Origin of the sequence: Streptomyces sp. RFCAC02 (assembly GCF_004193175.1) — a bacterium.
Lineage (GTDB): Bacteria > Actinomycetota > Actinomycetes > Streptomycetales > Streptomycetaceae > Streptomyces.
Genome location: NZ_SAUH01000001.1, coordinates 4,052,686 through 4,108,798, shown reverse-complemented (window position 1 = coordinate 4,108,798; position 56,113 = coordinate 4,052,686). Strand labels below are relative to the sequence as shown.

Genomic DNA, 56,113 nt, shown 5'->3' with positions numbered 1-56,113 from the left:
ACGCTGCTCCACCGCGACCGTTACTTCGACCGCGTCGCCACCGTCACCGGTCAGGCCACCCAGTGGTACGGCCCCGAGAACGGCAAGTGAGCCGCCTCACCACGTGAGCACGACGCGACTACAGCAGCCCGTTCCGCTCGGCCCAGCCGACGAACTGGCCTCGTGCACAGGGATACCGGGCTCCCGTGTCGATCATTGCGTCCACCAGGGCCGTCGACGCGTAACGGGTGATGTGGCCGTCGCCGACGGACTCGGCTATGACACGCAGGGAGCCCCGTACGTCGAGTCCGGCGGCACGTCCGATGCGTCGGGCGTCGGCGTCATCGACGATGGCCACCGCGTCGTGCACTTCGGCCCAGGCGAGGACCGTGGCCTCGCCGTGGTTGGACTTCGCTCCCGAGACGCGGTTCATCCACTCGACCAGGGCGTTGATCTCGTGCAGGTCATCCACGTGCACGATGCTCAGCCACTCCTTCCCGGCCAGCGGCAGGCGGAAGCAGTCGATCTCGCTGATGACGGCCTGAGTGGTCACGTTCCGCCGCGCACCGCCCCGCCGGCTCTGGGCGATGTCGCCCGGGATCTCGATCTTCCCGGCCTTGATGGCGTGCAGGAGCGGGGACGTGTCCCAGATCAGCAGTGGGTCGGACGAGCCCGGCGGCCGTCGGTCCGAGGTCACGGCAGACAGTCCTCCACGCTTCGGCCGGGCAGTTCGTCCTCCGAGACGGCTCCGTAGAGGAGTTCGACCGCCCGGGGCGCGGTGATCCGGCCACGGGACCATGCTGCCAGAGCCGCCCGGCGCCATTGTGCGCCGGTCGTGCCGATCTCCAGGTCGGGAACCGGCTCGCTTCCGTGCACCGCCAGGAAGTCGCCACGCATCGGCGTATCGGCTCGCTGACGCCTGGCCTCGTCCGCCCCGACCAGCGACAGACGCCGCGCCCTGCTGACGACGGCGCCCCAGGACAGCCGGTAGGAGGCCGACAGGCCGATCATGATCGCCCTGGGGTGCCTGCCGTCCGCGTCGTCCGTCCACGCCCGCCGCATGTCGGCAGCGGGCAGCAGAAACTCCTCCACGAACCGGTCGATGAGCTGCTCGCGTTCGTCCCGCCCGGCGGCCACGCCGGCGTCGCTGTGGTACTCGTCCTGCATCAGGTGGTGCCCGAGTTCGTGCGCTGCGGTCCAGCGTCGTCGTCCCGGCGGCGCCTGCCCGCTGATCACGGCGACGCCGAAACCGTGGAGCAGGAGCGAAGCGCCCTCGGCGGCCTCGTCGACCACCGTCACATACAGCCCAAGGCGTTCCAGGACGTCGGCCAGCGGCCCCAGCGGACCGGAGGGGCGTCCTACTGCCTCCCGAGCGGCAAGGGCGAGTGCAACCGGATCGACCTCGCTCCCCTTCCTCCGCACCCGCGGATCGAGGGCCGGCGGGACGAGGAACCGGTGATCGACCAGCCACTGCGCATGACGGGTGTGCTCCTCGAGCCGCGCGTCGAGGCGGTAGCGGGCACGCGCGGCCTCATCCGCCGCCTCTTCCAGCGCGCTCCGGCGCGACACGAGGGCCTGCGGAGGCCGGGTGACCAGATGCGCGAGCGGAACGCCCAGCACCTCGGCCAGCCGGAAGAGCTCCAGGGCGGTGATGCGCCGGTCCCCGGCCTCTATGCGTACGACGGCGGTACGGTCCAGCCCCACCCGGGACGCCAGGTCGCCCTGGCTCATACCGGCGGCGAGGCGCGCCTCGGCGATCCGCTCGCCCACTTCCGCCCAGCTCCGCGCACCATCCATGTGTGTGATTTTGGCACACCCCGGGGGGCGGGGCAGGTGTTCGGCGGAGCCGGGGGCGCGACGTGACGTCGAGGGGGATCCGTATGAGCCGGACCGTGATCGATCCGGATGACCGGTTGGGGCGAACTACCGCAGGTGAACGCGACGCCCGCCCCGAGAACGGCAAGTGAGCCGCTTCATCGGTTGCTTGTGCTGTGCCGGTGCCGCCTGGCACCGTACGGCGTGACATGAGCGGCACACGACCACCGGACGAGCGCGCGTTCGACGCCTTCTACACCGCGAGTGTCGGCCGGCTCATCGGCCAGCTCTACGCGATGACGGGCGACTTCGCCGAGGCGCAGGACGTGGTGCAGGAGGCGTTCGCCCGCGCCTGGGAACGCCGCGCCGAGCTGGACCTGGACGCGGCTCCCGAGGCGTGGGTGCGCACGGTGGCCTGGCGGCTGGCGGTCAGCCGGTGGCGGCGGGTGCGCACCGCGCTCGCCTTCGCCCGGCGGCAGGGACCGCCGCCCCCGGTACCGCCGCCGGATCCGCAGCACGTGCTGCTGGTCCGCGCGCTGCGGCAGATCCCCGAGGCGCAGCGGCGGGCCGTCGTGCTCCACCACCTGTGCGACCTGAGCGTCGAACAGGTGGCCGCCGAGACCGGCTCCCCCGTCGGCACGGTCAAGGCGTGGCTGAGCCGGGGGCGGGCCGCCCTGGCCCGGCTGCTGGCCGATACTGAGCTGGATCCGCGGACTGCCCGCGTACCGGAGGTGCGCCATGACTGAGCAGACGGAGCTGGAGGGCCGCCTCGCCGACCTCGCCGCATCGGGCCGCCGGTACGCGGCGCCGCTCGCCGCCGAGCGGATCAGGGCACGCGGTGAGCAGCGCCTGCGCCGCAGGCGGACCGCCCAGGCGGCCGGGGGCGCGCTGCTGGCCGTGGCCGTGGTCGTGGGAGGGCTGTCGCTGAGCCGCGTCGCCCGGGAGCATGAGCCGCCCGCCGCCCCGACGCCGGCCGCCTCTCCGTTCGTGACGCCGACGCCCGCGCCGGGCGAGGAGTACGCCGGTGAACTGGGCTACGTGTACGGCGCGGTGCGGACGGGCGACACGGTGCGCATCACCGTCGAGCAGCTCCACACCGGCGTGGTGCACACGCTGACCCTGCCGGCGGGAACGCTGGTCGAGACGCGGGAGCTGACCGGCGGCGACCACACGGACGTACAGCTCGGCGAGCTGGTGGACCGGCTGGCCGACGGGCCGCGGTGGGTGTTCGCCATCGACTACGACAGTGACGGCCGCGTGCACTCGCTGCGGGAGGCGTACTGGCTCGGCGACTGAACCCCCCGCGTGAGGCAGGGAAAAGATGTGCGGCCGGGTGCAACCCGGGGGGTGGGGTGGCGCGTAGAGCCCTTGAATCCGACAACACCTGCCTCTGGGGGGACCCTTGTCCACGCGCCTCACACACCGCCGGGCCGCCGCCGTACGCTGCCTCAGCGCTCTCGCCCTCGGCCTCGCGGCCCTGACCGGTTGCGCCGGCGAGGACGACGACCGGTCGGCCGCCGCCACGCCCACGGCATCGACGACACCTCCCGCGCAGGAGGACGACGCGGACTCCTGGGCGGGCACCCTGCAGTTCGTGCAGATCGAGGAGGCCAGGACCAGCGACGGACGGACGTACCTGTCGGTGCGGCCCGCCCGGAAGGAGGCCCACGTCACCGAGCACAGCGAGGCCTGGGTGGTCGTCCCGGGCGAGGGCGACTACGCCGAGGTGCCGATGGCCGAGGACGCCGAGGTGCTGCTTTCGGTCCCGCTCGGCGACGACAAGCACGCCGCGTCGTACTCACAGGCCGAGTTCGTCAGCCGCCTGATGGCCCAGTCGCCATCGGCCCGCTCGCTCGTCGGGTACGACCTGAGCTTCGACGGGGACGGCCGGGTGATCAGGCTCCAGTCGCTGTACACGTCCTGAGCACACGACCCCGCCCCCGGCGATCCCCGGGGGCGGGGCTCAGGAGGACCAGGCGGCGAGGAGATCGGCCGGACCGTACGCCGCGTCCGGCCCCGCGCAGTCGACGCCACTGCGCGACACCGCGATCGCGGGAACCGGATCGGCCGTCAGCAGGGCACGGTGGCGGTGCAGCGCGGCGAGGTCGTGCCGGTCGAAGGGGGAGTTCTCCAGCCACTTCACGGACCCCACGAAGAGCAGTTCCTTGGCGACGGGAGCACGGTCGGCCCCCACGACGTCGATCTCCACGTCGTTCGTGCGGGTCCAGTACGCGCCGATCGCGGGCGCGGCGGGCAGGGACTCGTCCGGCAGGAGACGGGCCAGCGCGTCGCGGACCAGTGGTTCGACGGCCCGGCCGCGCCAGCTCGTCCAGTTCTCCTGCACGCGCCGCAGCGTCAGGTCGCCCCTCCCCCGCTCGATCTCCTCCATGGCCGGCCCCAGGAAGCGCAGCCAGAAGCGGAGGTACGGATCCGCCACCCGGTAGCGGCGGTCCTTCGACGGGTGGGTGGAGACCGGGAGTTCGGACGCGACCACCCTTTTGTCGGTCAGCAGGGTCAGGGAGCGCTGGAGCGGAGTGGAGCCGAGCCCGCCCGCCGCACGCGCGATGGTGCTGAAGGTCCGCTCGCCGCTCCCGATCGCCGACAGCACCGTGCGGGCCTGCGCCTGCTGGGGGAACTCGGCGGCGAGCGACCGTTCGGCGGAGACCAGCAGCGCGGAGACCGGATCGGCGAGGGCCGTGGACAGGAAGTCCCGCACCCCGGCGCCGTGCGGCCACTCGGCGCAGATCAGGGGCAGCCCTCCGGTGATCAGCGCGGCGTCGAACGCGGAGGGCGCGTCGAGCCCCAGCATGCCGCCGACCTCGGCGGGGTTCAGGGGGCCGAGGACCATCTCCCGTCCGCGCTGGTGGAACGGGCGCCCGTAGCTGTTGAGCGTCTCCATCATCGACAGGTCGGACCCGATGAGGATCAGGAGGACCGGCTTGTTCTCCAGCGCCCTGTCCCAGGCCCGCTGCAACGTGCCCTCGAACGCGCCCTCCGGGTCCATCAGGTACGGCACCTCGTACTAGGGCCTGTATCGAGTTGTGATCACTGAGTGGTTCGGGTGAGGTCCTTGATCCAGATCATGGAGGCGCGGAGGTGGAGCCCGGCGAGGTAGCTCTCGGGGGTCTTGTCGTAGCGGGTGGCGATCCCGCGCCATGCCTTGAGCTTGTTGATCAGGCGCTCGACGGTGTTGCGCTCTTTGTAGAGCTCGGCGTCGTGGGTGACGGGTCGGCCGCCGTGTCGGCCCTTCTTCTTCCGGTTGGCGGCTTGGTCCTTCTTCTCCGGGATGACTGCCTTGATCCCGCGTTTGCGCAGGTGAGCGCGGTTACCACGAGAGGAGTACGCCTTGTCTGCGGCGACTGCGTCCGGTCGGGTGCGAGGACGCCCGACAGGCCCGCGGACGCGCACTTCGGCGAGCACGGGGATGAACTGCGGGCTGTCCGCGGCCTGGCCGGCGGTCAGGACAAGCGCCAGGGGCCGGCAGCGGCGGTCGGCAGCCAGGTGGATCTTGCTGGTCTGTCCGCCTCGTGAGCGCCCGAGCGAAGCAGCTTTCAAACGCAGCTTGCGCCGTCGCCGGACGCGTCGCCGTTCGCCCTGGCCGGGATCGCAGACACCACTATGCCTGTCTTGTCCCTCCGAGCCGCCCCTTTTTGCCGGGCCGCCTCCGCCTCGACGGCGGCCTTCTCCAACGCCTCCAGGATGCCCTCCTGCAGACGCATCCCGGCCGCGTCGTGGTGGGCACGGACTGTCGTGGAGTCCACACTGACCAACGACAGGTCCACCCCGCCCCGCTCGGACGCCTCGGCGATCACCCCCTCCAGCAGCGCTTCGAAGACCCCGGCGTCCCGCCACTGCCGGAACCGGTTGTGCACGGTGGACCAGGCACCGAACCGCTCCGGCACCTCCCGCCACTGCGCTCCCGAGCGGAACTTCCAAATCACACCCTCGAACTGCTGCCGCAGCCGCTCGGGATACGGGCCGTACTCACCGACCGGCAGATACGGCTCGACGAACCCCCACTCCCCGTCCGTCAGTTGCACACGCGTCATGCGCACCGGACTACCGGATCCACCCTCGAAACGAGGGCGGAACCAACAAACTGATCACGACTCGATACAGGCCCTAACACGCATGTTAGTAGCATTGATGTTAGTTACCAGCCGACTCGATGCCGGTCGGGCGCCGCCGGCGACATGGGTGAGGCGCCTCCCTGCCCGGTCTCATGCCAGGTGAGGAGACGCCCCGAGGACTACGTGACAGTCAGGCGTCGAGCGAACCGCGCGCCACACCGGCGACGAACGCGGCCCAGCCGCCACCGGGGACACTCAGAACAGCACCGTCTCGCTGCTTGCTGTCCCGCATCGCAACGGCACCACTGGGAAGGTTCGCAACCTCCACGCAGGCGCGGTCCCCGTTGCTGTAGGTGGACGTGTAGAAGTCTGGGGTCTCAGGCACTTCTCGCTCCCATCTGCGCACGGTCGGCTCGCCTCGGCCACGAGGCGCAGCGACAAGCGCTCGTTCAGCAGGAACCAGGCTAGAACCGGCGCGAACTCTGCGGAAGAACGCATAAACGGCGACAGATCATCGGTGCGGCGGGTGAGCCCACAGGGAACGCCTCCTGTTCGGCGGTGCACCGAAGCAGGAGGCGTTTCCTGTGGCGAACCTGGCAGTCAGGCGCCGAGCGAGCGGCGTGCCACACCCGTGACGAACGCGGCCCAGCCGCCACCGGGGACACGCAGAACAGCACCGTCCCGCTGCTTGCTGTCCCGCATCGCAACAGCACCACCGGCGAGTCGCGCTACCTCCACGCAGGCGGATGAGCCGTTGCTGTACGTGGACTTCCGCCACTCAACCATGTCGTTCATAACTCCCTACCGCGCGCCTGAGCAGCTTCTGTGTCGCCTGCTCGTCCAGCGCTTTGCTCCACATGTCCGCGAACGCGCCAGCGTAGTGGGCTGACTCGTCGGGCTTGTCCAGGTACAAGTCCCCGACGTAGCCATCCGCGTACACCGTAGTCGGCTCGCCGATGCCACTGATCGCCGGGAACTTCAGGATTCCGAACTGGCCGGTGAACATGCCCTGATGAAAGCCACGTTCGAAGGGAATCACGCGCAACTCAACGTTCGGCAACGCCGATAGCTCTACAATCCGCTCCGCCTGCTCGAACATGACATCAGGGCCGCCGACCGGGCGCAGAAGGACGGCTTCGCTCAGAACGACGCGCAGCGACAGGGGTTGGCGAGTCCTCGTGAGGAGGGCCTGCCGCCGCATACGAACCGAGGTCCGTCGCTCGATCTCTTCCGGCGCGAGTTTGTCGTACCACTCCGACATCATCACCCGGGCGTACCGAGGCGTCTGGAACAGACCGGGAACGAGGTCCGGTTCGTACCAGTCGACCGCCGATGCCGCCGCTTCGAGTCCGATGAAGACGTCGAAGTCCCGTGGGACCGCGTCCCCGTAGGCGTGCCACCAGCCCTTCGCCTTGGTCTCCGACGCGAGACCGACGAGCGCCTCCCTCAGTTCCTCGGGCGCCCCGTACTCCGTGCACAGGAGCCGTACGTCGTGCGTGCGCACGGAGGTCAGGCCGGCCTCGATCCGGCTCATCTTGGCTTCGCTCCACTCCATGGCCGTCGCGGCACGCTTGAGTGTGAACTGAGCCCGCAACCGCAGTTCCCGCAGGTGCCTGCCCAGCAGGCGCCGAGGCACGGTCGAACCGGTCGCTTCGCCCATGTATGTCCCTCCCATTCTTGCGGTTTGTCGCCCCGACGACTTTCGGGACGCAAGCAACGCTTCCATCGTTTCGCAATGCAAGTCAACTTGGTGCCAAAACCCAAAAATGAGGGCTTGCGGTTTCGGCGCCGATGGCTGCACCCTTGTCTTCCGATCACCGGGAGCACCGGACCGGATGCGCAGCGCGCGCATCTGTGGTCACCCCGGGCCGACACCATCCTCGGGACGATCCATGACCGAACCCCCACCCCCGGAGTCCGAGCCAGTCTCCCCGCCACCGAACCCGTCGAGGACCGATACCGCCGAAGGGTCCACCCTCGAAGATCTGCACGAGGAGTGGGACCGGCTGGATGCGGCGATTCGTGCGCATCTCGGTGATCGGTACGACCTCGACCTCTGAGGGCGCGCGAGTCCTCTCCCCAACTCCCCGTCCCTCCGGCGCTGCACCGCCGGAGGGGCGGGGGCGAACAACCCAGGCGGCCGTCGGGTCAGGGCCGCGTCCGCAGACTCCCGCGCGGCCGGGTTCCCCCATGCCCGGCCGCGCGGGTCCACCGTTCCGGGAGCACCACATGCCCACCCATCCACCGCCGCACCGGGCGCGCGCTCGCGTATCTGGCCGGGCGCGGTGTGAAGGCCACAGGTGTCGATCTGTCGCCGCGCATGGTGCGGCTGGCGGCCGAGCGGTGGACGCCGTTCGGTGTCCGCATCGAGCAGGGCGAGGTCATCGACTGGCTCGCCGGCCACTCCGACCGCTACGACGCCGTGTACTCGGTCTTCGGCGCCGCCTGGTTCGCAGATCCGTCGCGGCTCTTCCCCCTGGTGCGGGCGCGACTCGCGGACGGTGGACGGTTCGTGTTCTCGCAGCCGCCCGCCATCCCCGGCGCGTACGGGCCGCAGGGCATGTACAAGGGCGGGTTCGCGGGGCGCGCGCAGTTCACCTACCGGTACTCGTACCGCCCCGCCGTATGGGAACGGCTCCTGCTGCGAGCCGGCTTCACGACGGCCGAGGCCGCTGTGCTGGACGCGCCCCGGCCGGGGCACATCGGGACGCTGATCGTCACAGCCGTGGCGGGCGTGGACCGGGCAGAGGAGGCCGCCGACGAGGTGCTGGTCCGGGAGGCCGGGGCCGTGCTGGCCGAGGGGGGTCCCGCCGTGTCCCTCGCGGAACTCGTGCGGGACCTGTTCCCCCGGCAGCTCCCGGTGGGTGAGGTCAGGCGCCGGTGCGTTCCGCGACCGAGAAGGCGATGCCGTCCAGGATGTCGTGTTCGCTCACCACGACCTCGCGGGCGCCCGTGCGTTCCATGATGCGGCGCAGGATCAGCGCGCCCGCGCCGATCACGTCCACGCGGCCCGGGTGCATCACCGGGATCGCCGCGCGCTCCGCGTGCGTCGCGGACAGCAGCCGGTCCGTCGTCTCCCGCACCCGGTCGATCCCGATGCGGGCGTGGTGGATCGCGGCCGGGTCGTACGACGTCAGGCCGAGCGCGATCGCCGCGACCGTCGTCACCGAGCCGGCGAGGCCGACCAGCGTGTCCGCCGACGTCAGCGGCACCCGCTCCTCGGCCTGGTCGAGCGCGGCGTCCACGTCGGCCGTCATGGCGGCGAGCTGCGCGTCCGACGGCGGGTCGGCGATCGTGCCGTCCGGGCCGGCCAGGTGCCGTTCCGTGAGGCGTACGCAGCCGATGTCCACGCTGCGGGCGGCCCGTACGTCGCCCCCGCCGAGCACGAACTCCGTGGAGCCGCCGCCGATGTCCGTCACCAGGTAGGTGCCGGCGGCGAGTTCACGCGTGGCGCCGGTGAACGACAGCGCGGCCTCCTCGTCGCCCGTGACGACCTCGGGCACGACACCCAGGATGTCCCGGACGCCGCCGGTGAAGTCGTCGCGGTTCTCCGCGTCGCGGGACGCCGAGGTCGCGACGAACCGCACCCGGTCCGGCGTGACACCGTGCGCGCGGATCGCCTCCGCGTACGCCCGGCAGGCAGCGAACGTCCGCTCCAGCGCCTCGGGGGCCAGCCGCCCCGTCCGGTCCACGCCCTGCCCGAGCCGCACGATCTCCATGCGCCGGTCCAGGTCCGTCAGCAGACCGCTGTCCGGATCGATCCGGGCGACGAGCAGGCGGATCGAGTTGGTCCCGCAGTCGATCGCGGCGACGGCCGTCATGCCGGGTCCCCCTTGTCGTGGTCGGTGTCACTGGCCTCGCCGTCGCGCGGCACGCACGGCCCCTTGCGCCACCACTCCGGCAGCATCGCGATGGCCTCGTCGCCCAGCGGGTTCACGCCGGGGCCGGCGGCCAGCGAGTGCGCGACCAGGACGTGCAGGCACTTCACGCGGTCCGGCATGCCGCCCGCGCTCGGGAAGCCGGCGAGCACCTCGATGGCGTCGCGGCGCTTCAGGTAGTCCTCGTGCGCGGCGCGGTAGGCGGCGGCGAGGTCGGGATCGGCCGCGAGGCGCGCCGTCATCTCCTTCATGACGCCGTTCGCCTCCAGCGTGCCGATCGCGGACGCGGCGCGCGGGCAGGTCAGGTAGTACGTCGTCGGGAACGGTGTGCCGTCCGGCAGGCGGGGCGCGGTCTCGACCACGTCGGGGTTGCCGCAGGGGCAGCGGTGCGCGACGGCGCGCAGGCCGCGCGGGGGGCGGCCGAGCTGCTCCCGCACGGCGGCGGTGTCGGCGGGGGAGGGAGTCTCCACGGGGTCACTTCTTCGTCGGTGCGGCGGTGGTGCGGTCGGCGGCGCGGCTCAGGGAGTGTCGGCCCGGTCCACGCCGTCCCACATCCTCTCGTGCCACGGGCGGTCGGCGGCGGCGCCCCGGTTCTCCGGCTCGTCCCCGGCGTCCTCCGCGTCGTCGCCGTCGTCCGGGACGACGTAGCCGATCTCGCCGGGCTCCACGTACATCAGGCGCTCCCTGGCCTGCTGCCGGACGTACGCGTCGTCCTGCCAGCGGGCCTTCTCGTCCCGCAGCTCAGCGACGCGGTCGGCGGCCTCCTCGGCCTGGCGGCGCTGGTCGGCGATCTCGGAACGCTGCTGGATGTACTGGCGCAGCGGATACGCCAGTGCCACCACGAGCGAGCAGACCACGAGGGCGAGGACGGCGGCCCGGCCCGTCAGGCGTACCCGGCGCGGCGGCCGGGGCGCGAGCCTGCGGCTCTGCGCGCGGTACACCCGCGCGGCGGCCTGCTCGCCGAGCGCCCTGAGCCTGGTGGCGGTGGAGAACCGGTCCCGGTCCGCGGCCACATCGCCTCCCGTTCGCCTGCCGTGTCGCCTGCGCCGTCGCCTCGCGACCGCGCACCCCGTCCCCGCCACCGTACGGGACGGACGGCGGGGAGGGGCGGCGGGGCGGCCGGTGGCGCGCCCATGTCGCGGGCGGGCGTGCGGCGCGTCAGCCCCGGAAGCGGGGGAACGCGGAGCGGCCCGCGTACACGGCCGCGTCGTCGAGGATCTCCTCGATGCGCATGAGCTGGTTGTACTTCGCGACGCGCTCGGAGCGGGCCGGGGCGCCGGTCTTGATCTGGCCGCAGTTGGTGGCGACGGCGAGGTCGGCGATCGTGACGTCCTCGGTCTCGCCGGAGCGGTGGGACATCATGCACTTGAAGCCGTTGCGCTGCGCGAGCTCGACGGCGTCCAGCGTCTCGGTGAGGGAACCGATCTGGTTGACCTTCACGAGGAGCGCGTTGGCGGCGCCCGCGTCGATGCCGCGCTGGAGGCGCTCCGGGTTGGTGACGAACAGGTCGTCGCCGACGATCTGGACCTTGTGGCCGAGGGCGGCGGTCAGGGCCTGCCAGCCCTCCCAGTCCTCCTCGCTCAGCGGGTCCTCGATGGAGACCAGCGGGTACGCCTCGACCAGCTCGGCGTAGTAGGCGGTCAGCTCCTCGGCGGTGTACGCCTTGCCCTCGAAGGTGTAGACGCCCTCCGAGTAGAACTCGGTGGCGGCCACGTCCAGGGCGAGCGCGATGTCCTGGCCGGGGGTGTAACCGGCCTTCTGGATGGCCTCGACGATGAGGTCGAGGGCCTCGCGGTTGGAGCTGAGGCTCGGGGCGAAGCCGCCCTCGTCGCCGAGGCCGGTGGACAGGCCGCGGTCCTTCAGGACCTTCTTCAGCGTGTGGTACGTCTCGGCGCCCCAGCGGACGGCCTCGGAGAACGACTCGGCGCCGATCGGGGCGATCATGAACTCCTGGATGTCCACGTTGGAGTCGGCGTGGGCACCGCCGTTCAGGATGTTCATCATCGGCACCGGGAGCTGGTGCGCGTTGGGGCCGCCGAGGTAGCGGAAGAGCGGCAGGTCGCGGGACTCGGAGGCGGCGTGCGCGACGGCGAGGGAGACGCCGAGGATGGCGTTCGCGCCGAGGGACGACTTGTCCGGGGTGGCGTCCAGGTCGAACATCGCCTGGTCGATGAGCCGCTGCTCGGTGGCGTCGTAGCCGACGAGTTCGGGGCCGATCTGCTCGATGACGGCGAGGACGGCCTTCTCGACGCCCTTGCCGAGGTAGCGGCTCTGGTCGCCGTCCCGCAGTTCGAGGGCCTCGAAGGCACCGGTGGAGGCGCCGGAGGGCACCGCGGCACGGCCGGTGCTGCCGTCGTCGAGGCCGACCTCGACCTCGACCGTGGGATTGCCTCGCGAGTCCAGGATCTCGCGGGCGACGACGACGTCGATGGACGGCACTGTGTCTCCTTGTGTCAAAGGGGCGGTCTTCGGTTCAGCCCCCTGAGCCTAACCGGCCCCGGGGCCGGTGCCTCCCCTCAGCTCGCCGCTACGGGCTGAACATCGGAAGAACTCGCTGGTCAGACGCCGCCGGACTTTGTTCAATCGGGGAAGAAAACCCGGTGCGCGGGGCCTCGCGGCCACCGCGCACCGGGTTTCGCGCCCGTGCGGCCGGTCAGAGGGCGAGCTGCTGGCCCGGGATGATCAGGTCGGGGTCGTCGCCGATCACGGACTGGTTGGCCTCGTAGAGGTCCTCCCAGGTCGTGCCGTGGGCGTCGGCGATGGCGGACAGGGTGTCGCCGGCCTCGACCGTGTACGTGTCGCCGTCGGAGGTGGCCGGCGCGGATTCGGCGGGAGCCTCCTCGGCCGGGGTCTCCTCGGCGGGCGCCTGCTCCTCGGCGGGGGCGGACTGCGGCACGGCCTCGGCCGCCGCGTCCGAGCCGGAACCGGTGTCCAGGCTCGGCGACTCGCCGCCGGCCGAGAGACCGGCCTGCGGGCCGCACACCGGCCACGCGCCCGGACCCTGCATGGAGAGCAGGACCTCGGCCGCCGCGATCTGCTGGTCCTTGGTGGCCTGGTCGGCGGTCGGGGCGTACTGCGTGCCGCCGGCCGCGGCCCAGCTCGACGCGGAGAACTGGAGGCCGCCGTAGTAGCCGTTGCCCGTGTTGATGGACCAGTCGCCGCCGGACTCGCACTGGGCGACGGCGTCCCAGGTGTCCACGGAGGCGGCGTTGGCGCCGGTGGCACCCAGCAGCGGGATGGCTATGGCCGCACCGGTGACGCCGGCGGCGGAGGCGATGCGGGCACCGCGCCGGGCGGGACGGCGGTGACGGCCCTGGCTCGTGAAGCGCATGACGATCCTTCTCACCGACGCCTGCGAAGTGAGCTGTCGGGTTCGGGCCAGGTGAGTGCCCGGCTCCGGGGGGCCGTTCGGCCGCCCCGGGGCTTCACCCCGAGCCGTCTTCCGAGCGCGCGGGCGGGTGCCCGCGGTCCGGTGACGGCGGTCCGCGCCCCCGGCCGTGACGGCCGCCGGGTCGCGGGTCGGGTCCCCCGCTCCTGCCCGCGGTGGTGCGGTGGTGGTCTCACCCCGGACCGGGGGCAGGATTCGGCGTACGGTCCGGGACGCCCGGCGGTGAACCGGGGCGCAGGACACTAAACACACGCCGCACGCCGGTTCAAGGCCGGTCAAGATCGCCGAAAGGGTGTGACGAGCCCCTCAACACCCCGCATCCACGCAGGTCATACGGCAATCGGACAGGACGGACACGCCGGACGGGACGGGCGGAACGCGAGAGGATCGTCACACTCCGCCCGGGCCTGCGCGGCCACGGTCCGCGACGCGCGTCAGACCCCCGCGCGCGTGACCTGACGCCCCCCGAACACCGGCCCGAGACGGGCCGCGAACACGACACTGAGCGACGTCCCGAGGGGCATCCGCCGGCCCGACTCCTCCGGCCCGCCCATCTCCTCCTCGGCCTGCGCCTCCTCGGCCTCCTCGGCCCAGTCGACGTCGTCGCCGTACTCCTCCCTCGACTCCGGACGCAGCCCGGGCAGCAGGGCGGAGAACCCGCCGGCGCCCGGTGTCAGCCCCGCGCGGCCCTCGTCCCTGACCTGCTGGGGGCGACGGCGACGACCAGTCCGCGAGCGCATGTGTTGGGCCTCCCTGTACGAACACCGATGCGACTACCGATGCGACTGAGGGGAACTTATTCCTCCCCACCGCGCGATCACAAGCCGGTCCCACGAAGATCACGCCCGGATCACACTATTGACTCCCGGTCATCCGTTCCGCGGTGAACTTCACGGGAAGGGAGCGCAATCCCCGCATGATCAGACCGCCGCGCCAGCGCAGCGCGTCGAGATCGCCCGCCAGCCGCAGATCCGGCAGCCGCCGCAGCAGGACCTCGAACGCGACCCGGCCCTCGAGACGGGCCAGCGGCGCACCCAGACAGTAATGGATGCCGTGCCCGTACCCGAGATGCGGGTTGTCGCCGCGGCCGAGGTCGAGCCGGTCCGGGTCGGTGAACCGCGCCGGGTCGCGGTCGGCGGCGGCCAGCACCACCAGGACGGGGTCGCCGCGCTCCACCCGCTGCCCGCCGAGCGTCAGCGGCTCGTTCGCGAACCGCCAGGTCGCCAGCTCCACCGGCCCGTCGAAGCGCAGCAGTTCCTCCACGGCACGGCCCGCCGCGCCGTCGTCCCCCGCGTCGAACACCGCGCGCAGCCGGTCCAGGTCGGCCGGGCGGCGCAGCAGGGTGTGCAGGCCGTTCCCGATGAGGTTGACGGTCGTCTCGAAGCCGGCGAACAGCAGGATGAACGCCATCGCCGCCGCCTCGTCCTCGGTGAGCTGCTCACCGTGGTCCGACGCGCGGATCAGGCCGGAGATCAGGTCGTCGCCCAGGTCGTCGCGCTTGCGGTGGATCAGGTCGGTCAGATACGCGCGCATCCGCTTGACCGCGCGCCCCACGCCGCCGCGCCGGCCGGTGGTGTGCAGCATCATCCCGGCCCACTCCCGGAAGTCCTCCTGGTCGGCGGCCGGCACGCCCAGCAGGTCGCAGATCGCGTAGATCGGCAGCGGGAACGCGAACGCGTCGATCAGGTCCGCCTCGCCCCGGCCCGCGAACCCGTCCACGAGCCGGTGGGCCAGCTCCCGCACCCGCGGCTCGAACGCGGCGACGCGGCGCGGCGTGAACGCGGCCGACACCAGGCGCCGCAGCCGCGTGTGGTCGGGCGGGTCGATGTTGAGCAGGTGCGTCATGACGCCCGCGCCGCGCTCCCCGGGGATGCCGACACGGCCCTGCGCGTGCGCCTCGGCGGTGTGCGCCTGCGGATTCTTGCTGAGGCGGGGGTCGGCGAGGGCGCGGCGGGCGTCGGCGTAGCGGGTCACGAGCCAGGCGGACACCCCGCTCGGCAGCGTGGCACGGTGCACCGGCGCGTGCTCGCGCAGCCAGGCGTACGCGGGGTACGGGTCGGCCGCGAACCCCGGGCCGAACAGCCCCCCGGCCGGGCACCCGTCAGACATCGCACGGGTCCTTCCGGTCGGGGATGACGGCGGACACCCGGAAGCCGCCGCCGTCCGACGGCCCCGACACGAAGCCGCCGCCCAGCGCCATCACGCGCTCCCGCATGCCGACCAGGCCGTTCCCGCCGCTCGGCAGGCGCGGGGCGGGCACCTGGGCGCGGACCGGCGGGTCGTTCTGCACGAGGACGGCGACCTCGCCGTCGCGGTGGGCGAGCCGGACGCGGGCCGACGCGCCGGCCGCGTGCTTGTGCACGTTCGTCAGGGCCTCCTGCACCACCCGGTACGCCGTCGACTCGACCGGCGGGGCGTAGCCGCGCGGCTCGCCCTCGACGGACAGGTCGACCGCCATGCCGGCCGCGCGCGACTCGTCCACCAGCGTCGCGACCTCGGCGAGCGCCGGCCCCGGCTGCCCGGCGGCCGCGCCCGCGTCCCGGCCCGGCCGGTCGCGGACGGAAGCGGTGGCGACCTCGGCGAGCCGGGCAGCGGCCGGCGCCCCGCCCGCGTCGCCCGCGCGCAGGACGCCCAGCATGGTGCGCAGCTCGGTGAGGGCCTGACGGCCCATGTCCCCGATGAGGGCGGCGTTGTCGGCGGCCTTCTGCGGGTCCTTCGGCGCGACGGCGGCGACGGCGGCTGCGTGCACCACCATGAGGCTGACCCGGTGCGCCACGACATCGTGCATCTCGCGGGCTATGCGGCGGCGCTCCTCGCCGCGCGCCCACTCCGCCCGCTCCTCGGCCCGCTCGGCGAGCAGCGCGAGTTCGCGTTCGAGTCCGAGCGCGCGGTCCTGCAGCGTTTCCACGAGACGGCGCTTCGCCCGCACGTACGCGCCGAGCAGCACCGGCGGCACGACGAACACGACCGCGAAGATGCCGGCGACCAGCGGCCGGAACAGCGGCTCGGCGGCCAGGTACCGGTCCCGCCCGAGCATCAGGTAGGTGACGAGGAACGTGCCGCCCGTCTCCATCACCGCGAGCAGCCCGACGACGCGGCGCGGCGCCTCGGTCGTGGCCAGGGTGTAGAGCCCCACCATCGACAGGACGCTGCCCATGCCGGTCGGCAGGATCGCGATCGACACCAGGACGACGGCCAGCGGCAGGCGGCGCCGCACGATCAGCGACAGGCCGGCCGCCACGCCGAGCAGCAGGATCGGCCACGCCGGGACGCCCGTCCGCTGCGCGAATCCGAGGCCCTGCACGACGCACTCCAGCGCGGACAGCACCGCGAGCCCCGCGTCCAGGGCGGCGCTCCGCCGCCGCGTCCACCACCACAGCCGGTATCCCCCACCGGCCGGGTGCTCCTCCCCCGTTGTCTCCATGACGACCAGCCTACGGGCGCGATCCGCACCTTTTCAGGTGGGTGCGGCGGGTCGGTACCGGTCGCGGACCGTCGCGGGAAGCCCGTGCGGACTGGCATAGTGTGGGGTGCCCGGCGGGAGCCGGGGGGCGCAGACCCCCGAACCCCGCTGCGCGGGTGGTCCCCTGTGGTGTAATCGGCAGCACTGCGATTTTTGGTGTCGTAAGTCCAGGTTCGAGTCCTGGCGGGGGAGCCGGAACGGGCGCGGCGCGCGGTCAGCCGCCGAGGTTCGCGACGCAGAGCTGCTCGTCCTGCCGGAGCTGGAGGACCAGCGGGTCGTACGGGCCGCGTTCGGCGGTCAGGTCGTCGGCGAGGCGCCGGATCTCCGGGAGCGCCCGCGCGTACTGGGCGGTGTCGAGCAGGGTCGCGGCGTACTGCTTGCGCAGGCTGCGCACCACCGGCGAGCCCTCTCCGTAACGGGCCGCCGCCACCGGGATCACCCGGCACAGCAGCTCGGCCACGTCGGCGTAACGGCCCTGGCCCAGCAGGCGTTTGATCTCCTCCAGACTCGCCGACAGGTCGTTCTCGCGCGGCCGGGCGGGCGGCCAGGGGGCCAGCGGGTGGTACAGGGGGCGCGTCGGGTCGAGCGGGACGGCCGCGTCGCCCGACGTGTCCGTCCGCGGGGCGTGGGCGGCGAGCAGGGCGGCCAGGTCCGTGAACAGGGCGGCGGCGCTCGGGGCGCGGTGGTCCGGGTCCTTGTGCAGCAGCCGGTGCACGAGGCCGGCGAGGCCGGGCGGCAGCCCCGGGCGGAGGTGGTCGAGCGGCACGGGCTCCTCGTGCAGCTTCTTGTAGAGCAGGCCCGCCGCCCCGGGCGCGCTGAACGGGACGCGGCCGGCGAGGAGTTCGTACCCGATGGCGCCGAGCGCGTACAGGTCGGCCGCGGGACCGACCGGCGGGCCGCCGACCGCCTGCTCCGGCGCCATGTACAGGGGCGTGCCGAGGAGGGTGCCGGTGCGGGTGAGACGGGTCTCCTCGGTGCCGTCGGTGACGGCGGCGATCCCGAGGTCGAGGACGGTGACCCGGCCGTCCGGGCGGATCATGACGTTGCCGGGCTTCAGGTCGCGGTGCACGACACCGAGGGCGTGCACGGCGGCGAGCGTCGAGCAGAGCTGCACCAGCACGGCGACGGCCCACGGCCACGGGTAGGGGTCGTGCTCGGCGAGGTGGTCGGCGAGGTCGGAGCCGTCGATGAGCTGCATGACGAGGTACAGCTCGGCGCCGTCCTGGCCCGCGTCGTGGACGGCGACCAGGCCCGGGTGGTCGATCCGCGCGGTGGCGCGGCACTCGCGCAGGAAGCGGCGCCGCAGGTCCTCGGTCAGCTCCTCGTCGGCCGCCGTGCCGGCGATGCGGTCGGTGTGGAGGAGCTTGACGGCGACGCGGCGGTCGCCGAGCGCCGTGTCGCGCCCGGCCCAGACCTCGCCCATGCCGCCCTTGCCGAGGGGTTCGGTGAGGGCGTAGCGGCCGGCGAGGAGGCGTCCCGGGGTCACGTGCCGTTCTCCTGGCCCTTGAGGTACGCGTCGAGTTCGTCCAGCTCCGAGGCGACCTGGCACATGCGGGGCGAGGGCGGCACGGCGGGGGGCGGCGCGGGGGCGATGACGGTGGGGGTGCGGCGGGGCGGGGCCGCGTGGGCGGGGCCGACGGCGAGGGTCTCGGCGTCGGCGACGGCCGCGTGCGGCGGCTCGGGGGCGGGGCTCCCGGCCACGGCGGCGTGGCACGTACCCCCCGTCATGAGCACCACGACGTAGAAGCCGGCGACCACGCTCAGGTCGCCCTCACTGTTCTCGGGGACGACGGCGAAGAACACGATCTCCCCGACCGTCAGGGCGCAGTAGAGGACCAGGACGAACCAGTACAGCGGGCTGCGGCGTATGCGCGCGATCCGTATGAACGGCACCCACGCCAGCAGGCCGAGCGAGAGGAACGGCACGGCGGCCAGCACCCAGCGCAGGACGTGGGACAGCGTGGCAGGGCGCGGTGTCCGGGATGGTGCCGCCGGCAGACCGTGCATCGCGCCCCCTCGTTCTTCCGTTCGACCGTTTCGGACCAGGATGATATCCGGGGCGCGCCGGCCGTCCGCCACGGTGCGCCCCGGTTTCTCCGGTTCCGGATCAGTCGGCCGGGCCGCCGGGCGGTACGGTGCCCTCGGTGAGGCCGTCCACCATCCCCTGGGCGAGACGGCGGCCGAGATCGGCGGCGTGCCGCAACGCCGCCTCGAACGCGGCGAGTTCGGCGAACCGGCGGCCGTATCCCCGCTGCACGTCGAGCGGCAGCCGCGGGACCTTGAGCCGCCGCAGGTCGACGCGGCCCGCGCTGGACGCGTAGCTGCTGGCCTGCCGGGTGTTCGCGCTGCCGCGCAGGAAACCGGCCAGGAACCACGCGTCCAGCGCCTCGGGATCGGGCCGCAGCAGGCCTGTGTGGCGGTCGGGGACCTGCCCGGCCTCCGTGCCGGACACCACGCACGGCGCGGTCTCGCCGTCGTGCAGCAGCGGCACGAGGACGTCCCCCGCGCGGGCCGGCGGCGGCTCGGCCGCGGATCCCGCGAGGTGCACTTCGAGGGCGCCGGAGCGGGCGAGTTCCCCGACGGTCACGGTGGACCAGTGGGGGCCGCTCGGCTCCTCGGCGCCGGGCGGGTGCGGCGCGGGCGCGAGGTCGAGGGTGCGGTGCAGGGTGTCCCGGAGGTCCTGCTCGACGGCGGCGAGGGCGGACGTGCCGGTGGTGTGCCCCGGCGGCGGGAGGTGCCGGGCGGGGGCGAGGTCCACCTCGTCGTCCAGCAGGTCGATGACGGGCAGCGCGCGGTGGACCCCGGCCCGCTCCCCGAGGTCGCCGTCGCGCTCGAACGCGGTCCACGCCCCGAGGACGGTGCGGCGCAGCGCGGACCAGTCGATCTCGCCGCCGCCTGCGCGTCCGGCGGGCGCGGGGCGGACGGCGGCCGTACCGGTCTCGATGACGAGGAGCCGGGGCGCGGGGGCCTGCCCGCCCGCCGCGGGGTCGGGCTTGCGCAGGACCCACAGGTGGAGCGGGAGGTTGTGCGGGGGTGCGGCGCCGGTGGGCAGCGCGATGACGGCGCGCAGGGCGCCGCGCCGCAGGAGGCCCGCGCGGACGCGACGGCCGGTGCGGCGGGAGGCGACGGCCGGGGGCATGAGGAGGACGGCGGTGCCGCCGGGCCGCAGGCGGGCCAGGGCGTGCTGGACCCAGGCCAGTTCGGACTCGGTGCGGGCGGGGAGGCCGTACTCCCACCGGGGGTCGTAGGTGAGGTCGGCGTGGCCCCAGTGGCGTTCGTTGAACGGGGGGTGGCACAGGACGGCGTCGGCGGTCAGGTGGGGGAACGCGTCGGCGAGGAGCGTGTCGCCGGTCTCGACGCGGACGCCGGCGGCGCCGCCGCGCAGGGCGAGGCGGATGCCGCTCAGGCGCGCGAGGAGCGGGTCGGTGTCCTGGCCGTGGAGTTCGCCGGGCGGACGGCCCTCGGCGTCGCGGGCGGCGGCGAGCAGAGTGCCGGGGCCGCAGGCGGGGTCGTACACGGAGTCGGCGGGGCCGGTGAGGGCGGCCATCAGCTCGGCCGTCTCCGGCGGAGTCGTCGTCAACTGCCGGGCGGCGGCGTCGAGGTGACGGTCCAGCAGGAAGGCGTACGCGTCGCCGGGCGAGGTCTCGGCGGCGAGCGCGGCGACGGCAGCGGCCGCGTCACCGGCGTCGGGGGGTGCCGCGGCGCCGTGCTGGAGGAGCTGTGCGCCGAGCCGCGCGACGGCCTCCCCCGTCCCCTCGGGATCGGACTCGACGAGCTGCCACAGCCGCTCGCGCAGGGGCACTTCGGCGAGCTTGCCGTGGCGGCGGAGCCAGCGTTCGACCTCGGGGAGGGAGAACGTGGGACTGGCCTCCGTGCCGCCGACCGGCCGGGGGAAGTGGTCATGCCGGCGGCGCCAGTTGCTCACCGCGGCGCGCCCCACGCCGGCGAGCCGGGCGATGCCCGCGGCGGTGACTTCCGTGTTCTGCCCGGACACGTGACTGCCTCCTGTCGGCTCGCGGTGGGACGACCTTACCCACACACTTCCTGGTGATCGCGGTACACGGACAACAGTACCGGCGTTCACAGATTTGCGCGTTGACTCGGTTCACAGGCTATGGTCTTATTAGCTCGCCGGTTCGAGGGAACCGGTGTTGATGAGGGAGGGAACCCCCATGGTCAGGACCCGACGGCGGATGACGGCTGTGGCGGCGCTCACGGTGGCGGCGCTCACGATGGGCGGCGCGCTCACCGCCTGCTCCTCCGACGACGAGGGCGACTCGGGCACGTCGAGCGAGCAGACCACGCAGGAGGACAGCTCCGAGGACAAGCCCGCCGAGGAGGAGGCCGCCGAGGAGGAGCCGGCCGAGGACGCGCCCGCCGAGGACCCCGCGGACGACGGCACGCTGGCGGCGGACGAGACCGCGACGTTCACGGGCGATGTGAACATCACCCTGTCCGCTCCGGAGGAGTACACGCCCGACGAGTTCGCGATCGGCCACACCGAGGGCAACCAGCCGTACGTCGTCACCATCACCATCGAGAACGCCGGCACGGAGGCGTACGACACCGAGATGCTCCTCGCGACCGCGCGGGCCGGCGAGGACGGTGTGGAGGCCGAGGAGATCTTCGACGACACCGTGGGCGGCTTCGTGGGCACCCTGCCCCCCGGCCAGACCGGGACCGGCCAGCTCGCCTTCGACGTGCCGCCGGACACCGCCGAGCTCAACGTGCAGATCGAGGACATCGCCGACTTCGAGAGCAGCGGCCACTTCTGGACCCTGACGTTCTGACGGTGAACCGGTGGGCGAACGGCACGGCCGCTCACCCACCCCACCACAGGCACCGCCCCGCAGCCCACCGCGCGGGGCGGTTCGCGTTCCTGCCCCGGCACGGACCCCGGTCAGTGTTCGTGGGTGATGCCGAGCCGAGCCACGTCCGGTGCGCGCAGGGACAGCAGGTTCGCGACCTCCGGTGCGTCCTCCCTGTCGCGGCCCACGATGGCCGCGGCGTCCTCCGGGGCGATCACCGCAAAGTAGCTCCCCGGCACGGCGTACGTCCGGCCCGGCGCGGCGAGGGCGAGGGCGCCGCCGGAGCCGCCCTCGCCGATGAGGAGGCTCGTCACCGGCACGGTCGCCGTCGCCACCGCCGCGAACAGGTCGGCGATCGCCGGCCCGGCGCCCGCCCGTTCCGCGTCGGGGCCGTTGTCCGCGCCCGGCGTGTCGACGAGCGTCAGCACCGGGACGCCGAGCCGCCCCGCGAGCCGTACGAGCCGCGCGGCCGTCCGGTAGCCGGCCGGCGACGTACGGGCGCCGCTCTGCGCCGCGTACGCGACGGTCCGGCCCGCCCGGCGCCCGAACCCGCACTCCACCGTCCGGTCGGACCCCCCGCAGCGGTCGCCGCGGATCGGCGCGCGCACGTCGAAGTACGCGTCCAGGTACGCGTCGGCGCCGGGCCTGGTGAGGTCGCGGGCGCGGCACACCGCCTCCCAGCCGGTGGCCGGCACGGCCGTGTCGCCGAGCGCGGGCGGCGGATCCGCCGGCGCCAGGGGGTGCGGCGGGGCGAGGAGGGTGACCCAGCGGATCAGCTCGTCGGCGAGACCCGCGTCCGTGACCAGGGCGTCGATGTGGCCGTGGACGTACTGCGAGTCGGCCGTGTACGCGTCCGCCCCGACGCCGGGCGGCCGCACCCGGGACCCCGCGAAGCCGACCTGTGCCCGCGACATGCCGATCACCACGTCGGCGCCCGCGCCGAGCACCGCCCAGCCGCCGCCGGTCGTCGGATCGAGCGCCACGGCGATCTGCGGCACGCCGACCGCGCGCGTACGGGCCGACTCGGCGGCCAGCCGGTGCAGTTGGCCGAGGGCACGCATACCCTCCTGCACGCGGCTGCCGCCCGTCGCGATGAGGGAGACCAGGGGGACGCGGCGTTCCCTGGCGTGCGCGTGCGCGGCGGCCAGCAGGTCCCCGGTGCGCTCCCCGATAGAGCCGCCCAGGAAACCGAACTCGAACGCGACGGCCACGACGTCCCGCCCGCCGATGAGGGCCGTGCCGCAGACGACGGACTCCCGCTCGCCGGTACGGCCGGCGGCGCGGGCGCGCGCCGCGTCGTACCCGGGCCAGCCGATCGGCCCGTCGGGGCGGCCCGGCGGTGACGGGTGCGGGACGGGCAGGTCGACGAAGTCGCGGGTGACGGCCGCCAGCGCGGCGCGGGCCGTCCGGCGGCGGTCAGTCATGGAGTGCCCGCTTCATGATCTTGCCCATGTCGTTGCGCGGCAGGGCGGTGAGACAGCGCACGACGCGGGGGCGTTTGTGGGGTGCGAGCAGCGCCGCCACATGGCCGGCGATCGCGTCGGCGGCGGGCGGGGCTGCCGGATCGGCGGGCACGATCCAGGCGACGATCCGCTCCCCGAGGTCGGGGTCGGGCTCGCCGGTGACGGCGGCCTCGCGCACCGCCGGGTGGTCGAGCAGCGCGTTCTCGATCTCGCCCGCGCCGATCTTGTACCCGCCGCTCTTGATCAGATCGGTCGCGCGGCGGCCCACGATCCGTACGCGCCCCGCGGCGTCCAGGGTCGCCATGTCGCCGGTGCGGAACCAGCCGCCGGGAGCGAACGCGGCGCCGGTGGCGTCCGGGCGGTTCAGGTAGCCCGAGAACAGGTTCGGGCCGCGGAGCTGGATCTCGCCGATCGCGTCCGGGTCGCCGGGCGGCAGTTCGGCGCCGTCGTCGTCCACCAGGCGCAGCGTCACGCCGGCGAGCGGGGTGCCGACGGTGCCCGCCGCGCCGTCCGGGTCCGGGTCGCCGGGGCGGACGGACGTGTTCATCAGCGTCTCGGTCATGCCGTACCGCTCGACGACGCGCCGGCCCGTGGCGCGGTGGATCGCCTCCCGGTCGGGCGCCGGCAGGGCCGCCGAGCCGGAGACGAGGAGCCGGGCGCCGGCCAGCGCCGCGGCGAGGCGCGCGTCGCCCGGGAGCGCCTCGGCGATGCGGTGGTACATCGTCGGCACGCCGAACAGCATCGTCCCGCCGTCCGCCAGGGCCTCGGCGGCCGCGCCGGGCGAGAAGCGGCCCAGGTGCCGCACCGCGCCGCCGTGCCGCAGCGGACCGAGGACGCCGAGGATCAGGCCGTGCACATGGAACAGCGGCAGCCCGTGGACCAGGACGTCGGCGTCCGTCCAGCCCCAGGCGTCGGCGAGCGCGTCGAGCGTGGCGCGGATCGCGCGGCGCGGGATGACGGCGCCCTTCGGCGGGCCTGTGGTGCCGGACGTGTAGACGACCAGCGCCGGGCTCTCCTCCGGCGGCTCGGGCGGGGCCTGGGTCATGGCGCGGTGGACGTCCACCTCGACGCGGGGCAGGGCGGCGACGGGGGCCGGGAGGCCGGTGCCCGGCGGCACGAGGACGGCGGCCGGGTCGCTGTCGGCCAGGATGTGGCCGAGTTCCGCCTCACCCGAGCGGGGGTTGAGCGGCACGGCCGCGACACCGGCGAGCAGCGCGGCGGCCACGGCGACGGCGGTCGCCGGCTCGGGCGCGGCCCACACGGCCACCCGGCGCGCCGGGTCGAGCTCCGCGGCCAGTGCCCGCGCGGCGGCGGCCAGGCCGGCGTGGGTCAGGGTCGTTGCGCCGAACCGTACCGCCGGGCGGTCCGGCGGTACGGCGGCGGACAGGGTGGGCAGCAGGGGGTCCACGCGCGCTCCTTCGTTCTCCTCGGTGGCCGTGTTCCACGTGTCCCGGTGAGCGACGACGATACGGGCGGCGGCGGTTTCCTGGGGGCCGCGGCGGACATCGGCGCGTAAAGGGGTGGTCCGGCGGCCGGGGCGTCCGTACGGTCACCGGCATGAGACTGCTGTCCGTCAACGTAGGCCGGCCGCGGCCCAATCCGTGGAAGCGCCTGCCCGCCACCGGCATCGACAAGTTCCCCGTCGACGGTCCGGTGGCCGTCGCCGATCCAGGTCCGAAGGGCACCGGGGCCGTGGGGCTCGCGGGCGACCGGGCGTACGACGTGAAACACCACGGCGGCAGCGACCAGGCCGTCTACGCCTACGCCCGCGAGGATCTGGACCGGTGGTCCGCCGACCTTGGCCGGCCCCTGGCCGGCGGGGCCTTCGGCGAGAACCTCACCACCGCCGGCGTGGACGTCAACGGCGCGCTGATCGGGGAGCGGTGGCGCGTCGGCCCGGACGTCGTCCTTGAGGTGTCGTGCCCGCGCATCCCGTGCGCGACGTTCGAGGGCCGGCTCGGCATCGACGGGTGGAACGCGCGTTTCCTGCGTGCCGCGCTGCCCGGCGCCTACCTGCGGGTGGTGGTGCCGGGGGACATCCGGGCGGGCGATCCGGTCGAGATCGCCGGGCGCCCGGAGCACGACGTCACGGTGGCGCTGGCGTTCCGCGCGATCACGCTGGAGCCCGAGCTGCTGCCGCGGCTGCTGGTGGCCGACGCGCTGCCGGAGGCGGACATGGCGCGGATCAGGCGCCGCACGGCCACGCCGCCGGTGGCCGCGGGCGACGGAGCGGTGTGACGGGCGGCCGGATCCCCGGCGGCGGGCGTAGGGTTCCGTCGTGACCGCTCCGGAGAATCCCGAGTCCACCCGTCCCGAACTGCCCACCGGATGGCGCCGGTTCCTGTTCCGGCTGCCGATCCGGCTCTACCGCGCACGGCTCGGGTGGCTGCTCGGCCGGCGCCTCCTGCTGCTGGAACACGTCGGCCGGAAGTCGGGGCGCACGCGGCAGGTCGTGATCGAGGTGGTCGCGCGGGACGTACCGCACGGCCCCTCGTGGACGGTGGCCTCCGGCTTCGGCCCACGGGCCGCCTGGTACCGGAACCTGCGCGCCACGCCCCGTGTCACGATCCAGGTCGGCGCCCGGCGGCACGACGTCGTCGCGCGTTTCCTGCCGCCGGACGAGGGCGCCGAACTGATGGCGGGGTACGCGGCGCGCAACCCGCGGCTCGCGCGGCGGCTGAGCGCGTTCATGGGCTTCCGCCTCGCGGACGGCAGTCCGGACGAGTTCCGGCGGGTCGGCCGTTCGATCCCCTTCGTCCGCCTGGAACCGCGCACCCCCGACGGAGAGTCCTGACCACTGGACGGGCGTACCGGGACGCGGGGAGGGAGCGGCCGGTGACGGGTGGAGCGGCCTGGGTGAGCCAGGCGTGCCGGGACTGCGGGCACTCGCGGGCGGACCACGACCGGCTGGTCACGGTCGACGGCCGCTGCCGGGGGACGACGGGCGGCGACCGTGCGGCGGGCAGGGCGCCCCGGCCGTGCGCGTGCCGGGAGTTCGTACTGCGGCCGGAGGACGCGGGCGGACCGGAGACATGGCCGTGCTCCTCGTGCGGCCACCGCCGTCACCTGCCGCGCGCCTGCACGGCCACGGCACCGGCCACCCGGACCGGCCCGCGGCACTGCACCTGCGGCTACGACCCACCACAACCGTGGCTCGACCCGGTGGTCTGACCGGTGGGCGGCGCCCGTCACAGGGCTGTCACAGGCGTGGGGGCGGCCTTCCGGGTGTCTGGAGGGTTCGTGACCGGCTCCCTACAGTGGTCTTCGGGGGGAACAGGGGGCGTGCGCCGGGGGGATGCGCGGGTCGGTCGGCCGAATCCGGGGCGGGGTCCGGCTGTTGTGTTCCTCCCCCGTCCGCACGGCGGCGGTTCATGAGGAGGGGGTCTCCGTGGATTTCGCGATCGAACGGCGCGGTCTCGAGGCGGCGTTCACACCGGGGCGGCTGGCCGTCGTCCCGCCGGGGCGGCTCAGCGGAGCCGTGACGCACGAGGGGGCGCGCCGGTTCCTGACCGGGGTGGGGCTGCCAGTGGTTTCCGGGTTCCTGTACGAGCCGGAGGACGCGCTCACCTGCGGACTGCCGGACGCGGACGAGTTCGAGCCGGAGTTCGACACACTGACGGATCTGCCGGAGACGGCCGCGAGCTGGGTCGCCCTCGGCTTCTGTCACGGTGACACGCTGTTCCTCGACGGGACGACGGGCCTCGTGTGGGCGCTGCCGCAGGGCGAGGTGTGCGCCGATGTCGCCAACGGCGGGGTCGACCGCCTGGCGCGCTTCCTGGCCGACCTGTTCGCCGAGTGGGACGCCTTCGACGAGGGCACGCCGCGTGCCGCCAGGGAGGCGGCGGCCGGGCGGCTGCGGGCGGCGTTCGCCGCGGTGGACGCGGTGGCGACGGGGCATCCCGGCACCCTGTGGAACCGGATCCTCGACGGTCTGGTCCTGGCCCCTTCCGCGTCCTGATCCCGGCCGCGCCGGCGGTCAGCCGGCGGCGCGGTCCGGGGTGAACGGGTTGCTCCAGGCCCGCCCGCCCGCGGCGTCCTCGACGGTGACACGGCAGTGGGCGGCGGCGAACCGGCCGAGCGGGACGGTCCACTCCGTCAGGCCGTCGCCCTCGGTCACGAGCGCCCCCGGCACGCCGCCCGTCAGCAGCATCGTGCGTGCCGGGGAGCAGCGGACCGTGAGGACGCCGTCGGTGACCCGCACGTCGTGGAGTTCGGGGCCGGTGCTCGCGTAGTAGTGGCCGGCCTTGAGCGAGGACAGGATCGCGTCGGGGGCGAGCGTGTCGGCGCGCACCTGGACCCATGCCGCGCAGGCCGGCGGGTCGTGGGGCTGGAAGTGGGCGTCGTCGGCGGCGTAGGCGCTGAGCCGGTGGCCGCGGCCCAGGAGGACGTCTGCGAGGTGCCAGCTGTCGCCCCTGTGCTCGCGGGCGGAGAGGGCGTTGTGGACCTCGACCGCGTGGGCCGCGTCCAGCGTCTCGGCGTCGGCGGCGGTGAGCAGGGAGGCGGCCGGGTGGGCCATGCCGACGAACGCGCCGGCGGCCCGGGCGCGGCGTGCGAGCGACGGCGCGGTCTCGTCCGGTGCCGGCGGCGCGAAGCCGAGGGGCAGGCCGACGGCGACGATGTGCCACTCGGCGGAGAACTCCGTGTGTGGCGCGTGCAGTTCGGCACCGATGAGGGTGGTGAATCCGGCTGTTCGCAGGGGCCGGGTGTCCGTCAGGGGGAAGCCGTGGGCGCGGCGGAAGTGGTCGGTGACCGCCAGGAAGTCGTACCCGGCCTCCCGGTAGTGGCGCACGGTCTCCTCCGGGGACAGCGCGCCGTCGGAGCGGTCCGTGTGCGTGTGCAGATTGCCTTTCCAGAAGCGACCGGTCCTGCCGAACGGCAGATCGAACACGGTTCCCCCTTTGCCGGCGACGCGGGATCTCCGAGTGCCCGGGAAGATGACGCGAGGACTTGCCAACTCGCTGACGGGCCACAAGAATCCTGCCCATCAGGTGAACGGTTCACTCCGGTTCCCGCACGGAGACGACCGGCGCATCGATCGTTTCGCGCTGCCCCCCGTCCCCTTTTCGCTCGACTCCGTGCAACGCCTGTCTGTCCTTCGCTCAAGGGAATCCACACGTGCGTCCGGCCCAGCCCGCACGACGCGCGGACCCCCCGCCCCCCGGGAAGAGATCGATGAAACGACGTCTGGCAAGCCTCGCCGTCCCCTTCGGTGTGACGTGCGCGGTGGTCGCCGCCACCGCCACTCCGGCCGCCGCCGCCTCCGACGCACGGGCCGCGTGCGGTCACACCTGGAGCAACACCTCGTCGCCGAGCACCGGCGCCTACTACGTATGCGGCTACGCTGACTTCGAGAGCGAGGTCGGCGACGGTACGGAGCAGCTCCGGCTCAGTGACAGCAACGACGACGGCTACGGCGTCATCGTGCAGAACTACCGCTACGACATGAGCGACCCGGGGCCGTACACCGGCACCGTCACCTCGGGCGAGGGGAGCAAGCAGACCTGGACGCTGCACATGCCGGAGGGGACCAAGATCAAATTCCGGGTGTGCCCCTTCACGCACGCCCACGGCACGTACACGAGCCTGTGCGGCGCCTGGGTGACCGGCACGGCGTGACGGCGGCGCGCCGGGGCTACGGCCACAGCAGGTGGCGCTCCCACGCGGCGGCGGGGCCGGAGCGCTCGTAACGGAGCCGCGTGTGGGAGCGGCCGTCGTCCGCCTGCCAGAACTCGACCGCGAGCGGTGTGAGCGTGTAGAGCGTCCAGGCGGGGGCGACGAGGGCCGGGTCGGACTCGATCCTGGCGAGGGCCTGGCCGATCGCGCGGTCGTGTTCCGCCCGGCTCGCCAGGCGGTCGCTCTGGCGGCCGATCAGCGCCTCGGCGCGGGCGGACGGCGAGCGCGCCAGCAGGTCGGCGGCACTCGCCGCCGCGGACTCCGCCGACACCGTGCCCCGCACCCGTACCTGACGGCCGAGGAGCGGCCAGAAGAAGGTGAGGGCCGCGGCCGGGCGGCCCGCCACCTGACGGCCCTTCGGACTGTCGGCGTGCGACGCGAACTGCCAGCCGCCGGCGTCCACGTTCTTCACGATGAGGACCCTGGCGTCCGGCATGCCGTCCTCCCCGACCGTGGACAGCGTCGCGGCGTGCGGCGCGGGCGCCCCGGCTCCCACGGCCTCCCGCAGCCACGCGAGGAACAGCGCGACGGGCTCACCGGGGGCGCCGTCGGGGTCGAACTCCGCGAGCGGCCCGGTGAAGACCTCGATGCCGCGCAGCCACTCCCGCGTACTGCCTCCGCCGGCGGAACGGGCCTCCGCGTCCATGTCGTCCTCCTCCTGGCCGGCGGTGCGCGCGGACGCCGCCGACACTACCGGGGACGGCCATGGCGCAGCAGGCCCGTTCCGCAGGCCGGACGGCCCTCAGCTCCCGGGGATGGTCGTGAGGAACTCGCCCGTCCAGGCGAGGAGTTCGCGGCCGGTGAGCGGCTTGCCGCCGATGCGTGCCGTGGTCGGCCGCGGGACCAGGACCTGGTTCGTCGCGCGCTTCACGACCGACCCGGGGTAGACCCGGTTCAGCCGCAGTTCCTGGGACTCGCGCAGGTCCACCGGGGAGAAGCGGATGCGGCTGCCCTGGAGCGTGATGTCGGTGACGCCGCAGGAACGGGCCAGCATGCGGAGCCCGGCGACGAGCAGCAGGTTCTCCGTGGCCTCGGGCAACGGGCCGTAGCGGTCGGTCAGTTCCTCACGGACGGCGCGGATGTCGTCCTCCGTGTCGGCGGCGGCGATGGACCGGTACGCCTGGAGGCGCAGCCGCTCGCCCGGGGCGTAGTCGTGCGGGACATGGGCGTCCACCGGGAGTTCGATCTTCACCTCGAGAAGTGACTCGTCCGGTTCACCACCGCCTTCGCCGGACTCCAGGGCGGCGCGGTAGTCGGCGACGGCCTCGCCGACCATCCGGACGTACAGGTCGAAACCGACGCCCGCGATATGGCCGGACTGCTCACCGCCCAGGAGGTTGCCCGCGCCGCGGATCTCCAGGTCCTTCATCGCCACGTACATGCCCGCGCCCATCTCGGTGTGCTGGGCGATGGTGGCGAGCCGCTCGTGCGCCGTCTCGGTGAGCGGCTTCTCCGGCGGGTAGAGGAAGTACGCGTACCCGCGCTCCCGGCCCCGGCCGACGCGGCCGCGCAACTGGTGGAGCTGCGACAGCCCGAACATGTCGCCGCGCTCCACGATGAGGGTGTTGGCGTTCGAGATGTCGATGCCGGACTCGACGATCGTCGTGGACACCAGCACGTCCGACTTCTTCTCCCAGAAGTCGACCACGACGCGCTCCAGCGCCGACTCGCTCATCTGCCCGTGCGCGGTCGCGATCCGCGCCTCGGGCACGATCTGGCGCAGCCGCGCGGCGACCCGGTCGATGGACTCGACACGGTTGTGGATGTAGAAGACCTGGCCCTCGCGCAGCAGTTCACGGCGGATGGCGGCGCCGATCTGGCGTTCCTCGTACGGGCCGACGAACGTCAGGACGGGGTGGCGCTCCTCCGGCGGGGTCGTGATCGTGGACATCTCACGGATGCCGGTGACGGCCATCTCCAGCGTGCGCGGGATGGGCGTGGCGGACATCGTGAGGACGTCCACGTTGGCGCGGAGCTTCTTGAGCTGCTCCTTGTGCTCGACGCCGAAGCGCTGCTCCTCGTCGACGATGACGAGGCCGAGGTCCTTGAACTTCACCTCCGAGGAGAACAGCCGGTGGGTGCCGATGACGATGTCGACGGACCCGTCGCGCAGCCCCTCCAGCGTGGCGCGGGCGTCGGACTCGGACTGGAAGCGGGACAGGGGCCGCACGTTCACCGGGAACTGGGCGTACCGCTCGGAGAACGTGCCGAAGTGCTGCTGCACGAGGAGCGTCGTCGGGACGAGGACGGCGACCTGCTTGCCGTCCTGCACCGCCTTGAAGGCCGCGCGCACGGCGATCTCCGTCTTGCCGTAGCCGACGTCGCCGCAGATCAGCCGGTCCATGGGGACGGAGCGTTCCATGTCGCCCTTGACCTCGGCGATGGTCGTGAGCTGGTCGGGGGTCTCGGCCCAGGGGAACGCGTCCTCCAGCTCGCGCTGCCACGGGGTGTCGGAGCCGAAGGCGTGTCCCGGCGCGGCCATGCGGGCGGAGTACAGCTTGATCAGGTCGGCGGCGATCTCCTTGACGGCCTTGCGGGCGCGGGCCTTGGTCTTCGTCCAGTCGGCGCCGCCGAGACGGTGGAGGGAGGGTGCCTCGCCGCCGACGTACTTCGTCACCTGGTCGAGCTGGTCGGTCGGCACGAACAGGCGGTCGCCGGGCTGGCCGCGCTTCGCCGGGGCGTACTCGACGACCAGGTACTCGCGGGTCGCGCCCTGGACGGTGCGCTGGACCATCTCGATGTACCGGCCGACGCCGTGCTGCTCGTGGACGATGTAGTCGCCCGCTTCGAGGGTGAGCGGGTCGAGGGTCTTGCGGCGGCGCGCCGGCATGCGGGCGCCCTCGCGGCCGGCGGCCTTCTGGCCGGTGAGGTCGGTCTCGGTGATGACGGCGAGGCGGAGGGCCGGGGACAGGAAACCGTTTTCCACGGCGCCGCAGGAGACGTGGACGACGGACGGGGGGAAGTCGGCGGGCAGCTCCGGGTCCAGGCGGGCGGCGATGTTCTCGCCGCCGAGGATGTCCACGGTGCGGCTGGCGGGACCCTGGCCCTCGGTGAGGTAGACGACGCGCCAGCCGTCCGCGAGCCAGCCCTTCGTGTCGGCGAGGGCGCGGGCGGTGTCGCCGCGGTAGCTCTCCGCGGCGCGCAGGCCGAGGCGGATGCTGTCGTCCGCGTCGTCGTCGGCCGGGACGTGGGCGGGTGCATCGTTGTACACGGTCTCGTCGTCCGGGCCGGCGGCCACGGACTGGGAGAACGGGGACACGGACCACCACGGCATGCCGAGGGCGGCGGCGTGCTCCCGTACGTCCGCGAGGCCGCGCAGCGATGCGGCGCCCACGTCGATGGGCGCCGCGCCGTCCTCGCTCATCGCGGCGGCGGCCCAGGACGCCTGGAGGAACTCCTGGCTGGTCGCGACGAGGTCGGCGGCACGGGTGCGGACCCGCTCGGGGTCCAGGACGACGGTCATGGCGCGGGCCGGGAGGACGTCGAGCAGCAGCTCCATGTCGTCCACGAGGACGGGGGCGAGGGACTCCATGCCCTCGACGGCGATGCCCTCGGCGACGCGGCCGAGGATGTCGGCGAGGCTCGGGTGCTGCGCGGCCAGGTCGGCGGCGCGGCGGCGCACGTCGTCGGTGAGGAGCAGTTCGCGGCAGGGGGGCGCCCACAGGCCGGTGTCGGCGACTTCGAGGGAGCGCTGGTCGGCGACCTTGAAGTAGCGGATCTCCTCGACGTCGTCGCCCCAGAACTCGACGCGCAGGGGGTGCTCCTCGGTGGGCGGGAACACGTCGAGGATGCCGCCGCGCACGGCGAACTCCCCGCGCTTCTCGACCAGCTCCACCCGGGTGTAGGCGGCGGCCGCGAGGGCCTCGGTGACCTCGCGGAGGTCGGCGGTCTGCCCGGTGCGCAGTTCGACGGGCACGAGGTCTCCCAGGCCCTTGACCTGCGGCTGGAGGACGGAGCGGATCGGGGCCACGACGACCGAGACGGGCCCGGCGCCGGGGTCGTCGGCCCGTGGGTGGGCGAGGCGGCGCAGCACGGCGAGGCGGCGGCCCACGGTGTCGGCGCGGGGGGACAGGCGCTCGTGCGGGAGGGTCTCCCAGGACGGGAACTCGACGACGCTGTCGGCGGGGAGCAGGGAGCGCAGGGCCGCCGCCAGGTCCTCCGCCTCGCGCCCGGTCGCGGTGACGGCCAGCACGGTGCGGCCGGTGCCGTGGGCGAGCCCGGCGACGGCGAAGGGGCGCGCGGCGGGCGGGCCGACCAGATCGACATGGCGGCGCGTCCCCTCGTCCGCGGCTGCGACGGCCTCGGCGAGGGTCGGGTCCTTCAGGGCGGCGGCGAGCAGGCCGGCGAGAGACATGAGGGCGTTTTTCCGTTTCCGGAGGGCGACGACGAGGAGTCGGGGACAACACGAAAGCCCGGCAGGGCTACCGACCGGGGGGTTCCCAGGGTACGCCGCCACGGGGACGGCCGCGCCGCGGGAAGACCCCGGGGAACCGGCGGCGGGATCACGCGGGGCGGCGGTAAAACGTTACAGATTGTGCTGGATGCCCCGGGGGACGGTCGCAGGCGGTAACGGTGGTGGAACGTTCTACGACGGGGAGGTGCAACGTTGTCGGCCCGGCTGCCCGGCACAGGATCGCGGGAGCCGCGGGCCGAGTCACCCGGTACAGGGCCCGCTCCCCTGGCATCCGCACCGTCCCCGACGCGAGCGCGGCACGTACGCGGGTGCCGGCCCCGCGCCCCGCCACCGGGTCCCTGCCCGTCCTGGAAGTACGCCGCCGGCCGCACAGGGCCGATCCGCGGCTCAGCACCAGGTCACCACCGCCGGGACCGGCGTCCCTGCGTGGTCCACTCCGCCGACGGCCACGTCACGCAGGTGGCGCGCGGCGCCGGCCCGGGTGCACAGCCTCCCCCGCGCGCGGCGGGACGGACACCGTCCACCACGGGTGACACCGCCGAGGCAGACCGCGCAGGTACAACGTTGTCGGCGGACGGGTGCAACGTTGTCGGCGGGCTCGGCGCGGCGATGGCACCTGGACGGGCGTCGGCCCGCCGTCACCGGGGAGTCACGGTGCTCCGCGCCCTCGGCTCACCGGCGGTACAACGATTTCGATGGCACCGCGCAGCGGGCCGAGCTCCGGCGCGACGCCCTGCGGCCCCTCCGCCGGGCGCCCCCGGGGTCACCGTCCGATCCGGGCGGGAAGGGCGGTGACGTGGCGGGCGACTTCGGAGGGGTGGGTGAGCTGCGGGTAGTGCCCGGCGCCGTCGATCTCGGCCACCGGCCGGTCCACGGGGACAGCCAGCGGATCGGCCGAGCCCGTGACGATCCGGACCGGGACGCCCACCGGGCCGAGCAGCGCACGGAGCCGCTCGCGATCGGCGACGGCCGCCCGCAGGGCCGCGACCACACGGCGCGACACCCCGCGACGGCGCAGGTCCAGCACGGCGCTCCGTACCTCCGGCCCGTCCGGGACGCCGAGTCTCCGTGCCAGCCCGGCGGAGGTCATCCGGCGCAGCACCGGCACGGCGGCACGGGAACGGGCCAGGCGCGGGCCGGGGGCCTGCAGGAACGACGGGGCGATGAGGACGAGCCCGCTGACACGGTCCGGGTGCCCCGTGGCGAAACGCAGCGCGGGTCCGCAGGCCAGCGAGTGCGCGACCAGCACGGGACGGCTCCGTACCGGTCGCAGGAGATCGGCCAGCCACCTGTCCGTCGGCTGGTCGGTGGGGGCCGAGCGCCCGAGGCCGGGCAGGTCGGCGACCAGGACGTCGCCCGGTAGGTGCTCGGCGAGTGGCGCCCAGAGGTCGGCGTTCATGGGCAGTCCGTGCAACAGGACGTGAGCGGGATCGCGCCGCTCCCCGGCCACCCAGGTGCGGCTGCCCGCGACGGCGTGGAAGCCGTACGGGCTGAGCCAGGGCGACGCAGTACCGAAGCGCGCGGCCACGAGATCGTCGGTCCACGCGCGCAGGGCCTCCGCCGCCGGGGGCATCCTCAGACCGGCGCTCTCGGCCAGGGCGCGGGCGGAAGCCGTGGGGTAGCGGTCGGCCGACAGGAACGACAGCGTCTCGGGATCGGCACCGGTCAGTCTGCGCGGCAGGCGACGCAGCAGGCCGACCGGGACGGTCCGCCGGGGCGCCCGTACGCCGGCGTGGTCGGCGACCGTACGGATCAGTTCGGGCAGGAGCGGAGTGGCGTCGTCGAGGACCCAGTGGTGCTCGCCCTCCGGCGCCGCGGGGACCTCCGCCAGGAACCGCACGAGGTGGTCGATCGTGACGACGGGCACGAACGTGTCGCTGCCGCCGGGAAGCGCGGGCAGCCGCCCCGTCCACAGGTCGTCGACGAGGGACGCAAGGCCGAGGTACTGGCCCGGTCCGATGACGGTGCTCGGGTTGACGATGGTCAGCGGGACCCGCAGCTCGCGGGCACGGGCGCGCACGGCGAGGTCGCCCTCCGCTTTCGACGCCTCGTAGGCCCCCAGCCGGCGGTGGTCGGGCGAGCCGCCGACGGCGCTCACCCGGTAGCCGCTGATGTGCACGAGACGTCGCAGTCCGGGCAGCGTGGCGGCCCATTCGAGCACGTTGAGCGCGCCGGTGACGTTGGCGGCCCGCGCCTCCTGAGCACTCAGGCCGAACGCGAAGCGGGCCGCCGTGTTGTAGACGTCGCGGGCTTCGGGGAGCCGCGGGAGCCGTCGTGTGATGTCGGCGGTGACGATCTCCAGGCCGTCGGTGTCGAGATGCCGGGAGGCCAGCCACGGGGTGAGGGTGTCGCTCCGGACGGCCGCCGTCACCCGCTCGCCCCTGGCGAGCAGTTCGGCGACGAGGGAGCGGCCGATGAAACCGGTCGCGCCGAAAACGATCGCACTCATGGGACCTCTTTTTAGATCGGTCTACATATTTTCTGGACGTGAGGACACCCGCCCGGCGCCACGTGGGCGCGGTCAGCCGAGGAGCGCGCCGATCCGGCGGGCGACGCTGTCGAGCGGGCTCCTGCTGCGGTGGGTCCGGGCGAGCAGGAGCGCCCCTTCCACCAGGGCCAGGATCGTGATCGCGAGGTCGTCGGCGTCCGGGCGCCCGGCGAGCCGCGTGCGCAGCGCCTCCTCCCACGACGCGTAGACCTCCGAGCATGCCTCCCGGAGCGGATCGCTGGTCGCGGCCGTTTCCAGGGCCACGGTGGCCACCGGGCATCCGCTGCGCCAGCCGGACTCCTCCAGCCGGTCGCCCAGGAACCGCAGCATCCCGTCGACGAATGCCTCATCGGACGGACTGGTCTCGGCGAGGCCGGCCAGGGCGTCGCCGATCGTCCGCCCCGCCCGCCGGACGGACTCGCCGACCAACTGCTCCTTCCCGCCCGGGAAGTGGAAGTAGAGCGATCCCCGAGGCGCGCCGCTGACGTCGATCACCCGGTTGAGCCCGGCGCCGGAGTAGCCCCCGGTCTCGACCAACTCCTGCGTCGCGTCCAGCAGTCGCTCCCGCGTCTCGGTACCTTTCCGTCCCATGGCTGAAGAGTAGACCGACCTACATATTCTCTCAACGGGTCCCGACGCCCGGCCCGGACGCGTCCACCTCTCGACGGTCGTCTCCGGCCACGAGGATCGACGGCGCCCGGGGCAGGTACATCGTTGTACTCACCGCACCGGTCTCCCCCGTGAGGCGGGCGCGGCGCCGCTCCCCGGCACGGATATCGATACACCATCTACGCGGTCGACACCGGAGGTCCTGCCGTCCCACCTGCGTGGCACGGCCACGCAGGTGGGACGGCAGCGGGTGGAACGTTGCACCCGGAGCCGGCGAACGCCCGGCGCGGGGCGTCAGGCCGCAGCCGTCCTGATGGTCGGCCGGTGACGGACCGGGAAGGAGACGGAGTTGGCGATGAAGCAGGAACGGTGCGCCGCGTCGTGCAGTTCGGCCGCCGTCTCCGCCATGCCGGCGTCCGCGACCGTCACGACCGGGTTCAGCACGACCTCGGTGAACCGGCCGCTGCCCGCCGACTCCGCCATCGTGCCGTGCGCCACGTCCTCGTAGGCCGTGACGACGATCTTGCGCATCGCGCACAACGCCAGATAGCTGAGCATGTGGCACTGGGAGAGGGAGGCGACGAGGAGTTCCTCCGGGTTCCAGCGCCCGGCGTCACCGAGGAACGCGGGGTCCGCGCTGCCGGGGAGCGGCCCCGGCTTGCCCTCGGCCACTGTCTCGGTGTCGCGGCTGTACGCCCGGTAGGCAGTCGTCCCGCCCTCCGCGGCGCCCGTCCAGCGGACGGTGACGTCGTAGCCGTGTTCCCGCTCCCTGCCCATGTGTTTCCGCTCCTTCGCACGACGATCGTCCTCCCCGCCATGATCCCCCGGTCCGGTGCCGTCCCACCGCCGCCGGACCGGGCGCCCTTCTCACCCGCCGAGCGTCACCGTGCGCTCCCCCGGGCGGAACGAGTCCAGCGACTGCCGCCATGCGGACTCACCGGGCCAGTGATAGGTCACGCTTCCTTCGGCGGGCCGGTAGTCGGCCGTGTAGAGGGTGCCGAGGTGGTCCTCGTACGCGGTGCTGTACAGCGGTGGGCGCAGCAGGGCGGCGACGACGGCATCGGGAGCTCCCGCCTCCGCCGCCGCACGGATGGCCGCGAGCCGTTCCCCGGTACGGGTGACGCGTTCCTGCTCGGCCGGTACCGGCGTGTGCTGATGGTTGGCCGCGCAGCCGTCGGAGGTGCGGACCACCCCGATGTCCGGGCCGGTGTGGACGGTCGCCGCCGCCCCCGTGCGGTCGACGAGCGTCAGGTTGTGGGCGGTCGCGAACGGCAGGGAGCCGAGCGTACCGAGCGCCTGGCCGACCGTGTCGCACGTCTCCAGCAGGTAGCGCACGATGATGACGATCGACAGGCCCGGCCGGAACGCCGGCCGGCCGCCGAAGGTGAGGGACACCGCGAGACCGGCGTCGTTCACGCCGTCCAGCAGCCCCCAGCCGCTGTCCTGTGTGCCGAGGACGGGCCGCAGGAAGTGGGAGCGGACGACGGTGCCCTCGCAGACGTCGGGGTGGAAGTCGTAGTTGCGCACGAGTGCGCCGCCGGTCGCCGACTGGGTGCAGCCGGAGAACAGCGGCCGGAACACGGTCTGGGTCATGGCGGCCCCGACCTCCGCCACCGGCGCCCCGGCGCCGGCGAGCCGGGCGGCGAGCTGGTCACGGACGGGGACGAGCTCGGGGAGGTGGCTGTCGAACAACTGCCGGGCGTGCGCCGCCTCCTCGGGCGACCGCTCACCGCCGAACCAGCTCATGGTCTTGTCCCAGACGGCCAGCGCGGCCTGCGCCCACCGGCCGTCACTGCCGTCGCCCGCGTCCACCGCCCGGAAGGTGTATCGATGTCTCATGGCGGTGAGTCACCCATGATTTCTGGGGAGCGGGCAAGGGAGTTACGACTTCCGGCGCTCCCGGTATCGATTGAGCGAGGCGCAGCCGGAGCGTGGCCGGTGTGCCGAGTGCGGGCATGACAGCCCGCTGCCGATGGGCAACACCGAACCCCGATGAACGGACAGTGCCGGCCGCCGCCGGCACCGTTCGTCCCACCCGGTGACCGGCCCGGACGGAGGACGGCGCCGTACGGGGGGTCGTCCGGCTCGCGCAGGTGACCGGGTGGAGCCCTGTCACTGGCGCACCTTCTGCGAGGAACCGGAGTGGGATCCGCTGGCGAAAGGGCGACAGGCTGTCCCGGTGCGCGAGTCCCGGACGGCCGGGGAACCGCCCGTCCACGCGGATCTCGACGCCGGGGCCGTGCGCATCCGCAGCCCCCTGTGCCGGACACCGCACCGGAGGAGACCTCCCCCGGAAGAGGTGATTCCGCTCGCCGTGATCGGCGGATGCCTGCTGGCCGTCCTCGGATGCCTCGCGCGGCTCGCCCGTCGGGGAACAGCACGCGCCGCGTTCCAGGTGGTCACGGGGGCGTACGACACGATGTACCGGCGCACCGCCGTGGAGTCCCACGAGGAGATGAGGGCACAGGCCGACCGCGTCGTCTCCTTCTCCTCGCCGGACGCTCCCTGGCGCCCGGCCGACGGAGGGCGGGCACGTCGCCCGCGTCGCACCCGCTGATCAGCGCCTTCCGGCAGGACGGCTGCGATCACCCGGCGAGGGGGTCCCGGCCCGCTCTGTGCTCGTGTTCCAGCACGGCGTGGACGATCGAGTCGCGCCAGGCGCCGCGTACTTGCACGTGGTCGCGGATGCGGTCCTCCTCCGCCATGCCCACGCGGAGCAGGACCGCGCGCGACGCCGCGTTGTCGGGGAGCGGGCCGCCCACACCCGGTGCGTCCCGAGGCCGTCGAACCCGAGGACGAGCAGCGCCCGCACGACATCGGTGCCGTAACCCCTGCCCCAGTGACCGGGGTGGAGCGCGAACCCGACCGTGGCCGCCCGTTGCGGTTCGGTGGCCAGGCGGGCGAACCCGATGAGCCGGCCGTCCGCGCGCCCGGTGACGGCGAGTGCGTACTCGCTCCTCGGCCGGACGGTGGCGGCGACCACGGCGCGGGCGACGATGACGCCCACCTGGTCACGGGTGCGCGACTCGAACGACAGGTGCCGCGTCACCTCCGCGCTGCCGTGGATCGCGTGCAGGGCGTCCACGTCGTCCACGGTGATCTCACGCAAGGTCCGGCGGACACTGCTGTGCGTGACCGGACGCATGGGACGTGACTCTACTCGTGGGTGCCGCCCCCGGCAGGCCAGTTGGTGGCGGCGATGATCCGGGCGGCCACTTCCGCCGGGCTGAGTGCATCGTTTTCCACAACGAGAGCGGTGGTGTCGGTCGCGTCGAGGCGGGCCGCCTCGCGGACAGCCCTTCGCGCGCGCACTTCCAGGGCTTCGTCGGGAAGGCCGAGCAGGGTGTCGCCGGGGAGCTGCGGCCCCCCGCCGTCTCCCCGTCCGCGCCGGAACACGCGGTCCCGCAGCACGTCCGCGGAGGCGCGGAGACGGCAGCGGGTGACGGCCATCCCGGGCAGGTCGAACGGGACGGCGGGAGGCGTGCCGTCGTTCCCGGGGGCCTCGCCGACCCGGTCGTCCGCCGCGCCCGACAGGACGAGACAGCGCGCGCCGGCGGCGTAGAACGTTTTCCACATCGCCATCACATTGGCCTGGCGCAGCCGTCTGCCGGTCGGGTCGTCGGGCGGCCGCGGTGCGGCGAAGGCGATCTGCGCGAAATCGATGTACCCCGGCTTGACCGGGCCGCCGTGCCAGATCCGCGCGAAGACCTCCCAGGCCACGACGGACTTGCCGGTGCATTCGGCACCGTCGATCCACAGCACAGGTACAACGTTGTCGGTCATCGGCTCACTCCCGTGCCGGGCCAGCCGCCCGCCTGTCGCAGGACCGTCTCGGCCACCTCGCCCACCGACAGGCCGTCGGTCGTCACGCACAGGTCGGCGAACTCCTCGCCCCCGTCCAGGTCCCGCGCCTCGGTGACGGACGCCGCCACGAGGTCCGGTGACCAGCCGCGGCGCGGCAGGCGGGAACGCAGTTCGGTGGTCCGGACCCGCAGCCGGCAGAGCGTCACGGCTGCCGCGGGTCGCAGCCCGTCGATGTACTGGTGGACGCGGCCGGGCTCCGTCACCCCGCCGGAGAAAACGATGCACCGAGCCCCGGTGGCCAGGAGGTTCGGCCACACGGCGGCCAGGTTCGCGGCCTTGACCCGGTGGTTGTCCGGGTCGTCCGCAGGGGTGGGGTAGCAGAGGCCGAGCTGGTCGGCGTCGGCGAATCCGACCGGGACACCCGCTGTGGCCAGCCGGCTGTGGATCTCCCAGCCGACCGTGGACTTCCCGACACCCGGCGGCCCGTACAGCCACAGCAGCGGCGCAGCGGCGGCCGTCATGCCGCTCCGCAGAGCGGCCGCGCACTCAGGGCGGGCATAAGTATGACGATCACGGCCGCATCGTAGGTGCCGCGTGCATGCGAGCGACAGCGGATTTCCGCTGGTCCGCCGGGGTACACGGTGGCCCGACGCCAAGTGGACCCGCACGTTCACACCGCCGGGTCGTCGGCCCGCTCGTCCTGAACGACCGTCGCATCGCTCACGTTCTCGTTCATATCGACCAGTTCGCGCGCCCGGCGGACGACCGCGGCACGCACGCCGTCCGGTGCCAGGACCCGCAGCGGCGTCGCAAGACCCAACAGGTACCGGGCCATGCCGTCCGCGTCCGTGCCCCCGATCTCGACGACGGTGGCGTCCGGGCCGTCCTCCCGGTGCGTCCCGACACTCGACGGCACGAGGCGCAGCGCCTCGTCGAGCGGCACGGCCAGCCGCACCGTCGCGCACAGCGGGTAGCCGACCGGGGTCCGGATCCTCCCCACGAGCGCGGCCGGGTCCGGCAGATCACCGCCGAGCGCCACCGGCCGCCCCGTGCCCACCGCCTTCTCGACCCGGTCCGCGCGGAACGTGCGCCACTCCCCCTTCGCCACGTCCACGGCGACGAGATACCAGCGCCGGCCCGCCCGCACCAGCCGGTAGGGGTCGACGTCCCGGCGCGTGGCCCGCCCCAGGCGGTCGCGGTACGACAGCCGGACCCGTTCGGCATGCCGGCAGGCGGTGGCGAGGTCGAGCAGGACGGCCGCGGCGACCTGCTGTTCGGCGGGCCACGCGGTGTGGACGAACGCGCCGTCCATCGCGTTCAGCCGCTCCGCGACCCGGCGCGGCAGGACCTGCCTCAGCTTGAGCAGCGCGGACAGGGCCGCCTCCCCACCGCCGAGCACCCCGCTGAACGCCGCCTCCCGCAGCCCGACGGTCACCGCGAGCGCCTCCTCGTCGTCGAGGCTCAGGGGCGGGAGGCGCGTGCCGGGGCTGAGGCGGTAGCCGCCCCACGGGCCGGCGTCGGACTCGACGCCGTAGCCGAGGTCGCGGAGCCGGGCGATGTCGCGGCGCACGGTGCGCGGGGTGACGGCCATGCGGTCGGCCAGTTCGCCGGCCGTCCAGGCGGGCCGGGCGGACAGCAGTGACACGAGTTTCAGGAGGCGGGCCGAAGTGCTGATCACACCGCCCAGTCTGCGGGTGGCACGACCAGGACAGAAGTCGTCCGCATCGGGTCCTAGGGTCCTGCGCATGACGACACAGACCCCCGAGAACACGACCGCGACGCCGAAGATCGACTGGGTGGGCGTGAGTTTCGACTGCGACGACCCGGCCGCGCTCGCCCGCTTCTGGTCCGAGGCCCTGGGCCTGCCGGTGCTGATGAGCAGCGACGAGATGATCATGATCGGGCGGGAGGGCTCGCCGGGCATCGCGTTCTGCCGCATCGAGAACTACCGCCGCCCGACGTGGCCCGACCCGGAGTGCGAGAAGCAGTCGCACCTCGAATTCGGCGTCGCCGACCTCGACGCGGCCCAGGCCCGGATGCTGTCCCTGGGCGCGACCGAGCCGTCGTCCCAGCCGGACGCGGAGCGCTGGCGGGTGCTGCTCGACCCGGCCGGGCACCCGTTCTGCCTGTTCGTGAGCGCCTGACCCGGCGGGTACGGCTTCACGGCACGGAGCGTCCGTGCCGTGAAGCCGGTGCGGGGGCTCCCGGCCGTCGAAGCCCCCCGGCGGGAGCCTGCGGACACCGGCACGTGACCGCCCCTGGGTGGGACCGCCACCCACGGCACCGCCGCGCTCCTCAGCGCAGGGGGCGGAAGAAGCCCCGGATGTCGGAGGTGAGCAGTTCCGGCTCCAGATGAGCGGCGTAGTGCCCCCCGGGAGCGTCGTGGACATGCCACTGGGTGATGTTCTTGTGGTCGCGCTCGGCGAAGCGCCGGACACCTGAGAAGTCGCCCGCGAAGCCCGCGAGGCCGAGGGGGAAGGTGCTCGGTTCGGCAGGCGCGGGGGCGCTGTTGGCGTCCTCGTAGTAGAAGCGGATCGAGGAACCGGCGGTGTTGGTGAGCCAGTGGATGGCGGCGTTGGTGATCACGAAGTCGTCATCCAGCCGCCTGCCGCCCATGGCCTCGTCGTCCATCAGCTGCAGCATCCAGCCGAGCAGTCCGGCCGGCGAGTCGGCCAGCGCGTGCGCCAGGGTCTGCGGTTGCTGGGAGTGGAGCTGGTTGAAGGAGAACTTGGAGTCCAGGAACCACTGCAACTGCTGCATCTGGGCCATGTCCTGTTCGGACATCCCGGCGAACTCCGCCGGATCGCCGGACGGGAACGAGAACACCTGCGTCACGTGCGCGCCCACGACGCGGTCCTGCGCGTGGCCGGCCAGCCGTGGCGAGATCATGGAGCCCGCGTCGTTCCCGTGTGCCCCGTAACGCCCGTATCCCAGCCGCGTCATCAACTCGGCCCAGGCCGCGGCGGTCCGCTCGGTGCCCCAGCCCGCGTCCGTGGTCGGACCCGAGAAACCGAAGCCGGGCAGCGAAGGGATCACCAGGTGGAACGCGTCCCCCGGATCCCCGCCGTGCGCGGCGGGGTCCGTCAGAGGCCCGATCACGTCCAGGAACTCCACGACCGACCCGGGCCAGCCGTGCGTGAGGATCAGGGGCATCGCGTCCGCTTCCGGTGACCGCACGTGCAGGAAATGAATGTTCTGCCCGTCGATGGTGGTGGTGAACTGCGGGTACGCGTTGATGCGCGCCTCCTGGCCACGCCAGTCGAATGCGGAACGCCAGTGCTCGGTCAGCCGCTGCACGTCGTCCAGGCGCACGCCGTAGGCGGAGTCCGGCGCCGGGTCCGTCCATCTCGTCCGCTCCAACCGCTCACGCAGATCGGTGAGGGCGCTGTCGGGTATGTCGATCCTGAAGGTCCGGATCTCGCTGTTCTCGGTCATGTCCCAACCCTCTCGTGCGCACCGGGCCGACGACAGTGTGTGATGCACCGGCTGGTCGGCCGAGTGCAGCCGGCGACATTGACAGACGCCTGTCCTGCCTGTGCAATGTGCAGTTCACCGAGGTCGGGGAGGCGGAGTGCGGCGAAGACCGCGATTGGCCGCTTCTCTGCTGATCGTCGCTCTCGTCGCCTGGTGCGTGGGCCGGAGCGGATTCGTCTTCTCCGGCGACTACGGACCGTCAGCGGTCACGGGGACGGCGGGCGTCATCGCCGTGGTGGCGATCGGCTCGCTCGCCGCCTCGCTGCTCGTGATCGCCTCGGGACGGCTGCCCCGGCGCGCTTGCGTCGGTGTGCTGGGCATTCAGGCCCTGCTGGCGCTCGCGCCCTATTTGGTGCTGGGCGGGATCTGGGGTCCGGTCGCCGGAGCAGCCGTCGCCTCGGCGCTGTTCGCCCTGCCGCGCCGCGCCTCCGTGCCGGCGTCCGTGCTCCTGCTCGCAGCGGACATCGGCCTGAGTGCCCTGTTCCAGGAAGCGGGGGTGCCTCGGCTGGCCCCGGTGGGCAGGCTGGTCATCGATGTCCTGGTCGCGACGAACCTGCTGGGCATGATGCTGCTGGCCGATCTGACGCGGCGGGTCGTCGCCGAGCGCACCGCTCATACGGCGCTCGCCGTCGCCGGGGAGCGGCACGACAACGCCGCCCACCTGCGTGCCGAGGTGGGCGCGGACCTGTCCGCGGTGCTCCGGTTGAGCGAGCCCGGGGTGGACGGTCCGGACGCACGGGCGAGGCTGGCCGAGATGGCGGCACACGCCCACCGCGCGGCCCGCGCGGCCCGGTCGGTCATGGACACGGCACGGGAGATCCCGCCGCGTCCGGCGGCACGCGACGCCCTGCCGGAAACCGTGGTCTCACCGCGGCTCGCCCGGTCCTTCACCCTGGCGGCAACGCTCGGAGCCACCCTGCTGGTGCTGGTGAACCTCGCCTTCTACGCCGATCCGGACGCCATCGACTGGACGGTCGGGGTGCTCGTACTTCTCGTGTCCGGCGCGCTGCAGATGTACCACGGCGCGCCACCGGCGGCCGGGCGCACGCCGCGCCGGTGGCTGTTGACGCTTCCCTTCCACGCCGTGCTGCTGATGGCCGCCGTCGCGCTCACCGGCCTGCCCTTCGTCCCGGTGGTCGTGCTGATGGCCGGCGCGGTGCTGTACCGCTGCCGCCCGCCGTGGTCCATCGTCGTGGTGCTGGTCGTGTCGGGCCAACTGCTGCTGGCGCTGCCGCCGGGCTCCACCCCGGGCGACGGTGTCTACCTGCTCGCGAGCCTGGTCGCGAGCCTGAGCCAGGTGTACGCCTACTGCCGCCTGCCCGAGGCGGCACGTGCCCTCGCCGAGGCCCGCGAGGGCCTGACCCGGCTCGCGGTCGTCCGCGAACGGCTGCGGGTCGCACGGGACGTCCACGACCTCCTCGGACTCGGCATCACCGGGATCCGACTCAAATGCGAGCTGATCGCCCGGCTGGTCGACACCGATCCGGCGAGGGCACGACACGAGATGCGGGAGCTGCGGGGGCTCGCCGAGCGGGGACTCGCGGAGATCCGTACGGTGACCTCGGCAACCCCCGACCTGGACTTCGGACAGGAACTCGAGGCCGTCCGCTCCCTGCTCAGCGCCTCGGGGATCCGGACCGAGGTGACGGTGGACACCGACGCCCTGCCGCCCGGCGCCGGCGCCCTGCTGGCCATGGTGCTGCGGGAGGCGGTCACCAACGTCATACGGCACTCCGCCGCCGGCGTCTGCCGGATATCGCTGACCGTGCGGGACGGAACGGCACGGCTGCGGGTGGTCAACGACGGGGGCACCGGCCGCGCGACCGCCGAGCCCGCCGGAACCGGCCTGGCCGGCCTCGCCGCCCGGCTCACGGCGGCCGGCGGACGACTCGGCACCGAAGCGGACAGTGACCGTTTCGCGCTGACGGCACAGATCGGCCCCGGCGTCGCGGACCCCGGCCGGCTAGACCCAGCCCGCCTCGGCCGCGATGCGGATCGCGTCGACCCGGTTCCTGGCGTCGAGCTTGGTCACCGCTGAGGCAAGGTAGTTGCGGACCGTGCCATAGGTCAGATTGAGCGCGGCGGCCACTTCGCGCGGAGTCGCGCCCGCGGCGGTGTGCCGGAGCACCTCCGTCTCCCGCTCGGTCAGCGGGCTGCCGGCGGACGCCAGCGCGGCGTAGGCGAGCTGGGGGTCGATGATCCGTCCGCCCGCGGCCACCGTACGGATCGCCCCGACCACATCGCGCGGACCGGAGTCCTTGAGCATGAATCCCGCCACCTCCTCCTCCACCCCGCGCCGCAGGTGCGCCGGCCGCCCCACGCCGGTCAGCACCAGAGTCCGGCAGCCGGGCAGCTCGCGCCGCAGCCGGGCCGCCGCGTCGAGCCCGTTCAGCCCGGGCATCTCGATGTCGATCACGGCGACGTCCGGCCGGTGACGCAGTGCGGCCGGGACGACGGCATCGCCCCGGTCGACGGCTGCCACGACCTCGATGTCGTCCTCGTACCCGAGCAGTTCCGCGAGCGCCTCCCGCAGCACGCGCACGTCTTCCGCCAACAGCACCCGTATCACCGGCGCCCCCTCCCGTCACCGCCCGGCCCCAGGGGCACACCCGGGCGACCCGCGGCTCATGATCCGCCTCATCACCCTATGCCCGGGCGGGCGGAGCGGATCGCGCGACGGGCTCGCCGAACTCCCCGGCAGCGGAGGCCCACCCGCGGGAACGGCCCGTCGACCGCGCGCCGACGGAGGCGCCCGGACTCCTGGTGCGGGCCGGCGCCCGGCTGAGACGTACCGCGACGACCAGCGACGCCCGGGCGGTGTACGAGACCGAGCCACCCGTCAACGACGCGCCCTGCCTCGTCGCCGATCGGCGCGCCCGCGGGCTGCCCGGCACGGCCGTACATCGTTTACCGTGCCAGGCCGGCCGCCCCTGCGGCGGGCGGCCATCCGCGGCCCCCGTGACCAGCGCGGACGACCGCCGCGCGGCGTCACCAGTCGTGGACCGTGCCGTCGGTCAAACGATTGACCGGCAGGTACGCCGCGCTGTACGGGAAGCGCGCCGCCGCCTCCTCGTTCAGAGCGACGCCGAGCCCCGGCGTGTCCGACGGGTGCAGCAGGCCGTCCGTGAAGGTGCAGGACGTCTCGAACACCTCCAGCGTGTCGGCCGAGTGCCGCATGTACTCCTGGATGCCGAAGTTGTGGACGGCGATGTCCAGGTGGAGGGCCGCGGCCTGGCCGACCGGGGAGATGTCGGTGGGGCCGTGCATGCCGGACTTGATGCCGTACACGGCGGCCATGTCGAGGATCTTCCGCATCGCCGTGATGCCGCCCGTGTGCGTGACGGCGGAGCGGACGTAGTCGATGAGGCGTTCCTGGAACAGCGTCGTGTAGTCGTGGACCGAGTTGAAGACCTCGCCGATGGCGAGCGGCGTCGTGGTGTGCTGCCGGATGAGGCGCAGCGCCGCCTGGTCCTCGCCCGGGGTGGCGTCCTCCAGCCAGAACAGGTCGTACGGCTCCAGGGCCTTGCCGAGGCGCCCCGCCTGGATCGGCGTCATGCGGTGGTGGCCGTCGTGGAGGAGCGGCAGCTCCGGGCCGAACTCGTTGCGCACCGCCTCGAAGACGGTCGGCACGTGCCGCAGGTAGGCGCGGGTGTCCCACGTCTCCTCGACGGGGAGCGCGGTGCGGCGGGCGGGTTCGTAGTCGTAGCGTTCGCCGCCGCCGGCCGCCGACGCGGCGACGCCGTAGACGGAGTCGAGGCCGGGGATGCCGGTCTGCACGCGGATCGCGCGGTAGCCGGCGTCGAGGTGGGCGCGGATCGAGTCGAACAGTTCGGGGACGTCGCGGCCCGACGCGTGCCCGTACGCGAGCGCGCCGGAGCGGGAGGCGCCGCCGAGCAACTGGTACAGCGGCATGCCGGCCGCCTTCGCCTTGATGTCCCACAGGGCCATGTCGACGGCGGCGATGGCGGCCATGGTGACCGGGCCGCGCCGCCAGTACGCGCCCCGGTAGAGGTACTGCCAGGTGTCCTCGATGCGGCCGGCGTCGCGGCCGATGAGCAGGGGCACGACGTGCTCGGTGAGGTAGGCGTCGACGGCGAGTTCACGGCCGTTGAGGGTGGCGTCGCCGAGACCGGTGATGCCGTCCTCGGTGGTGATGACGAGGGTGACGAAGTTGCGTCCCGGGCTCGTGACGACGGTCCGGGCCGATGCGATCTTCATGGGGCGGTGCTCCTGGTGCTGCTGTGTGCGGGGGCGGGCGGTCAGGCGAGTTCGGCGACGGTGACGCCGAACGGCGGCAGGGTGACCGCGGTGAGCGGCGCCTCGGCGGCGCCGTCGAGTGCCCGCAGGGTGCCGGCGTCCGGGGCGAGCACGGGGGTGACGGTGAGCGGTTCGTCGTGCTGGCTGACGAACCAGACGAACACGCGCCCGTCCTCGTGGTCCATCCGGCCGGTCAGGACGCGGGGGTCGTCGACCGTGACGCCGGGCGTGACGCCGGCCTCGGCGGCGAGGGCCGCGTAGAGGCGGTGCGTCGGCTCGGGGTTGACGCGGGGGGTGACCGCCGCCATGTGCTCGATCGGGTAGGTGCACAGGATCATGCGGCCGGCGCCCCTGGCGTGCGAGAGCAGGGCGGGGCGGCCGTGCGCGTCGGTGGCGATGACCTCGGCGCCCGCGGGGTCGACGGGGAGATAGCTGCGCGAGTTCTCGGTCCCGGCGACGGGGAAGACGAGGTCCTCGCCGGCGCGGATGGTGCCGAAGTCCCGCTGGAACACCATGTGCAGCTCGTCGTCCACGATGGGGTCGGTCAGGCCGTAGCGCAGCCGCTTGGTGACGCCGAACGTCTCGTCGAGCTTCGGCCACCACGGTCCGCGCTGCACGCCGTGCTCACCGGTGAAGTACGAGGCGTACACCGTCGCGCCCGCCTCGGCGCGGGCGACCAGGTGTCGCCAGCCGGGCGCGGTGAGCTGCTTCGCGGACGGCAGGAGGTAGAGCGCGCAGTCGTCGGGGAGGCCGTCCGCCTCGCGGGCGACACCGACCGGGAGGTCGGCCTCACGGGCGGCGACGTACGCCTGCCGCGTGTGGGCGAAGACGCTCGCGGCGTCCTCGGGCTGGGTGAAGGGGTAGCGGTTCTCCAGGAACGAGGAGACGACGATCGCTACATCGGTGTCGGGGCGCAGGAGCCGTGCGGCATCGACGCGTTCGAGCACCTTGGTGAATCGATGCACCTCGCGGAGCTGCTCCTTCGGGCGGCCCCGGTCGTCGGTGAGGCCGAAGTGCATCTCGAAGGGGTGGTGGCTGTACGGCTCCTGGTTCCACAGGTCGTCGTAGTCGGTGTTGTTCCACGCGATCCAGCCGGTGGCGCCGGCGAGCAGCGTGTTGTGGAGGAGCTGCCGGTAGTAGTGGGCGGCGTTCTCCTCGGACACGTAGTCGGAGGTCAGGCCGAACTCCTCCATGATCACGGGCTTGCCGCCGATGTCGAGGAGTTCGCAGATGAAGGCGGCGCCGAGGTGCTGGCGCACCTGGTCGGTCTCCATGCGGTAGACGTGCGGTCCGTGGAAGTCGATCAGCGGGGTCAGGTCGCGGACGCGGAAACCGTTGTCGGCGCCGGTGACCTCGACGCCCCACGCGCCGTCGCCGACCGAGACGGGCTGGGTCGCGCCGGTGGAGCGGATCGCGTCGATCAGGGTCTTCGCCCACGCGGTGACGGCGGCTGCGTCCACGGTGCCGATGCCGCGGGACTGCCAGTGGGCGTAGATCGGTATCTCGTTGGTGAGGAGCCAGCCCGCGACGGCCGGGTGGCCCTTCCAGCGGGCGGTCAGCTCCCGCACGTACCACTCCTGCTGGGCGACGAAGGAGGCGTCGGAGAAGATGTCGCGGCCGTCGCGCCAGGCGGGGTCCCAGTTCTGGCCCGACATGTGGCCGACGATGAACGTGGGGATGGTCGTCATGCCGAGGGCGCGGTGGCGGTCGAGGAAGTCGTCGAAGTGCGCGAGGAGCCGCTCGTCGAGGGTGTTCTCGGCGGGCATGAAGTCCGGCCAGTAGAAGAAGGACCGGGTGAGGGTGATGCCGTGGTCGCGCATCACGGTCAGTTCCTCGTCGATGACGTCCGGCCGGTAGTCGCGCCACATGAGGGGGCCGCCGGTCCTCGACCAGAAGTTGACGCCGACCCAGAGGGGGGTGTCGGGGAGTTTCGCCGCGTTGCGCTGCATGGGGCCGTTCCTCTCGGGGCACCGCTGTCGTCCATCGGTAGGTATATCGTTTTACTTGAAGAGTGTCGAGGTCACCAGGGTGAAAGGTAGAACGTTTTCTCGGCATGTCCCCGTCCACTCCGCCGCTGGTACGGTGACGGCCTGACGACGGGGAGGCGCTCATGGTGGTACGCAGGGACGGCGGCGACGCGGCCGCCGGGGGATCGGGCGTCACCGCCGCCGCCAAGCCGACGATCGCCGATGTGGCCGCCCTGGCCGGCGTCTCCGTGTCCGCCGTCTCCAAGGTCGTCAACGGACGCGGCGGCATCTCGTCCGCCACCCGGGAGCGCGTCCTCGACGCCGCCGACAAACTGCGCTGGTCCCCGTCCGCCACCGCCGTGGCCCTGCGCGGCGCGCGCACCCGCGCGATCGGCATGGTCGCCGGCCGGTCCTCCGACCTCCTCGCCGCCGACCCGCACTTCACCGTCCTCATCTCCGGCATAGAGCGCGAACTCGCCCCGGCGGACTACGGCCTGCTCCTCCACATCGTCGGCGAGGAGCCGGACGCCGAGATCCGCGCCTACCGCCGCCTCGCCGGGGAACGCCGGGTCGACGGCGTGATCCTCACCGAGAGCCGGGTCAACGACCCCCGCTTCCCGCTGCTCCGGGACCTGCGCCTGCCCGCCGTCCTCGTCGGCGCCCCGTGGCGCGAGGACGACGCCGTGGTGCCCGTCCAGGCCCCGGACCAGGCGAACGGCATCCGCGAGGCCGTCAGTTACCTGCTGGAGTTCGGCCACCGGCGGATCGCCATGGTGACGGGTCCTCCGGACCGGGTGCACACGATCGTGCGGCGCCGCGCGTTCGAGACGACGCTCAGGGACGCCGGGCTGCGGCCCACCCGCGTCGTGACGGCCGACTTCACGGCCCAGGACGCGGCGGCGGCCACCACCGTCCTGCTCCTCGCCCCAGCGGACGAACGGCCCACCGCCATCCTGTACGCGAACGACACGATGGCCCTGGCCGGCATGAACACGGCCCGCCGACTCGACTTCGACGTGCCGCGCGATGTGTCGGTCATCGGCTACGACAACCTGCCGCTCGGCGAGTTGACGCACCCCACGCTCTCCACGGTCGCGCAGGACCTCACCGGCCTCGGGCGCACCGCCGCCGCCGCGCTGTTCCGGCTCCTCGGCGAGCGCCGCCCGGACACCACTCCCCTGCCGGCGCTGCGCCCGCCGCACTTCCTGCTCCGCGAATCGACGGCGCCCGCCCTCTGACCCGGCCCGCTCCCGACGGCGTGCGGACGGACGGAACGGCCCGCCCCCGCCGGGATTCGGGGTCCCGGCGGGGGCGGGCCGGAGGGTCCGGCGTGCCCGGTCAGTCCGTCGCGATCGCGTTGAGCACGTTCATCCGCCCCGCGCGGAACGCCGGGAACAGCGCCGCCAGCAGGCCGACCACCGCCGACCCGGCGAACACCCCGAGGATCGTCCCCCACGGGATGCTCAGCACGTCCATCCCCTCCAGGACCAGCAGCCGTTGCGCCGTCGCCCCCCACGCCATGCCGAGCGCGAGGCCGACCAGCGCCCCGAACAGGGCGATCGCCACCGACTCCAGCCGGATCATGCGCCGGAGCTGCCGGCGCGACAGGCCGATGGCCCGCATGAGGCCGATCTCCCTGGTCCGCTCCACGACGGAGAGCGCGAGCGTGTTCACCACACCGAGGACGGCCACGATGATCGCGAGGGCCAGCAGCCCGTAGACCATGTTGAGGAGCATCCCGACCTGGTCCTGCACCATGTCCTTGAACTCGGCCTGGTCCATGACCTCCATCTGCGGGTACGGCTCCATCGCCGCGTCCAGGCCCGCGCCGACCGCGTCCTGCCGGCCGTCCTCCGCGGTCACGAAGAAGAAGACGGGCAGCGGCATGTCCTGGGCACGGACGTGCTCCTCAAGGGTGTCGAGCCCGATGTACCAGGCGCCGAGGAACGCGCTGTCCGAGGGCACGATCGCGCCGATGGTGAGGGTCGCCGTCGCGTCGCCGGCGAAGGTGACGTCGATGCTGTCGCCGACGCCCAGGCCCTCGTCGGCCGCGAACTCCGGGTCGATGGAGACGCCGCCGGGCGCCAGCGCGTCCGCCAGGTCGCCGTCCACGACGTCGAGCCGCACGTCGTCCGCCCAGGTGGGCGGCACGGCGCCGAGGCGGACGTCCGTCTGCCCGCCGGCCGGCAGGTCGACGGCGATCTCGGCCTCGCGGAACGGCGTCACGCGCTCGATGCCCTCCACGTCCGCGACGGCATCCCCGATCCCGGCGGTGACCGGTGCGGGGACGGACGGCTGGACGATGAAGTCCGCGCCGAGCGCCTGGTCGATCTCCTCCGTCGCCGAGGCGACGAGCGACGAGCCGACCACCGACAGGGCGGCGACCAGCGCGAGGCCGATCATGAGGGCGGATGCGGTGGCGCCGGTACGGCGCGGGTTGCGCAGGGCGTTGCGCTCGGCGAGGCGCCCCACCGGCCCGAACACCCGCAGCAGGACGGCGGCGATGCCCCGTACGACGGACCCGACGAGCGCCGGCCCCGCGAGGATGAGGCCGACCAGGCTCAGCAGGACCCCGAGCGCGAGCGGCGCCGCGCCGGCGGACGACTCGTCCGCGCGCGCCGCCACCACGAGCGCGCCGAGCCCTGCGACGGTGAGGACGGCGCCGATCGCGGCCCGCACGCGGCCCGCCCGTACGTCGCCCGGCGTGCCCGCCTCCCGCAGGGCGGCCATGGGGCTGATGCGGGCGGCGCGGCGGGCGGGTATCCAGGCGGCGAGGAGCGTGACGACGACGCCGAGGACGACGCCGATGACGGGCACGCTCGCGTCGACGGTGAGGTCCCCGGTGCTGAGGTTCATGCCGATGGCGCTCATCAGGGCCATCAGGCCGACCGCGAGGCCGACGCCGGCGCCGAAGCCGATGACCGAGCCGACGACGCCGAGGAGCAGCGCCTCCATGAGGACCGACCGGTTCACCTGCCGCCGGCTCGACCCGAGCGCCCGCATCAGCCCGATCTCGCGGGTCCGCTGCGCGACGAGCATGGAGAACGTGTTGACGATGAGGAAGATGCCGACCAGCAGCGCGATGCCGGCGAAGCCGAGCAGGACGTACTGAAGGACGGACAGGACCTCGCCGATGCTGTCCTGGTTCTCCTCGATGAACTCGTCGGCGGTCTGGATCGTGTACGTGTCGCCGCCGATGGCCGCGGCGACGGCGTCGCGCAGCGCCTCGTCGCCGACGGCGCCCGTGGAGTCGACGTAGAGGGTGGTGTAGGCGTCCTGGCCGCCGAGCAGGTACTGCTGTGCCGTGGCCAGGTCGAGGTAGAACACGGCGGCGCCCGGGTTGGTGATGGTGAAGTCGGCGATGCCGCTGACGGTCACCGCGAGGTCGCCGGCGACGGTGATCAGGCGGAGCGGGTCGCCGATGGCGAGGTCGTGCTTGTCGGCGGTGTCGCCGTCGATCATGACCTCGCCCGCACCCGACGGCGGGGCGCCCTCGGTGATCTCCATGGTCCGCAGTTCGACGTCGGTCCAGTTGCCGGCGATCGTGGGCGGTCCCGTGGTGGGGCCGATGTTCTCGTTCTCGTCGTTCACGGCGACGACGGAGGTCGAGGAGACGGTCCCGGTGACGCGTTCCACGCCGTCCACGGCGGCCACCTCGTCGGCGACGCCCGCGGGCAGCGTGCGCGGGACACCGGTGTCGGTCGCTCCGTCGTCGATGCCCGAGCCCTCGCCGTCCTCCGACGGGGGCGCGATCATCACGTCGGACGCGCTGCTGGCGAAGAGCTTGTCGAACGTCGTATTCATCGTGGCGGTGAAGACGAGCGTGCCGCAGACGAACGCGACGGACAGCACGACGGCCATGCCCGAGAGGGCCATGCGGCCCTTGTGCGCGAAGAAGTTGCGCAGGGAGGTCTTCAGGACGGTCATGACGTGCGCCCCTGGGCGTCGAAGCCGCGCATGCGGTCGAGCACGCGGTCGGCGGTCGGGTCGCGCATGTCGTCGACGATGCGGCCGTCGGCGAGGAAGACGACGCGGTCGGCGTAGGAGGCGGCGACGGGGTCGTGGGTGACCATGACGATCGTCTGGCCGAGATCGTCCACCGAACGACGCAGGAACGCGAGGACTTCGGCGCCGGCGCGGGAGTCCAGGTTGCCGGTGGGTTCGTCGCCGAAGATGATCTCGGGCCTGCTCGCGAGGGCGCGGGCGACGGCGACGCGCTGCTGCTGTCCGCCGGAGAGCTGGGCGGGCCGGTGCTTCAGGCGGTCGGCGAGACCGACGGTGGAGATGACCTTGTCCAGCCACTCCCGGTCGGGCTTGCGGCCGGCTATGTCCATGGGCAGCGTGATGTTCTCCAGCGCGTTCAGCGTGGGCAGCAGATTGAACGCCTGGAAGATGAAGCCGATCCGGTCCCGCCGCAGCCGGGTCAGCTTCTTGTCCTTCAATCCGGTGATCTCCGTGTCACCGATGTGGATGCGCCCCTCCGTCACCGTGTCCAGGCCGGCGAGGCAGTGCATCAGGGTGGACTTCCCCGAGCCGGACGGCCCCATGATCGCCGTGAACGCCCCCCGTTCCACGTCCACACTCACCCGGTCCAGCGCCACGACACGCGTCTCGCCCGCCCCGTACGCCTTGACGACGCCCTCGGCCCGTGCGGCCACGTCCGAGTGACGCCCGCTCCCCCCCGTCGCCGGGTTCACCACAGCCGTAGCCACGCTCGGTCTCCTTCGCCTGCCGGCAGTTCGGAATGCACCCGGGCCACGGTCCGGCCCGGTACCGGAAGACTAGGAGCGCGGCGCGCGCCGTCTCGTCGCCCGCCGGGATGAACGCCTCCCCCGGCCGCGCTCCGGGTGCCGCGGCACCCACCCCTAGGGGACGGGGGCACGCATCCCCCAGACGCCGCCCGCAGGACCGGACGGCGCCCCCTGCGCCCACCCTTCAGAAATTCACCGCGAGTTCACTCTCGCGCTGCACCCGGGCCACTCTTTCTGCGCACTATTGAGCGAGTCCGGAACGATTCCCGGCACACTTCCGCAAGGCCCGTCGGAACACGGCAGGATCGCGTTCCGGCAATGGTGAAGAATACGTCCCCTTCTCGTTACCTGTGCTCCTCCGCGAGCCCGTCACGGTTGAACGAAGTCGAGCGCGGTGGAAGGCGCAAGGTGCCAAGGCAGCAACACGGCGGAAAGCCGCGCGACCCGCTCTGGGAGAACGTCCGCTATGTGGCGGCGACCGTCGTTCTCGTGGGCCATGCGATCACCCCCCTGCGCGACCAGTTCCCCTTCATGCACTGGCTGTACAACGCCACGTGGCAGCTCGGGGTTCCCGCCTTCGCGTTCATATCCGGACGTTTCTCCACGGCGCTTCCCCTGACCGCGCGCGCCGCCGGGCGCGTGATCACCGGAATAGCCATTCCCTACGCCGCTTTCTCGCTCCTCACCAGCCTGCAGCTGTGGATCCTGAACGGCGACTGGGATTTCTTCGTCGCCGAGCCCGTGGCCACCCTGTGGTTCCTGCTCGCCCTCATCATCTGGAAAGTGGTCCTGCCCTACGCCGTGGCCGTCCGGTACCCGCTGGCGTGGTCCGTCGCCGCGGCACTGGCCGTGGGATTCGCCGAGGACATCGGCTTCGAGTTCGCCGCATCGCAGACGATCACGTTCTTCCCGTTCTTCTACCTCGGCCACCTGATGGCCCGCGAACAGCGTCTCGCCGACGCCGTGAACGCCGTCCCCCGCTGGGCCGCCGCCCTGGTCACCGCGGCCCTCGCCGGCGGCGCCTGGCTGGTCGACGACCGGCTCGAACCCGTGTGGCTCGCCATGAAGCGCCCCTACAGCGCCGACAGTTACGACCTCGTCTGGGGTCTCCCCGTCCGCGCCGCCGTCCTCCTGTGGGGCGCGGTCGCGGTGCTCGCGCTGATCCGCCTGGTGCCCCGCGGCCACGTCCCGGTGCTCACGTCCCTCGGCACGGCCGGCCTGTACATCTACCTGCTGCACCCGCTCGTCCTGCGGCAGTTCCACCATGTCGACTTCTTCGCGCGGATGGACACCGGCGCGGAGGCGGCCGCCGTCCTCGCGGTGGCCCTCGCGGCGACCGTCGTGCTCGGTTCACGGCCGGTCCAGTGGCTCGCCCGGCCGTTCGTGCAGCCGCGCGCCGCCTGGCTGCTGCGCCCCGCGCCCGGCCCGGCCGAGCAGGAGCGGACCCCGGCCGCGCCCCGCGAGCCGGCGCTCGTCGCACCGTCCGGCAGTGGGCCGGCCGCACCCGCAACACCATCGGACCGGGAGAACTGGTAACCACCATGCACATCGCAGTATTCGTCGAGAACCGCAACGGCGTGGACCTCACGCGGCGCATCATGGCCGCGCCCCGGGCCGCCGGGCACACGTTCTCGGTCTTCACCGCCGATGTGAACGGCGAGGTCGCCCGCTGGATCGCCGAGGAGGCCGACCGGCGGCTGCCCGGCGTACCGGTCCGCAACCTCTTCGAGGTCGGCGAGGCGATGAGCGACGACGAGTTCGCCCAGGCCGTCACGGTCCGCGCCGACCGCTTCGCGCGGGAGCGCGGCATCG

The 56,113-nt window shown here is 73.3% G+C and carries 50 protein-coding genes, 1 tRNA gene and 4 pseudogenes (2 of these 55 running past the window's edge); 18 read left to right on the top strand and 37 right to left on the bottom strand.

From position 1 onward, the window contains the following. Positions 1 to 90, top strand: a pseudogene (locus EMA09_RS19125) (VapC toxin family PIN domain ribonuclease); its annotated part reaches 54 nt to the left of the window's first position; the annotation flags it as partial. A gap of 28 nt (positions 91 to 118) precedes the next feature. Here EMA09_RS19125 and EMA09_RS19120 read toward each other — a convergent pair. Both EMA09_RS19120 and EMA09_RS19115 read right to left on the bottom strand, forming a co-directional pair. Continuing rightward, positions 119 to 676, bottom strand: a complete 558-nt coding sequence (locus EMA09_RS19120) for a hypothetical protein (protein WP_129842232.1) — start codon at positions 674 to 676, stop codon at positions 119 to 121. Continuing rightward, complete coding sequence (locus EMA09_RS19115; protein ID WP_129842231.1) at positions 673 to 1,776, bottom strand: XRE family transcriptional regulator; 1,104 nt, start codon at positions 1,774 to 1,776, stop codon at positions 673 to 675. Before EMA09_RS19115 ends, EMA09_RS19120 begins: the two co-directional genes overlap by 4 nt. Positions 1,777 to 2,003: 227 nt before the next feature. Between EMA09_RS19115 and EMA09_RS19110 the strand changes: the two genes are divergently transcribed. The 3 genes from EMA09_RS19110 (at position 2,004) to EMA09_RS19100 (ending at position 3,718) form a co-directional block, all read left to right on the top strand. Then, positions 2,004 to 2,540: a SigE family RNA polymerase sigma factor gene (locus tag EMA09_RS19110; protein ID WP_129842230.1), complete on the top strand. Its 537-nt coding sequence runs from the start codon at positions 2,004 to 2,006 to the stop codon at positions 2,538 to 2,540. Continuing rightward, the gene (locus EMA09_RS19105) at positions 2,533 to 3,090 is read left to right on the top strand and encodes a hypothetical protein (protein WP_129842229.1); all 558 of its coding nucleotides are present in this window, start codon (positions 2,533 to 2,535) and stop codon (positions 3,088 to 3,090) included. The genes EMA09_RS19110 and EMA09_RS19105 overlap by 8 nt, the downstream gene beginning before the upstream one ends. A gap of 106 nt (positions 3,091 to 3,196) precedes the next feature. Next, positions 3,197 to 3,718 (top strand): hypothetical protein, encoded by a 522-nt coding sequence (locus tag EMA09_RS19100; RefSeq protein WP_129842228.1) that lies wholly within the window; start codon positions 3,197 to 3,199, stop codon positions 3,716 to 3,718. A 39-nt stretch (positions 3,719 to 3,757) separates the two neighbouring features. On the opposite strand, the pseudogene EMA09_RS19095 reads toward EMA09_RS19100, so the two are convergent. The 5 genes and pseudogenes from EMA09_RS19095 to EMA09_RS19075 form a co-directional block, all read right to left on the bottom strand. After that, positions 3,758 to 4,813: pseudogene (locus EMA09_RS19095) on the bottom strand (DUF234 domain-containing protein); the annotation flags it as partial. 26 nt (positions 4,814 to 4,839) lie between these two features. Next, a pseudogene (locus tag EMA09_RS19090) lies at positions 4,840 to 5,843 on the bottom strand (IS5 family transposase). 211 nt (positions 5,844 to 6,054) lie between these two features. Then, positions 6,055 to 6,249 carry a DUF397 domain-containing protein gene (locus EMA09_RS19085; protein ID WP_129842227.1) on the bottom strand — a complete coding sequence of 65 codons (195 nt, stop codon included), beginning with the start codon at positions 6,247 to 6,249 and terminating at the stop codon, positions 6,055 to 6,057. A 215-nt stretch (positions 6,250 to 6,464) separates the two neighbouring features. Continuing rightward, complete coding sequence (locus EMA09_RS19080) at positions 6,465 to 6,659, bottom strand: DUF397 domain-containing protein (RefSeq protein WP_129842226.1); 195 nt, start codon at positions 6,657 to 6,659, stop codon at positions 6,465 to 6,467. After that, positions 6,643 to 7,524 (bottom strand): helix-turn-helix transcriptional regulator, encoded by an 882-nt coding sequence (locus tag EMA09_RS19075; protein ID WP_129842225.1) that lies wholly within the window; start codon positions 7,522 to 7,524, stop codon positions 6,643 to 6,645. The genes EMA09_RS19080 and EMA09_RS19075 overlap by 17 nt, the downstream gene beginning before the upstream one ends. Before the next feature lie 591 nt (positions 7,525 to 8,115). Between EMA09_RS19075 and EMA09_RS19070 the strand changes: the two are divergent. After that, positions 8,116 to 8,595 (top strand): annotated as a pseudogene (locus EMA09_RS19070) (class I SAM-dependent methyltransferase); the annotation flags it as partial. Between the two features lie 139 nt (positions 8,596 to 8,734). Here EMA09_RS19070 and EMA09_RS19065 read toward each other — a convergent pair. From EMA09_RS19065 to EMA09_RS19030, 8 genes are all read right to left on the bottom strand, one after another. After that, positions 8,735 to 9,685, bottom strand: a complete 951-nt coding sequence (locus EMA09_RS19065; RefSeq protein ID WP_129842224.1) for a Ppx/GppA phosphatase family protein — start codon at positions 9,683 to 9,685, stop codon at positions 8,735 to 8,737. Then, the gene (locus EMA09_RS19060; protein ID WP_129842223.1) at positions 9,682 to 10,212 is read right to left on the bottom strand and encodes a DUF501 domain-containing protein; all 531 of its coding nucleotides are present in this window, start codon (positions 10,210 to 10,212) and stop codon (positions 9,682 to 9,684) included. Before EMA09_RS19060 ends, EMA09_RS19065 begins: the two co-directional genes overlap by 4 nt. 48 nt (positions 10,213 to 10,260) lie before the next feature. Beyond that, a complete protein-coding gene (locus EMA09_RS19055; protein WP_129842222.1) occupies positions 10,261 to 10,755 on the bottom strand; it encodes a septum formation initiator family protein in 495 nt (164 codons plus the stop codon). Positions 10,756 to 10,900: 145 nt separating this feature from the next. Then, complete coding sequence (eno, locus tag EMA09_RS19050; protein ID WP_129842221.1) at positions 10,901 to 12,181, bottom strand: phosphopyruvate hydratase; 1,281 nt, start codon at positions 12,179 to 12,181, stop codon at positions 10,901 to 10,903. Between the two features lie 214 nt (positions 12,182 to 12,395). After that, a complete protein-coding gene (locus EMA09_RS19045; RefSeq protein ID WP_129842220.1) occupies positions 12,396 to 13,073 on the bottom strand; it encodes a transglycosylase family protein in 678 nt (225 codons plus the stop codon). 491 nt (positions 13,074 to 13,564) lie between these two features. Beyond that, on the bottom strand, positions 13,565 to 13,870 hold the full coding sequence (locus EMA09_RS19040) for a hypothetical protein (RefSeq protein ID WP_129842219.1): 306 nt from the start codon (positions 13,868 to 13,870) through the stop codon (positions 13,565 to 13,567). 115 nt (positions 13,871 to 13,985) lie between these two features. Beyond that, entirely contained in the window at positions 13,986 to 15,239 is a 1,254-nt protein-coding gene (locus EMA09_RS19035; protein ID WP_129842218.1) for a cytochrome P450, read from the bottom strand. After that, complete coding sequence (locus tag EMA09_RS19030) at positions 15,232 to 16,554, bottom strand: histidine kinase (protein ID WP_129842217.1); 1,323 nt, start codon at positions 16,552 to 16,554, stop codon at positions 15,232 to 15,234. Before EMA09_RS19030 ends, EMA09_RS19035 begins: the two co-directional genes overlap by 8 nt. A gap of 159 nt (positions 16,555 to 16,713) precedes the next feature. Here EMA09_RS19030 and EMA09_RS19025 point away from each other — a divergent pair. Next, positions 16,714 to 16,785 (top strand) — tRNA-Gln (locus tag EMA09_RS19025). Between the two features lie 22 nt (positions 16,786 to 16,807). Here the strand turns inward: EMA09_RS19025 and EMA09_RS19020 are convergent. From EMA09_RS19020 to EMA09_RS19010, 3 genes are all read right to left on the bottom strand, one after another. After that, complete coding sequence (locus tag EMA09_RS19020) at positions 16,808 to 18,079, bottom strand: serine/threonine-protein kinase (RefSeq protein ID WP_129842216.1); 1,272 nt, start codon at positions 18,077 to 18,079, stop codon at positions 16,808 to 16,810. Beyond that, positions 18,076 to 18,600 carry a hypothetical protein gene (locus EMA09_RS19015; RefSeq protein WP_129842215.1) on the bottom strand — a complete coding sequence of 175 codons (525 nt, stop codon included), beginning with the start codon at positions 18,598 to 18,600 and terminating at the stop codon, positions 18,076 to 18,078. Before EMA09_RS19015 ends, EMA09_RS19020 begins: the two co-directional genes overlap by 4 nt. A 100-nt stretch (positions 18,601 to 18,700) precedes the next feature. Beyond that, positions 18,701 to 20,587, bottom strand: coding sequence for an N-6 DNA methylase (locus EMA09_RS19010; RefSeq protein WP_129842214.1), 1,887 nt, complete (start codon positions 20,585 to 20,587; stop codon positions 18,701 to 18,703). Between the two features lie 178 nt (positions 20,588 to 20,765). Between EMA09_RS19010 and EMA09_RS19005 the strand changes: the two genes are divergently transcribed. After that, positions 20,766 to 21,383 (top strand): DUF4352 domain-containing protein, encoded by a 618-nt coding sequence (locus EMA09_RS19005; protein ID WP_129842213.1) that lies wholly within the window; start codon positions 20,766 to 20,768, stop codon positions 21,381 to 21,383. A gap of 110 nt (positions 21,384 to 21,493) precedes the next feature. Here the strand turns inward: EMA09_RS19005 and EMA09_RS19000 are convergent, their stop codons facing one another. Both EMA09_RS19000 and EMA09_RS18995 read right to left on the bottom strand, forming a co-directional pair. Next, positions 21,494 to 22,825, bottom strand: coding sequence for a carboxyl transferase domain-containing protein (locus EMA09_RS19000; protein ID WP_129842212.1), 1,332 nt, complete (start codon positions 22,823 to 22,825; stop codon positions 21,494 to 21,496). After that, entirely contained in the window at positions 22,818 to 24,272 is a 1,455-nt protein-coding gene (locus tag EMA09_RS18995; protein ID WP_129842211.1) for an AMP-binding protein, read from the bottom strand. Before EMA09_RS18995 ends, EMA09_RS19000 begins: the two co-directional genes overlap by 8 nt. A 149-nt stretch (positions 24,273 to 24,421) precedes the next feature. Between EMA09_RS18995 and EMA09_RS18990 the strand changes: the two genes are divergently transcribed. The 4 genes from EMA09_RS18990 (at position 24,422) to EMA09_RS18975 (ending at position 26,822) form a co-directional block, all read left to right on the top strand. Continuing rightward, positions 24,422 to 25,102, top strand: coding sequence for an MOSC domain-containing protein (locus tag EMA09_RS18990; protein ID WP_129842210.1), 681 nt, complete (start codon positions 24,422 to 24,424; stop codon positions 25,100 to 25,102). Between the two features lie 40 nt (positions 25,103 to 25,142). After that, positions 25,143 to 25,658 carry a nitroreductase family deazaflavin-dependent oxidoreductase gene (locus tag EMA09_RS18985; RefSeq protein WP_129842209.1) on the top strand — a complete coding sequence of 172 codons (516 nt, stop codon included), beginning with the start codon at positions 25,143 to 25,145 and terminating at the stop codon, positions 25,656 to 25,658. Positions 25,659 to 25,699: 41 nt separating this feature from the next. Then, positions 25,700 to 26,035: a hypothetical protein gene (locus EMA09_RS18980; RefSeq protein WP_129842208.1), complete on the top strand. Its 336-nt coding sequence runs from the start codon at positions 25,700 to 25,702 to the stop codon at positions 26,033 to 26,035. 217 nt (positions 26,036 to 26,252) lie between these two features. Next, complete coding sequence (locus EMA09_RS18975) at positions 26,253 to 26,822, top strand: SUKH-4 family immunity protein (RefSeq protein WP_168220767.1); 570 nt, start codon at positions 26,253 to 26,255, stop codon at positions 26,820 to 26,822. 18 nt (positions 26,823 to 26,840) lie between these two features. On the opposite strand, the gene EMA09_RS18970 is transcribed toward EMA09_RS18975, so the two are convergent. Further along, positions 26,841 to 27,752, bottom strand: coding sequence for a CehA/McbA family metallohydrolase (locus EMA09_RS18970; protein ID WP_129842206.1), 912 nt, complete (start codon positions 27,750 to 27,752; stop codon positions 26,841 to 26,843). Positions 27,753 to 28,036: 284 nt separating this feature from the next. Here EMA09_RS18970 and EMA09_RS18965 point away from each other — a divergent pair, with 284 nt between their 5' ends. Next, a complete protein-coding gene (locus EMA09_RS18965; RefSeq protein WP_129842205.1) occupies positions 28,037 to 28,480 on the top strand; it encodes a hypothetical protein in 444 nt (147 codons plus the stop codon). A gap of 16 nt (positions 28,481 to 28,496) precedes the next feature. Here the strand turns inward: EMA09_RS18965 and EMA09_RS18960 are convergent, their stop codons facing one another. The 6 genes from EMA09_RS18960 to EMA09_RS18935 all read right to left on the bottom strand — a co-directional run bounded on the left by EMA09_RS18960 (position 28,497) and on the right by EMA09_RS18935 (position 37,887). After that, positions 28,497 to 29,183 carry a pyridoxal 5'-phosphate synthase gene (locus EMA09_RS18960; protein ID WP_129842204.1) on the bottom strand — a complete coding sequence of 229 codons (687 nt, stop codon included), beginning with the start codon at positions 29,181 to 29,183 and terminating at the stop codon, positions 28,497 to 28,499. Between the two features lie 96 nt (positions 29,184 to 29,279). Beyond that, a complete protein-coding gene (mfd, locus tag EMA09_RS18955; protein ID WP_129842203.1) occupies positions 29,280 to 32,891 on the bottom strand; it encodes a transcription-repair coupling factor in 3,612 nt (1,203 codons plus the stop codon). 823 nt (positions 32,892 to 33,714) lie between these two features. After that, positions 33,715 to 35,400, bottom strand: coding sequence for an alpha/beta fold hydrolase (locus EMA09_RS18950; RefSeq protein ID WP_129842202.1), 1,686 nt, complete (start codon positions 35,398 to 35,400; stop codon positions 33,715 to 33,717). Between the two features lie 72 nt (positions 35,401 to 35,472). Further along, complete coding sequence (locus EMA09_RS18945) at positions 35,473 to 36,030, bottom strand: TetR/AcrR family transcriptional regulator (protein ID WP_129842201.1); 558 nt, start codon at positions 36,028 to 36,030, stop codon at positions 35,473 to 35,475. A gap of 312 nt (positions 36,031 to 36,342) precedes the next feature. Next, positions 36,343 to 36,825: an OsmC family protein gene (locus EMA09_RS18940; RefSeq protein ID WP_129842200.1), complete on the bottom strand. Its 483-nt coding sequence runs from the start codon at positions 36,823 to 36,825 to the stop codon at positions 36,343 to 36,345. Positions 36,826 to 36,915: 90 nt separating this feature from the next. Further along, positions 36,916 to 37,887: a C45 family peptidase gene (locus tag EMA09_RS18935; RefSeq protein ID WP_129842199.1), complete on the bottom strand. Its 972-nt coding sequence runs from the start codon at positions 37,885 to 37,887 to the stop codon at positions 36,916 to 36,918. 340 nt (positions 37,888 to 38,227) lie between these two features. On the opposite strand from EMA09_RS18935, the gene EMA09_RS18930 reads away from it, so the two are divergent. Beyond that, a complete protein-coding gene (locus tag EMA09_RS18930) occupies positions 38,228 to 38,605 on the top strand; it encodes a hypothetical protein (protein WP_129842198.1) in 378 nt (125 codons plus the stop codon). Here the strand turns inward: EMA09_RS18930 and EMA09_RS18925 are convergent, their stop codons facing one another. From EMA09_RS18925 to EMA09_RS18910, 4 genes are all read right to left on the bottom strand, one after another. Beyond that, on the bottom strand, positions 38,606 to 39,193 hold the full coding sequence (locus tag EMA09_RS18925) for a GNAT family N-acetyltransferase (protein ID WP_346655841.1): 588 nt from the start codon (positions 39,191 to 39,193) through the stop codon (positions 38,606 to 38,608). Positions 39,194 to 39,204: 11 nt separating this feature from the next. Further along, positions 39,205 to 39,831: a hypothetical protein gene (locus tag EMA09_RS18920; RefSeq protein ID WP_129842197.1), complete on the bottom strand. Its 627-nt coding sequence runs from the start codon at positions 39,829 to 39,831 to the stop codon at positions 39,205 to 39,207. After that, positions 39,828 to 40,373: an AAA family ATPase gene (locus tag EMA09_RS18915; RefSeq protein WP_129842196.1), complete on the bottom strand. Its 546-nt coding sequence runs from the start codon at positions 40,371 to 40,373 to the stop codon at positions 39,828 to 39,830. Before EMA09_RS18915 ends, EMA09_RS18920 begins: the two co-directional genes overlap by 4 nt. Before the next feature lie 149 nt (positions 40,374 to 40,522). After that, positions 40,523 to 41,530 (bottom strand): YafY family protein, encoded by a 1,008-nt coding sequence (locus tag EMA09_RS18910; protein WP_168220766.1) that lies wholly within the window; start codon positions 41,528 to 41,530, stop codon positions 40,523 to 40,525. 67 nt (positions 41,531 to 41,597) lie between these two features. Between EMA09_RS18910 and EMA09_RS18905 the strand changes: the two genes are divergently transcribed. Beyond that, complete coding sequence (locus tag EMA09_RS18905) at positions 41,598 to 41,996, top strand: VOC family protein (RefSeq protein WP_129842194.1); 399 nt, start codon at positions 41,598 to 41,600, stop codon at positions 41,994 to 41,996. 151 nt (positions 41,997 to 42,147) lie between these two features. On the opposite strand, the gene EMA09_RS18900 is transcribed toward EMA09_RS18905, so the two are convergent. Further along, entirely contained in the window at positions 42,148 to 43,287 is a 1,140-nt protein-coding gene (locus EMA09_RS18900) for an epoxide hydrolase (RefSeq protein ID WP_129842193.1), read from the bottom strand. A gap of 154 nt (positions 43,288 to 43,441) precedes the next feature. On the opposite strand from EMA09_RS18900, the gene EMA09_RS18895 reads away from it, so the two are divergent. Beyond that, the gene (locus tag EMA09_RS18895) at positions 43,442 to 45,364 is read left to right on the top strand and encodes a histidine kinase (protein WP_129842192.1); all 1,923 of its coding nucleotides are present in this window, start codon (positions 43,442 to 43,444) and stop codon (positions 45,362 to 45,364) included. Here EMA09_RS18895 and EMA09_RS18890 read toward each other — a convergent pair. The 3 genes from EMA09_RS18890 to EMA09_RS18880 all read right to left on the bottom strand — a co-directional run bounded on the left by EMA09_RS18890 (position 45,290) and on the right by EMA09_RS18880 (position 49,532). Next, the gene (locus tag EMA09_RS18890; protein ID WP_129842191.1) at positions 45,290 to 45,895 is read right to left on the bottom strand and encodes a response regulator transcription factor; all 606 of its coding nucleotides are present in this window, start codon (positions 45,893 to 45,895) and stop codon (positions 45,290 to 45,292) included. The genes EMA09_RS18895 and EMA09_RS18890 overlap by 75 nt on opposite strands. A gap of 419 nt (positions 45,896 to 46,314) precedes the next feature. Beyond that, positions 46,315 to 47,589 (bottom strand): D-mannonate dehydratase ManD, encoded by a 1,275-nt coding sequence (gene manD / locus EMA09_RS18885; RefSeq protein ID WP_276324216.1) that lies wholly within the window; start codon positions 47,587 to 47,589, stop codon positions 46,315 to 46,317. After that, positions 47,586 to 49,532, bottom strand: a complete 1,947-nt coding sequence (locus tag EMA09_RS18880; protein ID WP_129842189.1) for a cellulase family glycosylhydrolase — start codon at positions 49,530 to 49,532, stop codon at positions 47,586 to 47,588. The genes manD and EMA09_RS18880 overlap by 4 nt, the downstream gene beginning before the upstream one ends. A gap of 161 nt (positions 49,533 to 49,693) precedes the next feature. Between EMA09_RS18880 and EMA09_RS18875 the strand changes: the two genes are divergently transcribed. After that, on the top strand, positions 49,694 to 50,788 hold the full coding sequence (locus EMA09_RS18875; protein ID WP_129842188.1) for a LacI family DNA-binding transcriptional regulator: 1,095 nt from the start codon (positions 49,694 to 49,696) through the stop codon (positions 50,786 to 50,788). A gap of 100 nt (positions 50,789 to 50,888) precedes the next feature. On the opposite strand, the gene EMA09_RS18870 is transcribed toward EMA09_RS18875, so the two are convergent. Both EMA09_RS18870 and EMA09_RS18865 read right to left on the bottom strand, forming a co-directional pair. Next, on the bottom strand, positions 50,889 to 53,477 hold the full coding sequence (locus EMA09_RS18870; protein ID WP_129842187.1) for an ABC transporter permease: 2,589 nt from the start codon (positions 53,475 to 53,477) through the stop codon (positions 50,889 to 50,891). Continuing rightward, entirely contained in the window at positions 53,474 to 54,262 is a 789-nt protein-coding gene (locus EMA09_RS18865) for an ABC transporter ATP-binding protein (RefSeq protein ID WP_129842186.1), read from the bottom strand. The genes EMA09_RS18870 and EMA09_RS18865 overlap by 4 nt, the downstream gene beginning before the upstream one ends. Before the next feature lie 447 nt (positions 54,263 to 54,709). Here EMA09_RS18865 and EMA09_RS18860 point away from each other — a divergent pair, with 447 nt between their 5' ends. Together EMA09_RS18860 and EMA09_RS18855 are read left to right on the top strand one after the other, a co-directional pair. Next, positions 54,710 to 55,837 (top strand): acyltransferase family protein, encoded by a 1,128-nt coding sequence (locus tag EMA09_RS18860; RefSeq protein WP_168220765.1) that lies wholly within the window; start codon positions 54,710 to 54,712, stop codon positions 55,835 to 55,837. Between the two features lie 5 nt (positions 55,838 to 55,842). Continuing rightward, on the top strand, positions 55,843 to 56,113 hold the 5' portion of the coding sequence (locus EMA09_RS18855) for a glycosyltransferase family 4 protein (RefSeq protein WP_129842184.1). The gene runs 2,399 nt beyond the window's last position; 271 of the gene's 2,670 nt are visible here — the first part of the coding sequence; it begins with the start codon at positions 55,843 to 55,845; its stop codon lies beyond the right edge, outside the window.

Excerpts from the sequence above, each read along its gene's own strand:
- EMA09_RS18960 (WP_129842204.1), bottom strand. The coding sequence starts at position 29,183 with ATGGACGCGGAGGCCCGTTCCGCCGGCGGAGGCAGTACGCGGGAGTGG.
- EMA09_RS19065 (WP_129842224.1), bottom strand. The coding sequence starts at position 9,685 with ATGACGGCCGTCGCCGCGATCGACTGCGGGACCAACTCGATCCGCCTG.
- EMA09_RS18875 (WP_129842188.1), top strand. The coding sequence starts at position 49,694 with ATGGTGGTACGCAGGGACGGCGGCGACGCGGCCGCCGGGGGATCGGGC.
- EMA09_RS19000 (WP_129842212.1), bottom strand. The coding sequence starts at position 22,825 with ATGACTGACCGCCGCCGGACGGCCCGCGCCGCGCTGGCGGCCGTCACC.
- EMA09_RS19045 (WP_129842220.1), bottom strand. The coding sequence starts at position 13,073 with ATGCGCTTCACGAGCCAGGGCCGTCACCGCCGTCCCGCCCGGCGCGGT.
- EMA09_RS18925 (WP_346655841.1), bottom strand. The coding sequence starts at position 39,193 with ATGCGTCCGGTCACGCACAGCAGTGTCCGCCGGACCTTGCGTGAGATC.
- EMA09_RS18915 (WP_129842196.1), bottom strand. The coding sequence starts at position 40,373 with ATGACGGCCGCCGCTGCGCCGCTGCTGTGGCTGTACGGGCCGCCGGGT.
- EMA09_RS19035 (WP_129842218.1), bottom strand. The coding sequence starts at position 15,239 with ATGTCTGACGGGTGCCCGGCCGGGGGGCTGTTCGGCCCGGGGTTCGCG.
- mfd (WP_129842203.1), bottom strand. The coding sequence starts at position 32,891 with ATGTCTCTCGCCGGCCTGCTCGCCGCCGCCCTGAAGGACCCGACCCTC.
- EMA09_RS19110 (WP_129842230.1), top strand. The coding sequence starts at position 2,004 with ATGAGCGGCACACGACCACCGGACGAGCGCGCGTTCGACGCCTTCTAC.
- EMA09_RS18900 (WP_129842193.1), bottom strand. The coding sequence starts at position 43,287 with ATGACCGAGAACAGCGAGATCCGGACCTTCAGGATCGACATACCCGAC.
- EMA09_RS18945 (WP_129842201.1), bottom strand. The coding sequence starts at position 36,030 with ATGGGACGGAAAGGTACCGAGACGCGGGAGCGACTGCTGGACGCGACG.
- EMA09_RS18905 (WP_129842194.1), top strand. The coding sequence starts at position 41,598 with ATGACGACACAGACCCCCGAGAACACGACCGCGACGCCGAAGATCGAC.
- EMA09_RS18880 (WP_129842189.1), bottom strand. The coding sequence starts at position 49,532 with ATGCAGCGCAACGCGGCGAAACTCCCCGACACCCCCCTCTGGGTCGGC.
- EMA09_RS19105 (WP_129842229.1), top strand. The coding sequence starts at position 2,533 with ATGACTGAGCAGACGGAGCTGGAGGGCCGCCTCGCCGACCTCGCCGCA.
- EMA09_RS19030 (WP_129842217.1), bottom strand. The coding sequence starts at position 16,554 with ATGGAGACAACGGGGGAGGAGCACCCGGCCGGTGGGGGATACCGGCTG.
- EMA09_RS19115 (WP_129842231.1), bottom strand. The coding sequence starts at position 1,776 with ATGGATGGTGCGCGGAGCTGGGCGGAAGTGGGCGAGCGGATCGCCGAG.
- EMA09_RS18990 (WP_129842210.1), top strand. The coding sequence starts at position 24,422 with ATGAGACTGCTGTCCGTCAACGTAGGCCGGCCGCGGCCCAATCCGTGG.
- EMA09_RS19015 (WP_129842215.1), bottom strand. The coding sequence starts at position 18,600 with ATGCACGGTCTGCCGGCGGCACCATCCCGGACACCGCGCCCTGCCACG.
- EMA09_RS18870 (WP_129842187.1), bottom strand. The coding sequence starts at position 53,477 with ATGACCGTCCTGAAGACCTCCCTGCGCAACTTCTTCGCGCACAAGGGC.
- EMA09_RS18965 (WP_129842205.1), top strand. The coding sequence starts at position 28,037 with ATGAAACGACGTCTGGCAAGCCTCGCCGTCCCCTTCGGTGTGACGTGC.
- EMA09_RS18950 (WP_129842202.1), bottom strand. The coding sequence starts at position 35,400 with ATGAGTGCGATCGTTTTCGGCGCGACCGGTTTCATCGGCCGCTCCCTC.
- EMA09_RS19080 (WP_129842226.1), bottom strand. The coding sequence starts at position 6,659 with ATGAACGACATGGTTGAGTGGCGGAAGTCCACGTACAGCAACGGCTCA.
- EMA09_RS18935 (WP_129842199.1), bottom strand. The coding sequence starts at position 37,887 with ATGAGACATCGATACACCTTCCGGGCGGTGGACGCGGGCGACGGCAGT.
- EMA09_RS18940 (WP_129842200.1), bottom strand. The coding sequence starts at position 36,825 with ATGGGCAGGGAGCGGGAACACGGCTACGACGTCACCGTCCGCTGGACG.
- EMA09_RS19075 (WP_129842225.1), bottom strand. The coding sequence starts at position 7,524 with ATGGGCGAAGCGACCGGTTCGACCGTGCCTCGGCGCCTGCTGGGCAGG.
- EMA09_RS18920 (WP_129842197.1), bottom strand. The coding sequence starts at position 39,831 with ATGACCGACAACGTTGTACCTGTGCTGTGGATCGACGGTGCCGAATGC.
- EMA09_RS19005 (WP_129842213.1), top strand. The coding sequence starts at position 20,766 with ATGGTCAGGACCCGACGGCGGATGACGGCTGTGGCGGCGCTCACGGTG.
- EMA09_RS19040 (WP_129842219.1), bottom strand. The coding sequence starts at position 13,870 with ATGCGCTCGCGGACTGGTCGTCGCCGTCGCCCCCAGCAGGTCAGGGAC.